Origin of the sequence: Rhodoferax sp. (assembly GCF_039922535.1) — a bacterium.
Lineage (GTDB): Bacteria > Pseudomonadota > Gammaproteobacteria > Burkholderiales > Burkholderiaceae_C > Rhodoferax_B.
In genome coordinates this window covers 1-41,546 of the sequence record NZ_JBDTEM010000452.1, presented here as the reverse complement: position 1 = coordinate 41,546, position 41,546 = coordinate 1, and the positions used below count along the sequence as shown (strand labels likewise).

General features: G+C 63.4%; 39 protein-coding genes and 1 tRNA gene. 15 read left to right on the top strand and 25 right to left on the bottom strand.

What is annotated here, in order from left to right; genetic code table 11:
* Positions 1-590, bottom strand: a 590-nt coding sequence (locus tag ABI213_RS21640) for a GntR family transcriptional regulator (protein WP_348028600.1), incomplete at its 3' end; no start/stop codon positions are given.
* A 193-nt stretch (positions 591-783) separates the two neighbouring features.
* On the opposite strand from ABI213_RS21640, the gene ABI213_RS21635 reads away from it, so the two are divergent.
* Positions 784-1,116 carry a hypothetical protein gene (locus ABI213_RS21635; protein ID WP_348028598.1) on the top strand — a complete coding sequence of 111 codons (333 nt, stop codon included), beginning with the start codon at positions 784-786 and terminating at the stop codon, positions 1,114-1,116.
* Between the two features lie 33 nt (positions 1,117-1,149).
* Here ABI213_RS21635 and ABI213_RS21630 read toward each other — a convergent pair whose 3' ends face one another.
* From ABI213_RS21630 to ABI213_RS21585, 10 genes are all read right to left on the bottom strand, one after another.
* Positions 1,150-1,953 (bottom strand): class I SAM-dependent methyltransferase, encoded by an 804-nt coding sequence (locus tag ABI213_RS21630; RefSeq protein WP_348028596.1) that lies wholly within the window; start codon positions 1,951-1,953, stop codon positions 1,150-1,152.
* 53 nt (positions 1,954-2,006) lie between these two features.
* Entirely contained in the window at positions 2,007-2,882 is an 876-nt protein-coding gene (locus tag ABI213_RS21625; RefSeq protein ID WP_348008455.1) for a sugar phosphate isomerase/epimerase family protein, read from the bottom strand.
* Positions 2,883-2,901: 19 nt separating this feature from the next.
* Positions 2,902-3,627: an SDR family oxidoreductase gene (locus tag ABI213_RS21620; RefSeq protein WP_348008454.1), complete on the bottom strand. Its 726-nt coding sequence runs from the start codon at positions 3,625-3,627 to the stop codon at positions 2,902-2,904.
* Between the two features lie 18 nt (positions 3,628-3,645).
* Entirely contained in the window at positions 3,646-4,734 is a 1,089-nt protein-coding gene (gene ugpC, locus ABI213_RS21615) for a sn-glycerol-3-phosphate ABC transporter ATP-binding protein UgpC (protein ID WP_348008453.1), read from the bottom strand.
* 32 nt (positions 4,735-4,766) lie between these two features.
* Positions 4,767-5,588: a carbohydrate ABC transporter permease gene (locus ABI213_RS21610; RefSeq protein ID WP_348008452.1), complete on the bottom strand. Its 822-nt coding sequence runs from the start codon at positions 5,586-5,588 to the stop codon at positions 4,767-4,769.
* Entirely contained in the window at positions 5,588-6,523 is a 936-nt protein-coding gene (locus ABI213_RS21605; RefSeq protein ID WP_348008451.1) for a sugar ABC transporter permease, read from the bottom strand. Before ABI213_RS21605 ends, ABI213_RS21610 begins: the two co-directional genes overlap by 1 nt.
* A gap of 72 nt (positions 6,524-6,595) precedes the next feature.
* Positions 6,596-7,954 (bottom strand): sugar ABC transporter substrate-binding protein, encoded by a 1,359-nt coding sequence (locus tag ABI213_RS21600; RefSeq protein WP_348028594.1) that lies wholly within the window; start codon positions 7,952-7,954, stop codon positions 6,596-6,598.
* Positions 7,955-8,007: 53 nt separating this feature from the next.
* Positions 8,008-9,612: an FGGY-family carbohydrate kinase gene (locus ABI213_RS21595; protein ID WP_348008449.1), complete on the bottom strand. Its 1,605-nt coding sequence runs from the start codon at positions 9,610-9,612 to the stop codon at positions 8,008-8,010.
* Positions 9,609-10,703, bottom strand: a complete 1,095-nt coding sequence (locus ABI213_RS21590; RefSeq protein WP_348008448.1) for an alcohol dehydrogenase catalytic domain-containing protein — start codon at positions 10,701-10,703, stop codon at positions 9,609-9,611. The genes ABI213_RS21595 and ABI213_RS21590 overlap by 4 nt, the downstream gene beginning before the upstream one ends.
* A 97-nt stretch (positions 10,704-10,800) precedes the next feature.
* Complete coding sequence (locus ABI213_RS21585) at positions 10,801-11,682, bottom strand: AraC family transcriptional regulator (protein WP_348008447.1); 882 nt, start codon at positions 11,680-11,682, stop codon at positions 10,801-10,803.
* Between the two features lie 348 nt (positions 11,683-12,030).
* Between ABI213_RS21585 and ABI213_RS21580 the strand changes: the two genes are divergently transcribed.
* The 6 genes from ABI213_RS21580 (at position 12,031) to ABI213_RS21555 (ending at position 20,883) form a co-directional block, all read left to right on the top strand.
* Positions 12,031-12,339 carry a BON domain-containing protein gene (locus ABI213_RS21580; protein WP_348008446.1) on the top strand — a complete coding sequence of 103 codons (309 nt, stop codon included), beginning with the start codon at positions 12,031-12,033 and terminating at the stop codon, positions 12,337-12,339.
* Between the two features lie 148 nt (positions 12,340-12,487).
* On the top strand, positions 12,488-13,744 hold the full coding sequence (locus ABI213_RS21575; protein ID WP_348008445.1) for a lipoprotein-releasing ABC transporter permease subunit: 1,257 nt from the start codon (positions 12,488-12,490) through the stop codon (positions 13,742-13,744).
* Positions 13,737-14,417: a lipoprotein-releasing ABC transporter ATP-binding protein LolD gene (gene lolD, locus ABI213_RS21570; RefSeq protein WP_348008444.1), complete on the top strand. Its 681-nt coding sequence runs from the start codon at positions 13,737-13,739 to the stop codon at positions 14,415-14,417. The genes ABI213_RS21575 and lolD overlap by 8 nt, the downstream gene beginning before the upstream one ends.
* A gap of 153 nt (positions 14,418-14,570) precedes the next feature.
* Positions 14,571-16,373 carry a cyclic nucleotide-binding and patatin-like phospholipase domain-containing protein gene (locus ABI213_RS21565; RefSeq protein ID WP_348008443.1) on the top strand — a complete coding sequence of 601 codons (1,803 nt, stop codon included), beginning with the start codon at positions 14,571-14,573 and terminating at the stop codon, positions 16,371-16,373.
* A complete protein-coding gene (locus ABI213_RS21560; protein ID WP_348008442.1) occupies positions 16,361-20,224 on the top strand; it encodes an amino acid adenylation domain-containing protein in 3,864 nt (1,287 codons plus the stop codon). The genes ABI213_RS21565 and ABI213_RS21560 overlap by 13 nt, the downstream gene beginning before the upstream one ends.
* The gene (locus tag ABI213_RS21555) at positions 20,221-20,883 is read left to right on the top strand and encodes a VTT domain-containing protein (protein ID WP_348008441.1); all 663 of its coding nucleotides are present in this window, start codon (positions 20,221-20,223) and stop codon (positions 20,881-20,883) included. The genes ABI213_RS21560 and ABI213_RS21555 overlap by 4 nt, the downstream gene beginning before the upstream one ends.
* Here ABI213_RS21555 and ABI213_RS21550 read toward each other — a convergent pair.
* On the bottom strand, positions 20,880-21,923 hold the full coding sequence (locus tag ABI213_RS21550) for a hypothetical protein (RefSeq protein WP_348008440.1): 1,044 nt from the start codon (positions 21,921-21,923) through the stop codon (positions 20,880-20,882). The genes ABI213_RS21555 and ABI213_RS21550 overlap by 4 nt on opposite strands.
* Positions 21,924-22,051: 128 nt before the next feature.
* Here ABI213_RS21550 and ABI213_RS21545 point away from each other — a divergent pair, with 128 nt between their 5' ends.
* From ABI213_RS21545 to ABI213_RS21525, 5 genes are read left to right on the top strand one after another with little or no spacing between them, the layout of a single operon-like run.
* Positions 22,052-23,428 (top strand): GNAT family N-acetyltransferase, encoded by a 1,377-nt coding sequence (locus tag ABI213_RS21545; protein ID WP_348028592.1) that lies wholly within the window; start codon positions 22,052-22,054, stop codon positions 23,426-23,428.
* Between the two features lie 28 nt (positions 23,429-23,456).
* Positions 23,457-24,308 carry a TatD family hydrolase gene (locus ABI213_RS21540; RefSeq protein ID WP_348008438.1) on the top strand — a complete coding sequence of 284 codons (852 nt, stop codon included), beginning with the start codon at positions 23,457-23,459 and terminating at the stop codon, positions 24,306-24,308.
* A complete protein-coding gene (locus tag ABI213_RS21535; protein WP_348008437.1) occupies positions 24,305-24,823 on the top strand; it encodes a DNA-deoxyinosine glycosylase in 519 nt (172 codons plus the stop codon). Before ABI213_RS21540 ends, ABI213_RS21535 begins: the two co-directional genes overlap by 4 nt.
* Positions 24,813-25,583, top strand: a complete 771-nt coding sequence (locus tag ABI213_RS21530) for a spermidine synthase (protein ID WP_348008436.1) — start codon at positions 24,813-24,815, stop codon at positions 25,581-25,583. Before ABI213_RS21535 ends, ABI213_RS21530 begins: the two co-directional genes overlap by 11 nt.
* Positions 25,584-25,599: 16 nt before the next feature.
* Positions 25,600-27,363: an ATPase, T2SS/T4P/T4SS family gene (locus ABI213_RS21525; RefSeq protein WP_348008435.1), complete on the top strand. Its 1,764-nt coding sequence runs from the start codon at positions 25,600-25,602 to the stop codon at positions 27,361-27,363.
* A gap of 112 nt (positions 27,364-27,475) precedes the next feature.
* Here the strand turns inward: ABI213_RS21525 and ABI213_RS21520 are convergent, their stop codons facing one another.
* Entirely contained in the window at positions 27,476-28,444 is a 969-nt protein-coding gene (locus tag ABI213_RS21520) for a helix-turn-helix domain-containing GNAT family N-acetyltransferase (RefSeq protein ID WP_348008434.1), read from the bottom strand.
* Between the two features lie 69 nt (positions 28,445-28,513).
* Here ABI213_RS21520 and ABI213_RS21515 point away from each other — a divergent pair, with 69 nt between their 5' ends.
* From ABI213_RS21515 to ABI213_RS21505, 3 genes are all read left to right on the top strand, one after another.
* Entirely contained in the window at positions 28,514-29,416 is a 903-nt protein-coding gene (locus ABI213_RS21515; RefSeq protein WP_348008472.1) for a DMT family transporter, read from the top strand.
* Between the two features lie 74 nt (positions 29,417-29,490).
* Positions 29,491-30,477 carry an alkaline phosphatase D family protein gene (locus tag ABI213_RS21510; protein ID WP_348008433.1) on the top strand — a complete coding sequence of 329 codons (987 nt, stop codon included), beginning with the start codon at positions 29,491-29,493 and terminating at the stop codon, positions 30,475-30,477.
* A 68-nt stretch (positions 30,478-30,545) separates the two neighbouring features.
* Positions 30,546-31,340: an SDR family oxidoreductase gene (locus tag ABI213_RS21505; protein WP_348008432.1), complete on the top strand. Its 795-nt coding sequence runs from the start codon at positions 30,546-30,548 to the stop codon at positions 31,338-31,340.
* 126 nt (positions 31,341-31,466) lie between these two features.
* On the opposite strand, the gene ABI213_RS21500 is transcribed toward ABI213_RS21505, so the two are convergent.
* The 12 genes from ABI213_RS21500 to ABI213_RS21445 all read right to left on the bottom strand — a co-directional run.
* The gene (locus tag ABI213_RS21500) at positions 31,467-32,759 is read right to left on the bottom strand and encodes a tryptophan--tRNA ligase (RefSeq protein WP_348028590.1); all 1,293 of its coding nucleotides are present in this window, start codon (positions 32,757-32,759) and stop codon (positions 31,467-31,469) included.
* Positions 32,760-32,764: 5 nt separating this feature from the next.
* Entirely contained in the window at positions 32,765-33,433 is a 669-nt protein-coding gene (locus ABI213_RS21495; RefSeq protein ID WP_348008430.1) for a site-2 protease family protein, read from the bottom strand.
* 27 nt (positions 33,434-33,460) lie between these two features.
* Positions 33,461-34,096 carry an L-threonylcarbamoyladenylate synthase gene (locus ABI213_RS21490; RefSeq protein ID WP_348008429.1) on the bottom strand — a complete coding sequence of 212 codons (636 nt, stop codon included), beginning with the start codon at positions 34,094-34,096 and terminating at the stop codon, positions 33,461-33,463.
* 12 nt (positions 34,097-34,108) lie between these two features.
* Complete coding sequence (locus ABI213_RS21485) at positions 34,109-34,957, bottom strand: DMT family transporter (protein WP_348008471.1); 849 nt, start codon at positions 34,955-34,957, stop codon at positions 34,109-34,111.
* A gap of 38 nt (positions 34,958-34,995) precedes the next feature.
* The gene (locus ABI213_RS21480; RefSeq protein WP_348008428.1) at positions 34,996-35,850 is read right to left on the bottom strand and encodes a 3',5'-nucleoside bisphosphate phosphatase; all 855 of its coding nucleotides are present in this window, start codon (positions 35,848-35,850) and stop codon (positions 34,996-34,998) included.
* Between the two features lie 138 nt (positions 35,851-35,988).
* On the bottom strand, positions 35,989-36,159 hold the full coding sequence (rpmG, locus tag ABI213_RS21475; RefSeq protein WP_076198758.1) for a 50S ribosomal protein L33: 171 nt from the start codon (positions 36,157-36,159) through the stop codon (positions 35,989-35,991).
* A gap of 11 nt (positions 36,160-36,170) precedes the next feature.
* A complete protein-coding gene (gene rpmB / locus ABI213_RS21470; protein ID WP_295958977.1) occupies positions 36,171-36,404 on the bottom strand; it encodes a 50S ribosomal protein L28 in 234 nt (77 codons plus the stop codon).
* Positions 36,405-36,650: 246 nt separating this feature from the next.
* Positions 36,651-36,726, bottom strand: a tRNA-Thr gene (locus ABI213_RS21465).
* 14 nt (positions 36,727-36,740) lie between these two features.
* Entirely contained in the window at positions 36,741-37,748 is a 1,008-nt protein-coding gene (locus ABI213_RS21460) for a class 1 fructose-bisphosphatase (protein WP_348008427.1), read from the bottom strand.
* A gap of 12 nt (positions 37,749-37,760) precedes the next feature.
* A complete protein-coding gene (pepN, locus tag ABI213_RS21455) occupies positions 37,761-40,454 on the bottom strand; it encodes an aminopeptidase N (protein WP_348028588.1) in 2,694 nt (897 codons plus the stop codon).
* Positions 40,444-41,133: an HAD family phosphatase gene (locus ABI213_RS21450; protein ID WP_348028587.1), complete on the bottom strand. Its 690-nt coding sequence runs from the start codon at positions 41,131-41,133 to the stop codon at positions 40,444-40,446. Before ABI213_RS21450 ends, pepN begins: the two co-directional genes overlap by 11 nt.
* Positions 41,133-41,546, bottom strand: a 414-nt coding sequence (locus ABI213_RS21445; RefSeq protein WP_348028585.1) for a peptide chain release factor-like protein, incomplete at its 5' end; no start/stop codon positions are given. The genes ABI213_RS21450 and ABI213_RS21445, both read right to left, overlap by 1 nt.

Sequence of the window (41,546 nt, the reverse complement as noted above, 5' to 3'; positions counted from 1 at the left end):
ACGGCGCGCAGGGCCAGGTTCAGCGCTTCGGTGCAGCCGTTGGTGATTTGGATCTCGGCGGCCGATAGGTGCATGCCCGCCAGCAGCGCGCGTTGTGCCAATACCTCGCGGAACTCGACAGAGCCCTGCGGTGGTGCGGCGCGCACCAGTTGCTCGGGGTCCAGGCGTAGGCTGCGCTGGGCGGCCTGTTGCAGGGCCTTGGCGGGGTACAGCTCGGGGGCACAGCGGGCGGTGGAGAGGTTGGTTTTGAAGCGCTGCATGCGCCCCAGCGCCAAAAATGCAGACACCTTGGCGTGGATGCCCAGGTACTGCGCCGGGTCGGGGGCGCGCTGCATCGGTGGGTCGTTCACCGGGGCCAGTTTGGCTGCTGCCTGCGCGGGCCGCACAAAGTAGCCCGAGCGGGGCCGCGCTTCCAGCCAGCCTTCGCTCTCCAATAGCCGGCAGACCTGCATGGCCGTGGACAGGCTGACCGTGTGCTGGCGCACCACTTCGCGCAGCGACGGCATGCGGTGGCCCGGTAGCAGGCTGCCCGCGCGGATGGCGCTGCGGTAGTGGTCGGCGAGGTGCTGGTATTTGGGTTGGGTGGACATAGACGTGGGCGGGGTGCAGAGCCCGCCCATCATGCGGGCAGGGGCGGGGGCTGAACAGGTACAGACGGAAGCGAAACAGACCATAACAGATGCAGATTTTCTGCACTGTTGCGGTACAGATGGGTGGGGTCTGTGGCTGTTCGGGGCGGGCCTCCATTCTTACGCTACAGGTACTTTCACAAAGAGGTCTTGTATGTCCACCCTTGCTGCCCCAGAGCCCTTGTTCACCCTGCACCTCCAGCCCACCCAGCGGGCCTGGCAGTGTGTGCCTAGCGGTGCCGAAATCGCTGTGCTGGAAGGGGCTGTGCGTCTGCACCTGATGGCCTACCTGGCGGGGATGTGGGTCGAGCAGCCGGTGCTGCTGCACGAAGGCGAGCGGCACCGGGTGGAGCTGGCGGGCTGGATGCAGATGGAGGCCGTGGGCTCGGCCAGGGTCAGCGGTGTGGCACGGCCAGGCTGGGGCGCGGTAGCTGCTTGGCTGTATTCCTGTTTTGATAGCGCCCTGAGCAGGCGCTATCTGCGCTAGAGGCACTTTTGGCTTAAATATTCCAGCAGGGACTTAGCGGGCCGCTGCACGCGTCAGCAGGTAGTCTTGGTGCACGTGGTTGTCGACAAAGTAGTCGGCGGCCATGGCCTCGAACTCGCGGCGGAACTGCTGCAGCTGGTCGGGCGTACTGGCCAGCCTGGCGACGATCTTTTGCATCGGCCCGATGGTCTGCTCCAGAAACAGGCGGTAGTGGGGGATGCTGAGGGCGGGCAAGGCCATCGCGCCCCGGGCGAAAAACGGCGGGCTGAACGCACCACCCAGGCGCTCGGCGATGGTGGCCGGGTGGCCCCACTGGGGCGGCGGCGCGGCCCCTTCGGGCAGCGGGGGCGCGTGGCGGCCAATAAACGCAAACATCCGGCCCACCATGTGCTCGGGCGGCCAGGTGGCAAAGGCGATGCGGCCCTGGGGTTTGAGCACGCGGCGCATTTCTGCCACCACCACGGCAGGCCGGGGCGCAAACATGTGGCCAAACTGGCTCAGCACCACGTCGAAGGTTGCATCGGGGTAGGGTAGTTGCTCGGCATCGCCCTCGGTCCAGACGACGTCTTCATGTCCGGCGATGGCCGCGTTTTCGCGGGCCTGCACCAGCAGCTCGGGCGTGAGGTCCAGCGCGGTGACCCGTGCGCCCGCCCGCGCGGCGGTAAGGGCGACCACACCGGTGCCGGTGCCCACGTCCAGCACCGCCTCGCCCGCTCGGATGTCGGCAAACCGCACCAGGTGCGCCGCCACCGGCAGGGTGAACCAGGCCATGGGCATAAACGATGCCCACATGGCACGCTGTTGCTGCTTCCAGTCGGCCAATGGGTCATTCGGCATGGCGTGCTCCTAAGGGATACGCCGAATACTAGTGTTTAAAGTCCAAAAAGCAACTAAGCATGGGCCAAAGCCATTTGCCCCGCCCGCACGCCATTGGCCATGAACGTACGGGCATGCACGGCCAGGTCCAGCCCGTCGTCCCACAGGTTGCGCCAGATCGCCAGCGCGTTGGACAGGTCTTCGTTGACCACGGTGGACGAAAAGCTCTCAAAAGTGATGACACCTTGGTAGTCCACCATGGCCAGGGCCTTGAAGAACTGCGCGAAATCCACCGTGCCCGAGCCCAGGTAGCCCCGGTTGCTTTCGCCTATGTGCACATAGCCCAGGCGCTTGCCGCAGGCCAGCACGGGCTGCATGAAGTCGGCTTCTTCGATGTTCATGTGGTAGGTGTCCAGGTGTACCACCACGTTGGGCGCGTTGATGCGGTCGATCAGCTCCAGCGCCTGCAGGGCGGTGTTGAGCTGGTTGCTCTCGTAGCGGTTCACTACCTCCAGGCCCAGCGTCACGCCTTTGGTCAGCGCGAAGTCGGCCATGCGTTGGAGTGCGTCGCAGGCGTTTTTCCGCCCCTGGGCGCTCAGCGGGCCGGGGTATTTGGCCATGGCCCCGTACAGGATGCCGCCGAAGTAGGCACCGCCCAGCGCGGCCGTCATAGTGATGCCTTCTTCCAGCAGGGCGATGCCGCGTGCCACGCAGGCCGGGTCGGCGCTGGAGATGTCGGCATCCAGGGTCAGGCCGCGCGAGCAGCCCAGTTGCAGATGGTTTTCCTGCAGCAGGTCGCGGGTCAGCGCCAGGTCCATCACCTTGGGGCCGTGCAGCGACAGTTCGATCAGGTCATAACCAGCCCGCCGGGTTTGCTCCATCACCTTGCGGGTGGATGCGGGGCCGAGGTCGCCCGCCCAGACCAGGGCGTGTACGCCGAGTGGATTCATTGCATATCTCCTTGAAAATTCAGTTGGCACGAAAGCCGCCGTCTACATCCAGACAGCTGCCGTGCACCATGCGTGCGTCGTCGCTGAGCAAAAAGGCGATCACCGAGGCCACCTCTTCGGGCTGCACAAAGCGCTGCAGCGGGATGCGGTTGAGCATGCCCGCAGACTTGGCCGGGTCGCTCCACGCCAGCACGGCCATGGGGGTCAGGGTGACCACCGGGTTGACGCTGTTGACCCGTATGCCCATGGGGCCCAGCTCCACCGCCATGACTCGGGTGATGGCATCCAGCGCCGCCTTGGACGCGCAGTAGGCCGTGTGGTTAGGTATGCCGACCTGCGCCGCGATGCTGGACACGTTGACGATGGCACCCGGCACGCCGCGGCGCAGCAGATCGCGCACCACCTCCTGCGCCACCACCATGGGCGCGCGGGTGTTGGTAGCCATCAGGGTGTCCAGGTCTTCCACCGTGGTGTCTAGGAAGGGCGTGAGTTGGGCGATGCCAGCGCAGTTCACCAGCAGGTCCAACGGCAGGGCCGAACGCACGGCCGCGCGTGTGGCGGCCACGTCGGCCAGGTCCACCGCCAAGGTTTCGCAACCTATCTCTGCGGCCAGCTGTTGCAGGTCGGCGGGGTTGCGGCTCAGGGCCACCACCGTGGCACCGCGCTGCGCCAGCAGCACGGCGGTGGCGCGGCCTATGCCCTTGCCCGCGCCGGTGACCAGCACGCGTTTTCCGTGGAAGTCCATGGGGGTCTCCTTGCCGGGTCAGAGCGCCAGGCCCTGGGCATCGAACAGGTAGGCGTGTTCGGGTGCCGCCGTCATCACCAGCGACTCGCCCGGCGTGACGGTGTGGCGGCCCTGGGCCATGGCAATGAGTGGCACTTTGTCGGCGGTCTGCACATAGAACTGCGAGGTGCCACCCAGATTCTCCACGTAGTGGGCACTGACCGACAAGGCCAGCGGCGATGTACCACCGATGGCGATGTGCTCGGGGCGCAGGCCCAGGGTCAGCGTGTCGCCTGGGCGCACGGCGGCACCGGCGCGCAACGGAAGCTCCACCGTCCTGGCCTGCAGCGCGGCATGGGCCAGGCGCACGCGGCCACCTTCTACGCCTTGCACCTGCATCGGCAAAAAGTTCATCTTGGGCGACCCAATGAAGCCCGCCACAAAGGTATTCACCGGGTGGTCGTACAGGTCGGCAGGCGAGCCCATTTGCTCCACCTTGCCCGCACGCAGCACCACGATGCGGTCGGCCAGGGTCATGGCCTCTACCTGGTCGTGGGTCACGTAGACCATGGTGACACCCAGCTCGCGGTGCAGGCGGGCTATTTCCACCCGCATTTCGCCGCGCAGCTCGGCATCCAGGTTGGACAGGGGTTCATCAAACAGAAACAGCTTGGGCTTGCGCACGATGGCGCGGCCAATCGCCACCCGCTGGCGCTGGCCGCCGGACAGGTCTTTGGGGCGGCGCTCCAGCAGGTGCTCCAGCTTCAGGATGGCGGCGGCATCGGACACGCGCTTGTAGATTTCATCTGGCGGGGTCTTGATCATCTTCAGGCCGAACGACATGTTCTCGCGCACCGACATGTGCGGATACAGCGCATACGACTGGAACACCATGGATACGCCGCGTGCAGCGGGCTCCACCTCGGTCACGTCCACGCCGTTGATGTGGATACTGCCGTCGCTCACCTCGTCCAGCCCGGCCACCAGGCGCATCAGCGTGGACTTGCCGCAGCCCGAGGGGCCGACGAAGACCACAAACTCGCCCTCACGTGCGGCCAGGCTGACACCGCCGATGACGGTGGCGTCGCCATACTTCTTGACCACATTGTTGATTTTCAAAAATTCCATTAGCTAGTCTCCCGATGCGTGTGTCTGTGGTTTTATTTGGTGGCACCCATGGTCAGGCCGCGCACCATGTGGCGCGACACGAACAGGGCAAAGATGGTCACGGGCAAGACGATGATGGTGCCGGTGGCCATGATCTTTCCCCAGGGCAATTCATAGCCCGACATATAGCTGGTGGCGATCACCGGGGCGGTCTGCACCGCGCTGCGCGTCAGCACCAGCGCATACAGCAGCTCGTTCCACGAAAAGATGAAGCTGAAGATGGCCGACACCGCAATGCCCGGCAGGCCCAGCGGCAGATAGATGCGCCAGAAGATGTCCCACTGGTTGGCGTTGTCCAGCCGCGCGGCCTGCTCCAGGTCCGGCGGGATGGATCGGAACTGGTCGGTACAAATCCACACCACGATGGGCAGGCAGAACGACAGGTAGATCAGTATCAGCACCAGGTGCGTGTCCAGCAGGCCCGCGCTTTGCGCCAGCAGGTAGACCGGCAGGGCCAGCACGATGGGGCTGATCATGCGGTTCGAGATAAACCAGAACCACAAATCCTTCTTGCCCTTGAACTGGAAGCGCGCCAGCGAATAGGCCGCCGGTGCGCCCATGGCGACGGCCAGCAGCGTGGTCAGGCTGGCAACGATCAGCGAGTTGCGGATGGCGCCAAACACCTTGTCGTCTTGCCACACCTCGGCGTAGTTGGCCACGGTGGGAATGAAGGTCCACACCGGCGGCGAAGCCAGCAGATCGGTCTGGTCCTTGAAGCTGCTGGCCACCATCCAGTAAAACGGAAACAGGGTGAAAGCCAGGAAGGCCAGCAACCCGATCAGGTGCAGTCCTTTGCCGAATTTTTTGGTGTTCATTAGTCGATTTCCCGGTAGAAGACGGAGATGAAAAGGCGGCTCAGCAGGATGGTTAGCACCAGCAGCAAAATTGCCTGCGCCGATGCCGTGCCCATGTCGAAGATGCGAAAGCCCACCCGCTGGATGTAGATCGACACCAGCTCGGTGGCCGCGCCGGGGCCGCCGCGCGTCATGGTGAACACCATGTCAAACAGCTTCAAAATGTCGGCCGACCGCAGGATCAGCACCGCCGTAAAGCCGGGCAGCAAATAGGGCAGCTGCACATAGCGCAGCAGGTTCAGGTGCGACGAGGTTTCCAGCCGCGCGGCTTCTTCCACCTCGTTCGGCACCATCGACAAGCCGGCCAGAAAAATCAACGCGCAAAACGGGGTCCACTGCCAGATGTCCATGATGGCGATGGCCGCGAATGCACCGGTCTGGTTGCCCAGCCAGTCCAGCGCCGGAAAGCCCAGCCAGGAGGCAAACTGGTTGGCCACGCCAAAGTCGCGGTTGAAGATGAGCCGCCCAATCAGCCCCACCACCGCGTAGGTGGTGGCCAGCGGAATCACCAGCGACACGCGCACCAGCGCGCGCGCCATGGACCAGCCCGGCTTGTGCAGCATCAGCGCAATCGCCATGCCCAGGGCCAGCTCCACCGGCATCACCGTCAGGTAGAAGGTGGCGGTGCGCCACAGCGTCTCCCAGAAGGTGCTGTCGCTCAGCACCGCCTTGTAGTTGTCCAGCCCGACGAAGGGAAAGCCGTCGCGGGCGCGGGTCAGGTTGTATTTGCGCATCGAGGTGACCAGCGCAAACAGTGTGGGGTAGATGCCGATGGCAAACAGGGTGAGCACGGCCGGGGCCAGAAACCACAGCGGGGTCCAGCGGCCATGGGCTAGCCGCGAGGCGCGCTTGGAGGGGAGTGCTGGTGCGGCACCAGCAGGGGAGTGTGTAGTCATGCAATTTCCAGGCGACGGGGGAAGGGTTCAACACAGCTGGTGCCTGCCCACGGGCAGGCACCACGGCACCTCTTATTGCAATTTCTTCTTTTTGCCGTTGTAGTAACCCTCTTTGTCCAGCACCGATTCCATGCGAGTGCTGATCTCCTTGGTACCCTGCTCGATGCTGGTTTCACCCAGCATGATCTTGCTGCCGAACTCGGCCACGATCTCGGTGATGGACGACCAGGCGGGGAAGCGGGGGCGGAACTCGGGCACACCTTGCTGCCACGACTCGACCATCGGTTTCACGTACTTGAACTTGGCCTGGATAGCAGGGTCTTTGTAGACCGCCATGCGGCCGGACACGCCACCGGCTTCCACATACTGCTTGGCGATGGCATCCGACGTGGCCCACTGGGTGAAGATCCACGAGGCCTTTTGCTGCGCGGGCGTGGCCTGCGATGCCACGGCCAGCGAGAAGCCGCCCAGTGCAGGCAGACGACCGGCGGGGCCTTTGGGCTCGGGGGCCACGGCCAGGCAGTCGCCGAGCTTGGAGGTCTTGGGGTCGGTCAGCGTGCCGTAGAAGGCCGACCACTCGGTCAGCATCGCCACCTGGCCCTGGGCCAGGGCGTTTACCGCTTCGGCATGGTCGTAGCTCACTACGCCGGGGGGCATGTACTTCATCAGGTCCTGGCGGAACTTCAGGCCGTCCTGGCTACCCTTGGAGGCCAGGTTGGACTTGAAGTCTTTGTCCAGCAGCGAGCCGCCAAACGGCCACAGGAAGCGCATAAAGCTGTCGGCCGATTGGGTTTCGCCGCGCAGCGATTGCAGGGCATAGGCGTACTGCTTTTTGGCCGGGTTGGTCAGCTTGGGGGCGTAGACGTTCTTCAGCTCGTCCCAGGTTTGTGGCGGGCCGCTGAAACCGGCATCTTTCAGCATGCACTGGTTGTAGAACATCAGGCCCGAATAGTTGTCAAACGGCAGGCCATAGACCTTGCCGTCCCACGAGCCAAACGCGTTCAGCAGCAGCGGGAAGAAGCCTTTCAGGTCCAGGTTCGGGTCGGTGATGGCCGCGTCTTTGGTGAAGGTGTCCACCGGCACGATCCAGCCACTTTCGGCAAATTCGCCAATCCACACCAGGTCCACCAGGGCCATGGTCAGGTCGCCTTTGGCGCTGAAGTTCAGCACCTGCTTTTCGCGGGCGTTTTCGTAGGGCACGATTTCGTATTCGACCTTGATGCCGGTCTTTTTCTCGAACTCGGGCAGCAGCTTGATGATGGCGCGGTAGCCGGGCCGGTCCAGGAACAGCACCTTGATCTTGGTGCCCTTGAACGGCGCGGCGGCCTTGTCGATGGCCCAGGGCGCGCCGGTCTGTGCCAGCGCCGTGGTGGCGGGTAGGGTGAGTGAGATCATGGCGGCGCCGATGGCACCGAGTACAAATTTCTTCATGCTGTCTGTCTCCTTGTGGTTGCTTTGGTGAGGGAAAATAAAGGCGGGTTTTTTCATGTGGGCGGGTCTCCTGGGGAATGGGTCGGTGGGCGGGATGGACCGGGTGGACGCAAGCGGTGCATGGCGGGCTTGAGTGCCGGGTACAGGTCCACGTACTGGGCGAACAGGTCGTTGTAGGCCGCATGGGCCTCGGGGTTCGGCTCGGCGCGCAATACGGGTGTGACCCAGCCTTTGCGCACCGCGTCGGCATCAATCAGGCCTACGCCGTAGGCCGCCAGCAGGGCCGCACCCAGCGAGGCTTCCACGTCTTCGGCCAGGGTGAACACCGGGCGGCCCGTGATGTCGGCCATGATCTGCATCCACAGGTCGGAATGGCTGGCACCGCCCACCACCACCAGACGGTGGTCCAGCGTGCCCATGCCGCGCAAGCCCGCTTCGATGTTGTGGCGCAGCGCGAAGCCCACACCTTCCAGTACCGCCCGGTACAGGTGGGCGCGGCCATGGTGCAGGCCCAGGCCGACGAAAGCCCCGCTGGCCTGCGCATCCCAAATGGGGCTGCGCTCGCCCATCAGATAGGGCAAAAACAGGATGCCGTCGCTGCCGGGCGGCAGCGGTGCCGCGTCTTTTTCCAGCAGGCTGTGCGGGTCTACGCCCAGGGTTTTGCCAGCGGCGATTTCGGCCTGGCAAAAGGTTTCGCGGAACCAGGTGACCGAGGCTCCGGCACTGATGGCACCGCCGAACACATACAGGTCCTTTGGTCCGTTGCTATCGCCGTTGAACACATGCGGCATGCTGATCAGGCCGTGGCGTGCATCGACGCTTGGGCGGATGGTGCCCCAGCACATGCTGGTGCCAACCATCGCCACATGGTTGCCGGGCTGGGCGGCACCTGCGGCCAGGGTGGCCACGGCGGCATCCACACCGCCCGCCACCACCGGTGTACCGGCAGGCAGGCCCAGGCGTTCAGCCCATGCCGGCAGCAAACCACCGACCACCTCGCTGGACGCGACCAGGCGCGCGGGCATCATGCTCTGCGGAATGCCCAGCATCTGCAGCGCCTCGGCCGACCAGCCGCGCTGCGCCACGTCGTACACGCCGCCGATGTTGCCAGCCGAGCTGTGGTCTACCGCCACCTCGCCGGTCAGGCGGGCGTTCACATAGCTGTTGGGCGGCAGGAACTGCCGGGTTTTGGCCCACACGACGGGTTCTTTCTCGCGCAGCCAGAGCATCTTGGTATAGCCGTAGTAGCTGTCCACGCCGTTGCCGGTGATGTGGAACAGGCGCTCCAGGTCCACGTTGTCGCGCACCCAGCGTACCTCGTCCTGGGCGCGGCGGTCCATCCAGATCAGGCAGGGGTACAGCGCCTTGCCTTCCGCATCCACCGGAATGCCGCTGCCACCGTACAGGCTGCTCACACATATACTTTTGATAGCTGCTTGTGCAGGCGCTACCTGCGCTAGCACCCCTTTTATGCATGCAACTACGGCATCCAGCCACACGTCGGGCCACTGCTGGGCCCACAGCGGTTTCGGCGTTTCGACCTGGTAGGCCTGGGAGGATTGCGCCAGGATCTGGCCGTCGGCCCGCACCAGCACCGCCTTGGTGCTTTGGGTGCCGATATCGACCCCGATCACGCAGGCGGCGGGTGGCTGTTTCATGCGGCACGCCCGGGCTTGAGCAAGACCTTGATCGAGTCCAGCGAATTGGCCAGGTTGAAGGCCTCTTCCCACTCGTCCAGCGTGAAATCGTGGGTGACGATGCCGCGCGAGGTCAGCAAGCCGCGCTCCATCAGGTCGATTACCACAGGGTAGCAGTAGGGGCCCAGGTGCGCGCCGCGCACGTCCAGCTCCTTGCGGTCGCCAATGATGGACCAGTCGGCGCTGGTTTCTTTGCCAAACACGCTGAACTCGACAAACCGGCCCAGCTTGCGGATCAGCTCCAGCCCCTGGCTCACGCCCGCCGGTACGCCGGTGGTTTCGATGTAGACATCGCAGCCGTAGCCCTGGGTCAGGCGGTCGATGATGGCCCGGCCGTCGTCGGTAGCGGGGTTGATGGTCACGTCGGCACCGAAGGCCTGGGCCAGCGCCAGCCGGGCGGGCACCATGTCGATGACGACCAGTTTCTTGGGTGTTTTCAGCTTGGCGATCTGCACCATGCCCAGGCCCAGCGGCCCGGCACCGGCGATCACCACCACGTCGTCGAGCTGGATGTCGGCGCGGTTCACGGTGTGCACGGCGCAGGCCATGGGCTCGATCATGGCCGCGTCGTTGAGCGAAATGGTCTCGGGGATCTTGTGCACGCGGGCCGTGGGCGGCAGGCGCATGTAGTCGGCCATGCCGCCATCGGCCACCACGCGCTGGAAGCCGAAGATGTTGTGCACTTCGCACATGTGGTAGCTGCCACTGGTGCAGTAGCGGCACTTGCCGCAGGGCACGATCTGCTCGGCGATCACGCGCTGGCCGATGGTCACGTCAAAGTGCGCCAGCGCGCCGGGGCCGGCCTCGACCACATAGCCAAAGAATTCATGGCCCGCAATCACCGGGGCCTTGACCCACGCCGGTTTGCCGTCACCGCCCCAGAACATGGCCGCGCCCGAATGGCATTTGCAGTCGCTGGCGCAGATGCCGCAGGCGACGATTTCGATCACCAGCTCGTTGGGGCCGGCCACGGGTTTGTCGACGCGTTCCAGGCGGTAGTCTTTGGGTCCGTGGCAAACCACGGCTTGCATGTCAGGGGTTGTAGTGGGCATGGGGTCTCCAGGTCGTTAAAAACAAAAGGCAAAGCTGCGCCCTGCGGGTGCGTAAAAGGCATCCGCGGGCGGGTTTAAAAAGGGAAGGCGCGGGCGCTTAGCCCGTGGCCTCACATTCGTCGTTCAGCAGGTAGTAGCGCCTGAACTGCGAGGGTGGCACGGACTTTTGGGCCAGAAACTGGCGGTTGAAATTGGAGACGTTGTTGAAGCCACAGGCGTAGCAAATATCAGTGACCGACTGCTCGGACGAGATCAGCAGTTCACAGGCCCGGTTCACCCGCAGGCGGTTCAGGTACTGCACAAACGGCAGGCCGGTGTGGCGGCGGAAGAAGCGCGAGAAGGCGCTGGGCTCCATACCGGCGTAGCGCGCCAGGGCGGATTCGTTGAGCCGATCGTTTAGATGCTCGGCCAGATAGGCCAGCACCTGGTTGATGGTGGACGACTGGTAGCCCTGCGGGTCGGGGCGGAAGGTGGGCGTGGCCAGCAGCGTGCTGTCTTGTGCGTGCGACAAAGTTTCTAGCAGCGCCAGGAACTGGTACACCCGCTGAAAGCCGCGTGCCGCCAGCAGGGTGGTCAGCATGGGCACGGCCTTGGCGGTGACTTCGGGCGAGAACAATATACCGCGCTGCGAATCGGCCAGCAGCTTTTCTAGCTGGCTCAGTTCAGGAAAGGCCTCGATGCCGCCCAGAATGCTTTTGCCAGAGAACTGCAGCACCACGCAGCGCTCGGGCACGGTGGTGCCTTCGGGGACTTCGCTGATCCAGTTGTGCGGCAGGTTGGGGCCCATCATCACCAGCTGGCCGGGCACAAAGGTGCCGGTGTGGTCGCCCACATAAAACCGGCCCGAGGTGTGGCTGATGTAGTTCAGCTCGTACTCGGGGTGGAAATGCCAGCGCACCGTTTCATACGGGTAGCCGTGCGTCCACACCTTGAACGACTCCTGCTGCTGGATACCTACCAGTTCGAGATACGGTGACATCGGCCATCTCCTTGTGTTCTTGTGTGTTCCAAGCTGCCATGGCGCCAGTTTAGGGAGCCCCTTCTGCGCTTACTACTGCGCGAGCGGCCCATTACTGATACTTTTTTGGCTTCTAGGGTAAGTACTTAGTTTGTATCACTCGGTTGAAAAGTTAGGAGTTTTTTAGGCCTGTGGTGCATATTCCTCGTGCGCTGATAGCTATGAATTAAATAGCAATCTACGCGCGCGCATTGTGTCTGGGCCAATTGCACATGCAACACAGCCAGCGGGTTTCCGACACAGATAAATCGCCCCGGCTTGGGAAGATCACCCCATCGCAAAACGATTCAACCACCCAAAGGATTCACCATGACACGCACCTTCAACCGTATCGCCGCTTCTGCCTTGTTTGCCCTGACCGCTGGCGCTTTCCTGCCCGCCCACGCCGCTGGCAACGATGCCGATCTGGCCAGCTCCGTCCAGTCCGCCATCAGCACCTCGCTGGGCGATGAAGCCAAGGACCTGACCGTCACCGCCAGCAACGGCAACATCACCCTGCACGGCTGGACCCAAGGCCCGGTGGAAGAAGCCAAGGCCCGCAAGGTCGCCAGCACCGTGCCCGGTGTCGCCAACGCGTACAGCAGCGTGCGCACTTTTTCTACCGACAACGACGAATAAGCCAACATGGGGGGTGTTTTAGCCCTCTGGCGCATATTCTTCTTGCGGCTACAGCTATTTAAAAGATAGCTGTAGCCGCTTTTTGCGTGGGGACGGGGGTATTCGCCAAGCTGCCACAATCACCCCCGTCTTCTCTCTGTACTGCTCCATGCAAATCCCCTACGAACTCCTGGTGGGCTGGCGTTATACGCGGGCTGGCCGGGCCACCCGGCGCAACGGCTTTATCAATTTCATCTCGGGCGTGTCCATGCTCGGCATCGCCCTGGGTGTGGCGGCGCTGATCATCGTGCTCAGCGTGATGAATGGCTTCCAGAAAGAGGTGCGCGACCGCATGCTGTCGGTGGTGGCGCACATTGAAATCTTCGCGCCCAACGGCGAGGCGCTGCCCGACGTGGCCAAGACCCTGGCCGAGGTCAAACAGAACCCGGCCGTCATCGGAGCTGCACCTTTTATAGCTAGCCAGGCATTGCTGGCGCGCGGCGACGATATGAAAGGCACCTTGGTGCGCGGCATCGACCCGGCGCACGAGGGCGAGGTCACCGACCTGTCTGTGGGCATCCACCAGGAAACCCTGGCCAAGCTGGTGCCCGGCCAGTTCGGCGTGGTGCTGGGTATTGACCTGGCGCGTAGCCTGGGCGTGCGCGTGGGCGATCCGGTGACGCTGATTGCCCCCAGCGGCCAGGTCACCCCGGCCGGCGTGGTGCCGCGCCTGAAGCAAATGACGGTAGTGGGCACCTTTGAGTCCGGCCACTTTGAATACGATTCGACCCTGCTGATGATGCACATGGAGGATGCCGAGCGCATCTTCCGCCTGGAAGGTCCCACCGGCATCCGCGTCAAGCTGCAAGACCTGCACCAGGCGCGCCAGGTGGCCCAAGAACTGGCGGGCAGCCTCAGCGGCAACCTGCTGATCCGCGACTGGACGCAGCAAAACAAAACCTGGTTTGCCGCGGTGGAGCTGGAAAAACGCATGATGTTCATCATCCTCACGCTGATCGTGGCGGTGGCGGCGTTCAACCTGGTCAGCACGCTGGTGATGACGGTGACCGACAAGCGGGCCGACATCGCCATCCTGCGCACCCTGGGCGCCAGCCCGCGCAGCATCATGGGCATCTTCATGGTGCAGGGCGCGATGGTGGGTGTGATGGGTACCGTGGCCGGGCTGCTACTGGGCCTGGGGATTGCCTTCAACATCGACGTGATCGTGCCCGCGCTGGAGCATCTGTTCCACGCCAGCTTTTTGCCGAAAGAGGTCTACTTCATCAGCCGCATGCCAAGCGAACCACAGCAGGGCGACATCGTGCCAATCGCGGTGATCTCGCTGATCTTGGCCTTTGTGGCCACCATTTACCCCAGCTGGCATGCCAGCCGTGTCAATCCTGCAGAGGCACTCCGTTATGAGTAAGTTGGTATTGGAGGCCAAAGGCCTGACCAAGCGTTTTTCTGAGGGCCGCCTGGACGTGACCGTGCTCAAGGGTGTGGATCTGCAGGTGTTTGCGGGCGAAACCGTGGCCATCGTGGGCGCGTCCGGCTCGGGCAAAAGCACGCTGCTGCACCTGCTGGGTGGCTTGGACGCACCCAGCAGCGGTACGGTGCAGCTGAATGGCCACGACATGGCACAGTGGGACGCCGCCGAGCAGGGCCGCCAGCGCAACCAGCACCTGGGCTTTGTCTACCAATTCCACCACCTGCTGCCCGAATTCAGTGCGCTCGACAACGTGGCCATGCCCTTATGGATTCGGCGGCTACCGCGCGACCAGGCTGCGCAGCAAGCTAGCAAAATACTAGCATTGGTGGGTTTGCAGGACCGGGTGCACCACCGGCCGGCCGAGCTGTCGGGCGGCGAACGCCAGCGCGTAGCGATTGCCCGCGCCCTGGTGGCCCAGCCTGCCTGTGTGCTGGCCGATGAGCCCACCGGCAACCTGGACCGAGCTACCGCCGACGGCGTGTTTGCGCTGATGCTGCAACTGGCACGCGACCAGGGCACCGCCTTTGTGCTGGTGACCCACGACGAGACCTTGGCGGCTCGTTGCGGGCGCACTTTGCGCCTCAACCTGGGCCAGTTCGCCGCCGTTTGACGCCGCGCCGCTGTCTTCATTTGTCTGTATAAACACCGATTTGCACCGTTCTTGTGCAGGCGTACACTCTTTAAAGTGTGTATTTTTGTATCAAAATCAGGTGGCGCGTGAGCCTGCCATGGGGTCACCGAATTCAAGACAAAGGGCGAGTCCATGCCAGGTAAGGATAAATTCCACGCGCGGGTGATCCAGGTGCTGCGTGACAGCCGCGTGTTTGGCACGCTAGACGAGGCGGTACTGAACGATCTGGCCGATGTGCTGGAGCTGCAGGAAGTGCGCGGTGGCAGCGTGGTGCTGGAAGAAGGCGCGGCGGCCAACAGCATGTTTTTTGTCATCACCGGCCGCCTGCGGGCCTCGCGCCGCAACCGCGACGGCAGCGTCCTGCTGTACAACGAAATCCGCCCTGGCGAGAGCGTGGGCGAGATGGGCATGATCCTGCGCCAGCCGCGCACCGCCGATGTCACTGCCGTGCGCGATTCCACCCTGGCGGTGCTGGACCGCAGCCACTTCGAAGCCATGCTGGTGCGCCAGCCGCTGGCCTTCAACCGGGTGTTTTCCCAGGCCATTTTTGACCACCTGCGCCACACGACCCAGGTGGTCGACCGGCACCAGGCCCAGGCCTTTGTGGTGGTGCCACTGTACCCCGGCGCGGGTTCGGCCGAGGTCGCGCGTGGCCTGGCCGAGGCTTTTTCCCGCATGGGTCGGGTGCACCACATCACGCCCTCGGCCGAGCTGGAGCACGGCTCACAAAACTCGGAAGTGGAGGGCGGAACAGACCGGTTCGATGCCCTGGAGGACGCATTCGATTTTCTGGTTTATGAGGCCGATGCCACCCCTTCGTCTTGGACGCGGCGGGCTTTTAGGCAGGCCGACCAAGTGATTTTTGTCGCCAATGCTGGGGCCTCGCGGGACCGTGGCGCACTGGAGCAGCGGCTCACCGAAGAGCCCGGCTTTGGCATGAAGCGCCAGCACCTGGTGGTGTTGTATCCCGCCTCGGCGGTGGCCCCCGATGTGACCCACGTCTGGCGTGCCGGGCGGCAGATTGAGCGGGTCTATCCCACACGCAGCCATTCTTCGGGTGACTACGGGCGGCTGGCGCGGTTTCTGACCGGCCGCGCCGTCGGCGTGGTGCTGGGCGGTGGTGGCGCCCGTGGTTTTGCCCATCTGGGTGTGCTGCGGGCCATGCAAGAGGCGAATATTCCGGTCGATCTGGTGGGCGGCAACAGTATGGGCGCGCTGATTGGGGCGCAGTTTGCCTGCGGCCTGCCACTTAAACAGATCCGCGACCAAACCCGCAAGTTTGCCGAAGGTGGCGAGTGGCCGACCCTGCCGCTGGTGTCCATTGTCTCGGGTGGGCGCGTCAAGCGCGATCTGCGCGCCATGTTTGGCGATACCCAGATGGATGCCCTGTGGACCCCGTACTTTGCCGCGGCCTGCAACCTCACCAAGGGCGGCACCACGGTGCAGGAAACCGGGCCGCTGTGGCGTGCCGTGCTGGCCAGCAATTCGCCCGCAGGTCTGTTCCCGCCGGTGCTGGTAGACGGCAATTTGCTGGTGGACGGCGCGATTCTGGAAAACGTGCCAGTGGATGCGATGCGCATGCGCTTGGGTGTGCCGCTGGAGAAGCGCCGCGGCAACGGCACCATCGTTGCCATCGACGTGGACGTGCAGGTCGAAATGGGCGTGGACCCGGCGCTAGAGCGCCTGTCGGTGCGCCATACCCTCAAAGGCATGGTGTCGCGCAAGCCCCGCAGCACGCCGGGCATTACCGAGATTTTGTACCGCGCCGGGCACATTGGTGGCCTGCACCAGCGGGCGGCCACCATCGCCCAGGCCGACCAGTATCTGGAGCCGCCGGTGGCCGGTTTTTCCCTGATGGCTTACAGCCGGGCCGACGAGATCATCGAAGTGGGCTACCGCCATGCGATGGAGACCATAGCGCAATGGAAGCTGTAATGCCGCTAGAGCGCCGCCATGAAGACCTGAGGCTGTCACTGAGCCAGCGCGAAGTCTGGCTGGACCAACGCACCTGGGCGGGCAGTGCGCACCTGAACATCGGTGGCGGGGCGTTTTTGACGGGCGCGCTAGACCTGGCGCGGTTCCAGGAAGCCCTGGCCCAACTGGTGGCCGAAAGCGATGCCCTGCGCCTGGCCCCCCTGGCCGACGGTAGCCAAACCTTGCTGTCGCACAGCGCCCTGAACCTGGAACTGGTGGATCTGTCGGCCGCGGCCGATCCCAAAGAGGCCATGCGCATGTGGTGGCAGCAGCGCATGACCGTGCCCTTTGTGCTGGACGGCACGCCCCCCTGGCGCTTTGCCCTGCTGCGTGCCAGCAATGTGCTGCACGGGCTCACCATCCAGTTCCACCACCTGGTGATGGACGGATGGGGCACTTCGCAGGTGATGCGGCGCTGGAGCGAGCTGTACAACGCGCTGGAGGCGGGCCAGCCTCCGGTGCTGCGCAGCGACCCGGGCTATAAAAAATTCATCGAAGAGTCTGCCCTGTACCACCAGTCGCCCGCGTTCGAGCGCGATGCTGCGTACTGGCGTGGGCAAATGCCGGTGTTGCCCCCCGCCCTGATCGAGCGCCGTTACGCCAGCACCCGTCAGCAGGAGCTGCCTGCTGCCCACATGGGCGCGCAGCGCATTCCCCGGGCCGGTTATGACCGGTTGCGCCAGGTGGCGGCCGAGCGCGGCTCTAGCGCCTTCAATTTCTTTCTGGCGGCTCTGATTCTGTACTTTGGCCGCGTCAGCAACCGCCAGGAGGTGGTGGTCGGCGTACCCAGTCTGAACCGGGGCGGGCGGCGGTTTACCGACACGCTGGGGATGTTTGTGGGCGTCATACCGGTGGCGGTGCAACTGCCCCCGGACATGACCCTGGGCGGGCTGCTGGCCGCCGTGGGCACGGCTATGCGGGCGGCATTGCGGCACCCGCGCTACCCCTTGAGCGAGCTGGGCCGCACGCTGGAGGTGGCGCGCAACCGCCGCGACGGCCTGTTTGACGTACTGCTGTCGTTCGAACGGCAAGATTACGCAGTGTCGTTCGGGGCGGCCGAACTGGTCGAATCGCGCCAACTGTTCTCGGGCAAGGCCCGCTTTCCGCTGGGCGTGACGGTGTGCGAGTTCCATGCCGACGAGGATGTGGAGCTGGCGCTGGAAGCCAGTGCCGCCTGTTTTGCCGTGGGCGAGGTGGAACTGCTGGGTCGCCGCGTGTGGCACCTGGTCGAGGCCACCATGGGCCCGCCGGAGACCCCGCTGGACAGCATTGCGCTGGTGCCGCCGGAAGAGCACTGGATGCTGGTTGACGGTTTGCACAAAGACGTGGCTGCCATGGCCGTGGTCGAGCCATTTGTGGTGCAGTTTGAGCACCACGCCGGGCTGCGTCCCGAAGCCAACGCCTTGGTGTGGAACGATGGAGAAATGGACTACGCCACGCTAGACGCGGTGTCTACCCATTTGGCCTGGCGCCTGCTGGCGCTGGGCGCGGGCAAGGACCAGATCATTGCCGTGGTGATGGACCGCTCACCCGACTGGGTGGTGGCCATGCTGGCCATCGCCAAGGCCGGGGCGGCGTTTTTGCCACTCGATCCCGAAGCCCCGCTGGCGCGGCTGGAGGCGATTTTGCAAGAGGCCGGTGCCATCGCCGTGCTGGTCCAGCCGCACACCCAGGAGCGGCTCGGTGGCCTGCATGCCCGGACCCTGCAGGTGGACTGGAGGCAAGCCCAGGCCGATGTGGCCCAGCACGGGTCACAGCGCCTGACCGCGCAGCCCGCGGCGGCGGACCTGGCTTACGTGCTGTTTACCTCGGGCTCCACCGGGCGGCCCAAGGGCGTGATGATCGAGCATGGCACGCTGGCGCGGCGGCTGGGCTGGCTGTCGCGGGCCTACGCCGTGGAATGGCACGACCGCTCGGCCCAGGCCACCCAAGTCACCTTTGACCCCTCGCTGATCGAGTTGCTGCTGCCCCTGGTGCACGGTGCCAGCGTGGCCTTGCCGCCACCGGGCCGTTTGCTACCCGAGTCGCTGGCCGACTTTGCGGTGCGCCACCGGGTCACCATCATGGCTTTTGTGCCCAGCACCCTGAGCCGGTTTCTGGATTCGGCCGGGCACCGCAAAGACCTGAAGCTGCGCGTGGCCTGCTGCGGTGGCGAGGTGTTGTCGCCCGAGCTGGCGCAGCGGTTTTTGAAGGAAACCGGCGGCCGTTTATACAACGTCTACGGCCCTACCGAAACCGCGATATTTGCCACCGCCTGGGAGTGCGAAAACCACCGCACAGACACCGCCCTGCCGATTGGCCGCCCGATTGACGATACCCGCATCTACGTACTGGACCACGCGCTGCGCCCGATGCCACTGGGCGTGCCGGGCGAGATCTATATCGGTGGCGAGGCGATTGCGCGCGGCTACCTGAACCGCCCCGAGCTGGACGCCCAGGTGTTTCTGCCCGACCCCTTCCGCCCCTTTCACCCGTTGGGCCTAGGCCACCGCATGTACCGCACCGGTGACCGGGGCTGGCTGGGCAGCGACGGCAATCTGCACTTCTTGGGGCGGCTGGATCGGCAGGTCAAGTTGCGTGGCTACCGCATCGAGCTGGGAGAAATCGAATCGGCGCTGTCGGCGATTGAAGGGGTGTTGCAGGCGGCGGCCAAGCTGATCGAGCGCAAAGGCAAGCCGCAAATCCACGCCTGGGTGGCCGCCACCGGTAGCCCCTCGGTGGAGAGCCTGCAGGCCGTGCTGCGCCTGCGCTTGCCCGACTACATGGTGCCCAGCGGCATCAGCATACTGCCGGGCCTACCCGCCAGTGTGGCGGGCAAGATCGATTACGACGCGCTGCCCGACCCCAGCGTGGTCGCCGGCTCCACCCAGGCCCGCAAGGCCCACCGCCGCTACGAGGCCGAGCTGCTGGCACTGTGGGAAGACGTGCTGGACACCCGGCCCATCACCGTGTTTGACAATTTCTTCGACCTGGGCGGCGACTCTCTGGCCGCCGTCACCATGCTGAGCAGCATCGAAAAGTTGGTAGGCCGCAAGGTGCCGATGTACCTGATCACCGAGCACCCCAGCATTGAAAGCCTGGCCGCGGCGCTGTCTGACAAAAGCAAAGGCCCCAGCGTGATGCTGAACCTGGGGGCTGACACCGGGCGGGTACCGCTGTACCTGGCAGCCTCGGGCCATGGCGACCTGCTGCGCTTCCAGAACCTGGCACGTGCACTCGGCAATGCCTGTGATGTGCATATGCTGCAACCCCCGTTTACCCAGCCGATAGAGCGTATCGACGACCTGGCCACCTTGTACGCCGATGCCATCCAGGCGCACGGCAAGCGGCCCGGTTTTCTGGCCGGGTTCTCGGTAGGGGGCGTGGCGGCGCTGGAGGCTATCCGCTTGCTGCAGCAGCGGGGGTTCCCGGTACGCGGTCTGTTTTTGATTGACACCACCTACCCGACATCGCGCCTGGGCGGCACGGCGTTCTGGCGCTTATCAGGTTGGCTGGTGAAGCGATTTCGCATCCAGGAGCTGAGCCTGAACGGTCGGCGCATGGGCGCCATGTTCAACGATCCCGGCCTGGTCAGCCAGGTGATGGCCCTGAAAGGTTACCGCCCCTCGGCCTACGACGGCCCCACGCTGTTGCTCAAGTCATCCGGCTTGGCCAACTGGGGCCGTTGGTTGTTTCGGCCCTGGTCGCGGCTGATGCCCAAGCACCTGTACGAACACCAGGTGCGTGGGCTGCACGGTTCGATCTTCGAGCCCGGCAACGTGACGGAGCTGGCCACGGTGATCGCCGAGCGCATGGACAAGGCCGCGCCTTGAACCGCTCCATGCGTTGGCGGGTACTGGGTTTGGCGGCGCTGGCCGCGGCGCTGGTGGGTCTGGCGGTGGCCTGGAGCGCCTCACCGCTGCGCCAATGGCTGGATGCCGACCGCATTGTCGGCGGGCTGCAGCAACTGGGGGCAACGTTTGGGCCGGTGGCCGCGGTGCTGGGCTTTGCACTGGCCAGCATCCTGGTAGTGCCGCTGGGTTTTCTGACCCTGGTGGCGTTGGTCGCCTTTGGCCCCTGGCTGGGCATGGCCACCACTTTTGCCGGGGCCTTGCTGGGGGCCATGGCCAGCTACGGGCTGGGGCATCTGCTGGGCAATCCGGTGCTGCAAAAGCTGGGTGGGGAGCGGGTCAACACCGTCAGCCGCCGTCTGGCCGAGCGCGGCCTGCTGGCGGTGATCGCGGTGCGCATCGTGCCCATTGCCCCGTTTGCCATCGTCAACATGGTCGCCGGTGCCTCGCATATCCGCCTGCGCGATATGGTGCTGGGCACGGCCCTGGGCATGGCCCCGGGTACAGTGGTCATGGCGTTTTTTGTAGACCAGATCGTGGCCGCCTTCCGCCAGCCCGGCCCGCTGGCGGCGGCCATTGTGCTGGGCCTGCTGGCCCTGGCCGGGGTGGGGGGCTGGGCCGCGCGAAGGTTTTTACGCTAGTGGCCCAACAAAGCGGACCGGGCTTCGTCGGCCGAAAACACGCAAGCCACATCGTGCGCGCAGCCTGGCACTACGGTCACGTTGCGCTGTTTTTCCGGGGCTAGCACCTTGCGGTCGTATTCCGCGTAGGCCAGCCCACGCTGCAGGCGGTACGGGCCTTGGGCCATGGCAGCGCAGGATTTGTTCAAAATTTTGTAGGACGTGCGGGGTGCATCGCTGCTGTCCAGTGCGCCCTCCAGGTAGTGAATCTCGGCCTGTGCATAGTGCGTGCGGGCCTCGATGCCGTTGCGGCCCAGGTTGGTAGGCCGATGTTCCAGGCCGTATTTCCAGCGTTGCACTTGGGGGCAGGCGGCGACCGTGGCATCGGGCCACACCGGGTCAAAGTACAGCCAGGTACCCGGGTCGGCCACCACATAGCGAACAGCCATGGGGGCGGGCGGCATGGCCGCAAAACCGATGTAGTGCTGCACCAACTGCGCCCCTGCCGAAAACCCTGCGATGGTGACCGTTTGCAGGCTGGGCCATTGGCGGTGCAACTCCACCACCAGCGCGTCCAGCGCGGTAAATGAGCTCAGCCCCTGCGCAGTAGGTGTCTTGCGCGCCTTGCCACCGGCTATCCACGAAGCGCAGGTCCACAGCAGATCCCCGTCCTGCGCAGCCGGTACGCCCGCGGTGTGGCAGGGGGCCGCATCCGCCGCACTGACCTGGAAAAGCGGAGCCACCACCAGGCTGCGGTTTAATGCGCCACCGCTTTGCACGGCGGCGAGGGCAGCGTTGAAGCTGGTGTTGGCATCCCGTGGATGGCCGTGGATAGCGACCAATGCCGTGGTGGGCGCGCCAGTACCGGGTGCCCGCGAGGCATAAAAATGTATGCGCCCGGCGCTACCTGCTGGCGTAAAGGCGAAGTAGCAGTCTGTAGATGCGGTGACTCCGCAGTCAGAGACCGTATTTGCCAGCACTTGCAGCGGGCCCAGTGGCAGCAGCAAGCCTGGGATTAAAAGCCAGGAACGTGCATGTGCATGGAAGAATGGGATAATCATGGTGCAGATATTGGTTGTTATATTTTGTGTAATGTGTATTTATTATGTAAAAGTGTTGGGTGAGTTAGGTAGTGGTTGATTTAAAAATAAATATCGCATATTCATAATAATAATTAGACACCGTATCCATGAAGCATTCGCGCGCATCCCGTACCCGCAAAATCGTCCGCCATGGCCTGCGCAAGGCTTTTGCCTTTTTACCCCGCTCCCTTCGGTTTTCCATTTACCGGTCTTTTGTCGATTGCGACCCCCATCCCGATGCCCGGTTGGTGCTGAAAATCGCCGATACCCAAGAGGAGCTGGAAGCCTGTTTCAAGCTGCTGCACGATGCCTATGTGGGCAGCGGCTTCATGCAGCCCGACCCGTCCGGATTGCGGGCCACGGTGTACCACGCCCTGCCCACCACCACCACGCTGTGTGCCAAGTTTGACGGTGAAGTGGTCGGCACCATTTCACTGGTCCGCCAGAGCAGCTTTGGTTTTCCCATGCAGGCGATTTTTGATCTGAGCGATATCCACGCCGAAAAGGGCAAGATCGCCGAGATATCGGCCCTGGCGGTGCACCCCCGGTTCCGCAAAAGCGGTGGCTCCATCCTGTTCCCGCTGATGAAGTTCATGTACCAGTACAGCACCACCTTCTTCGACACCTGCCATTTGGTGATTGCGGTAAACCCGGACCGGATCGAGATGTACGAGTCGCTGCTGTTTTTCAAGCGCTTGCAAAAACATGCGGTACAAAACTACGACTTTGCCAATGGCGCACCGGCGATTGGGGCCACGCTGAATTTGATCCAGGCCCCCAAACTGTTCAAGAAAATATACGGTAGCAAACCAAAAAGAAAAAACCTGTATTTTTATTTTGTCAAAACCAAGCTTAAAAATATTATCTTGCCGACACGCCGGTATTTCACCACCAATGACCCAGTGATGACCCCCGAGATGCTGGATTATTTTTTCAACCAACGGACCCAGGTATTTGCCCATTTGTCCGAGCGTGAAAAGATGCTGTTGGCTTCCATTTATGACATGCCCCATTACCAGGCGGTGCTACCCGCCGTGGCCGAGCCCGGCGCATGGGTGCAGGGGATACGCCAGCACCAGCGCTACTCGCTGAAGTGCCGTGGCGCGCTGGTGGTGGGTGACCAGACCATTGAGCTGCAAGTGGTCGAGTTGTCCGACGATGGCTTCCAGGCCCATGCGAAAAGCGACGTGCCCTTGCGGGTGTGGGCGCAGGTACAGATCCAGCTCGGCAGTTCCGAGGTATCGACCCTGCAGGTGATGGCGGTACGCGGCGAGTCGCATGGCGACTACCACTACTACGGCTTCCAACTGGGCCAGCCAGACTTGGCCTGGCGCAAGCTGGTGTCCGCGCTGAAGTCCGGTACCACCGCCAAAGACCTGGACAACGCCACCCTGTTCCTGCACAGCCACCACGATCTGGATGCCATCACCGTGCCCGACGGTTTGGAGATGCCGGAGCTGGATGACACCCATCCCCACCGTTGAACAGGCAGGGGGGTAAAGTCGGCTCCCTATGTGGATCGATACGCACTGCCATCTGGATGCCCCAGAATTTAAAGAAAATCATGCGCTAGCGCTTACCCTGCGTGCGCAGGCAGCTATTGAAAATGTAGCAGTATGTGTTTTGCAAGGCGTGCTGGCGGCGAACTTTGACACCGTGCGTCGGCTGGCCCACCAAACGGGCGATGCCTACGCGCTGGGCATCCACCCGCTGTTTGTGTCCCGCGCCCAGGATGCCGATCTGGACCTGTTGGATGTCGCCCTGACCACCCACCGCGACGACCCGCGCCTGGTGGCGGTGGGCGAGATCGGGCTGGACTACTTTGTGCCTGCGCTGCAAGAGCCCGAATTGCTGGCGCGCCAACAGCACTTCTACCGCGCCCAGCTCAAGCTGGCCAAAAAACACGGCCTGCCGGTGATCCTGCACGTGCGCCGCAGCGCCGACCATGTGCTGAAACATCTGCGCGCCGTGGCCGGGCCGGGCGGGCGTTGGCTGGGCATCGCCCACGCCTTTAACGGCAGCCCGCAGCAGGCGCAGGCCTGTATCGCCATCGGGCTCAAGCTCGGCTTTGGCGGTGCCATGACCTTCGAGGCCGCCAACCAACTGCGCCGCCTGGCCGCCAGCCTGCCGCTGGAAGCCCTGGTGCTGGAGACCGACGCACCCGACATTCCGCCCCAGTGGCTGTACACCACCGCCGCCCAGCGCGCGGCGGGTCAGCCGCAAGGCATCAATTCGCCGTTAGAGTTGCCGCGCATCGGTGCCGTGCTGGCCGGGCTGCGCGGGGTGCCGGTGGCCGAGATTGAAGCTGCCACCACTGCCAACGCCTTGGCCGCTTTGCCGCGTTTGCAAGCATTGCTGCCATGACACGCCTTGTCGGTTTGCCGCCGCTGGTCTCGGCCGACACCCGGCTGCTGGTGTTGGGCAGCTTCCCCGGTGCGGCATCGCTGGCGGCGCAGCAGTATTACGGCCATCCGCAGAACCAGTTTTGGCGCATTTTGCAAGCCATTTATGCCCCTGGCGCAGATACCACCTGCGCAAGCAGCTATGAAAACCGTAGCGCGTGGATGTTGGCCCGCGGCGTGGGCCTGTGGGATGTGTACGCCAGTTGTGAGCGCGAAGGCAGCCTGGATGCCAAGATTCGCAACCCCGAGGTGAATGATTTCGCCGCCCTGCGCCAGCGCTGCCCCCAGTTGCGGGCCGTCGCGCACAATGGGGCCGAGAGTTTTCGCCACACCGCCCGCCTGGAAAACCTGGGCCTGCCCACGGTGCGCCTGCCATCTACCAGCCCGGCCAATGCCAGTTGGAGCTTCGAGCGCAAGCTGGCCGCGTGGAAAGACGTATTTGAACAATTTGGATTGATTGAAATTAATGGCCCGTAAATCTGTTGCAAGCGCAACCTCCGCCCTGCCCGAAGTCAACTTTTGCGACTACGGCGACGTGCGCACCCTGCACCTGGGGACCGAGTGGGTCCAGGGCTCCATGCTGCTCGACATGCCGTACGACATCGAGCTGGAGTACGTGCAGCGCATGATGGCCTGGCTGCTGTTTGTGCCGCCCAGCAGCGTGGCCAAGCGCCACGCCATGCAGCTCGGCCTGGGGGCGGCGGCGCTGACCAAGTTTTGCCGCAAGAAGCTGCGCATGAACACCACGGCGGTGGAGCTGAACCCGCAGGTGGTCTCGGCCTGCCGCTTCTGGTTCAAGCTGCCACCCGACGACGAGCGCCTGCACATCGTGCTGGGCGACGCGGCTTTGAAAATCCAGAACACCGACTGGGCCGGCACCGTAGACGCGCTGCAGGTCGATCTGTACGACGAGGATGCCGCCGCCCCCGTGCTGGACAGTGCCGATTTCTACGCCGACTGCCGCAAGCTGCTCACCGAGGAGGGCTGCATGACGGTCAACCTGTTTGGCGAATCCAGCAGCTACCCGGCCAGCGTGGAAAAGATCACCGCTGCCTTTGGTGCGGATGCCGTCTGGGCCTTCAAACCCACGCGCGAAGGCAACACCGTGGTGCTGGCCCAGCGCAACCCGACCCGGCCCAGCCGCGAAGACCTGGTGGAGCGCGCCGATGGGATCCAGACCCGCTGGGGCCTGCCAGCCGCAAAATGGCTGAAGGTTTTTAAACCCGTCATTGCTTAAAAACGTGCCAAAAAACGTGCAAACCACCCCCTACCAAGGCCCCGTCACCTGGCGTTTGCTGGTCGGCTGGCTGGCCGAAGACGGCGTGATTGCCGCCGACGAACAGCAGCGCACCATCGCCCGCTGCGCCCAGGCCGAAAGCACCCAGCCCGCCTTGGTGCGGCTAGCCAGCGTGGCCATGCTGCGCGCCCGCGATGGCAAGCCGCTGGACATCGAGCTGCTGACCCAGTGGCTCGCCGGGCGTGCCGGGCTGCAGTACTTGCGCATCGACCCGTTGAAGGTAGAAGTGGGCAAGGTGGCCGACACCATGAGCGCCATCTACGCCGAGCGCCACAAGGTGCTGCCGGTGCAGGTCACCACCGCCGAGGTGGTGGTGGCGACCAGCGAGCCTTTCATCACCGACTGGGTGGCCGAGGTAGAGCGCCAGTCGCGCCGCACGGTGCGCCGGGTGGTGGCCAGCCCGCTGGAGATCCACAAGTTCACGGCAGAGTTCTACGCCCTGGCCAAGTCGGTCAAGGCGGTGCAAAAAGCCGGTGGCAATATCGGCGCGGGCAGCTTCGAGCAACTGGTGGAGCTGGGCAAAACCGCCAAGCAGCTGGATGCCAACGACCAGGGTGTCGTGCAGGTGGTGGACTGGCTGTGGCAGTACGCCTTTAACCAGCGCGCCAGCGACATCCATCTGGAGCCGCGCCGCGAGCAGGGCGTGATCCGCTTCCGCATCGACGGCGTGCTGCACCCGGTGTACCAGATGCCCATGACCGTGATGAACGCCATGGTGGCGCGCATCAAGCTGCTGGGCCGCATGGACGTGGTGGAAAAGCGCCGCCCGCTGGATGGCCGCATCAAAACCCGCAACCCGCGCGGTGACGAGGTGGAAATGCGCCTGTCCACGCTGCCTACGGCATTTGGCGAGAAGATGGTGATGCGGATTTTTGACCCCGACACCGCCGTGAAAGACCTGGACGCGCTGGGCTTCACGCCGCACGACGCGCAGCGTTGGGAGGCGCTGGTGAAGCGCCCGCACGGCATTATTTTGGTGACCGGCCCCACCGGTTCGGGCAAGACCACCACGCTGTATTCCACCCTGAAGCGCGTGGCCACCGAAGAGGTGAACGTCAGCACGGTGGAAGACCCGATTGAAATGATCGAGCCCAGCTTCAACCAGACCCAGGTGCAGCCGCAGCTCGACTTCGGCTTTACCGAAGGCCTGCGCGCACTGATGCGGCAAGACCCGGACATCATCATGGTGGGCGAAATCCGCGACCTGGCCACGGCCGAAATGGCCATCCAGGCGGCACTTACCGGCCACCTCGTCTTTTCTACTTTGCACACCAATGACGCGCCTTCGGCCCTGACGCGGCTGATGGAGCTGGGCGTGCCCGCTTACCTGCTCAACGCCACCGTGTTGGGCGTGCTGGCCCAGCGGCTGGTGCGCACGCTGTGCAAGTCCTGCCGCGCCCCCGACGAGGCACTGGCCCGCGACACCCTGGCCGCCGCTATCAAGCCCTGGAAGATCAACGCCGGGTACACGCCCTACAAGCCCGTGGGCTGCGAAGACTGCCGCATGACGGGCTTTCGGGGCCGCATGGGCGTGTACGAACTGCTGACGGTCAACGAGGCCTTCAAGGGCCTGGTCAACCAAAGCCCCAGCATCGACGCGCTGCGCCGCCAGGCCGTGGCCGACGGCATGCGCCCGTTGCGTCTGGCCGGTGCACTGCGCGTGGCCGAAGGCCTGACTACGCTGGACGAGGTGCTGTCCACCACGCCGCCGCTGGAGTGATTCCATTCCCATTTCAATCCGATATGTTGTTGCTTCGCCTTGCCGTGCTAGAGCACTGTCTGCGGCTTCGCGCCTAATCTCGTATTGAAATGGAAACGGAATGGGCGGGCAGTTACACGGTGGATGCGGCGTGCCGTAGCCGAACAAAGCGCTGTTCAACCACTTCTTTGCCCCATTGCGTGCCCGGCTGCTCCTGCGCCAGCACAAAACCCGCGCCTTCGTACAGGCGGCGGGCGGCATCCAGCCCCTGGAAGGTCCAGAGATGCACGGCGGCCCGCCCTTGTTGGTCGCAGAACGCCAAGGCCTCGTGCAGTAGTTGGCGGCCCACACCCGTACCCCGCAGGCTGTCGTCCACGATGAACCAGCGCAAGTGGGCGATTTGGTCGCCCAGGTCTTCGCCGTCGATGGCAATCGAGCCCACAACGCGCCCGGCCTGCACCGCGGTCCACAGCGCGTTGTGGGGTTGGTCCAGCCGGGCGGTGAATTCGGCCATGCCGGTGGCGACCTGGCTCTCAAAGAACTGGCCAAAACCGAAGTTGCGGGCGTAGTAGTGGGCATGCATTTGCGCCACCCGTCCGATCACGCCGGGCTGGTAGCCGCGTTGGATGTTGGTGGGCACCGCTGGTTTGGTTGCCTTGCCAAGACGCAGGGCTTCCAGCGCCAGGGCGTAAGCGGCCAGTCCGTCGCGCACCACGCTGTGCTGCGTTTTGGCCAAAGGCGCCAGGGCCGCGGCCACCTGCTGCTGGCCAAAGGCTTCTACCGCCGCCCAGGTGGTTTGGCCTTGCGGGGTCAGCGTGAGTGTTTTGGCGCGGCCATCGGTACTGTTGGCACTTTCTTGCACCTCTTGCGCCTCCACCAGCTTGCGCACCATGCGGCTGACACTGGATTTGTCCAGGTTCAGGATGTCTGCCAGCTGGGCCGCGGTTAGCGACTGCTGTCTGCCGATTTCCAGAATCGCGTGGACCGCCGACGGTGGGTAGTCCGTGGCCGCCAGAGTCGATTGCATAAAGCCCAGTTCACGCACCATCTTGCGCGAGGCGCTGCGCACCGAATCGATCAGGCTAAGGTCCATAGCAGGCATGTGGATGGTGTTTAAAAAGTTGCATCATACAACTAGTTGGCTTAAATATAAAATAGGCCTCCAGCGCTTATTCCATCTGCACCAGTGGCTACAAAAAACATAGCGTCCGGCCTTCTGTTGGCCCTCTTCGGCTCTATCGCCTTCAGCGGCAAAGCCATCATCGTCAAGCTCGCTTACCGCTACGGGGTGGATGCCGTCACGCTCATCATGTACCGCATGCTGTTTGCGCTGCCCATTTTTGCGGTGATGGCCTGGTGGTCCAGCCGCGGCAAACCGCCGTTGACGCGCCGGGACTGGTGGGGCGTGCTGGGCCTGGGCTTTACCGGCTACTACCTGGCCAGCTTTCTGGACTTTGCCGGCCTGGGCTATATCAGCGCCTCGCTGGAGCGGCTCATCCTGTACCTGAACCCCACCATCGTCGTCGCCATGGGCTGGGTGCTGTACCGCAAACCCATCACCCGCATCCAGGCCCTGGGCATGGCCGTGTGCTACTGCGGCGTGGTGCTGGTGTTTGGGCACGAGATCAACCTCCAGGGCGCCAACGCAGGCCTGGGTGCCTTGCTGGTGTTTGGCAGTGCCATCAGCTACGCCATCTACCTGGTCTATAGCGGGCAGATGGTGCAGCGCCTGGGCTCCCTCCGGCTGGTGGGCCTGGCGACCACCGTGGCCTGTTTGTTGTGCTTGCTGCAGTTTGTGGTGCTACGGCCTATGTCGGCAGCCAGCGTGGCACCGGAGGTGATTTGGTTGTCGGTACTGAACGCCACCGCCTGCACCGCCGCCCCGGTGCTGATGGTGATGATGGCCATCGAACGCCTGGGTGCCGGTCTGGCCGCGCAGGTGGGCATGGTGGGCCCGCTGTCCACCATTTTGATGGGGGTGGTGATTCTGGGCGAGCCCTTTACCGGCTGGGTGGCGGCGGGCACGGTGCTGGTGGTAACCGGGATTTATGTGTTTACCCGCAGCGGACGTTAGCCATCCCTAGTTTGGGGGATGCGGGACGGGTCGGGCCGGAATAACGTGGCGCACCCCACCACCGGAGCCCCACCATGCGTATCGCGTTTACCTCTTGCAGCAACACCCAGCTCGTACCCCACCAGCAGGTGTGGGCCGACATCTTGAGCCACCAGCCCCAGCATGTGGTGCTGCTGGGCGACAACATCTACAACGACGTGCCGGACACCGGCATTTCCCAGTTGCAGGAGATGACCACCCTGGACTTTGCGGTGCACATGTGGAACCGCTACCGCCAACAACTGGCCGAACCCCACTTCCAGGCCTTGGTGCAGGCCGATGGCGTACAGCTGCATGCGATCTGGGACGACCATGACTTTGCCTGGAACAATGCCCAGGGCGGGCATTTGCTGGCGCAGCCGGACCAGCGCGAAAAGGTCTACACCAGCACCAGTTGCATGCAGGCCTTCCGCCAGGCTTTGACCAGCAAGAACCCCCATAATTTCCCGCAGGTCTACAACGATGCCGCTTTGTGGGCCAATTCGCCTCCCAATGCGTTCCATCCGCTGGGTGCGCATTCGTTGATGCTGGAGGCGGACAACCGCTGCTGGTTGCACCTGACCGATGGGCGCACCTGGCGCAAGCAACCCGATTTGCTGGGCGCTGCGCAGCGCCAATATCTGGGCGGTGTGTTTGGGCAAGCCCCAGATGCCTTGCACATTATTGCCAGCGGCAGCACGTTTGGCGGATCAGAAGGTTGGACCCAATTTGCGAACGACCTGCATTGGCTGGATAGCCAACTGGGTTCTCGCAACGGCCTGATGCTCAGCGGCGACATCCATAAAAACCAGTGTGAGACACATGGGCTGACCTTTGGGCGCTTGCTGGAGGCCACCGCCTCCGGTGCTGCTTTGGACAAGAACCTGAACCCGGTTTTTCCTGGAAAGCCTCTGTGTAATTTTGGACTGCTGGAGGTGGAGTCGGACCACATCCACTTGGATTTCTATGCATTCAACACCGTGCAGCCGGATTTGAGCCGTCGCTATGCGCGCACGGTGGGCGGGGGACTGATCGGCGTGTGAGTGGTAGCGAGCTTCCATCCCTATGATGCGAACTTTGGGCCATGTGGGCCCGACGCAAAGGAAACACGATGGATTTGGGAATCGCGGGCCGCTGGGCCTTGGTGTGCGGGGCCAGCAAAGGCCTGGGGCTGGCTTGCGCGCAGGCGCTGGTGGCCGAGGGGGTGAACGTGCTGATCGTGGCGCGGGGGGCGGAAGTACTGGAGACCGCTGCTACGCAATTAATAGCTGCTAGCACAGGTACTCATTGCGCTAGCGTGCTATTTTGTGCTGTAGATATCACCACGCCAGAAGGCCGGGCTGCCGTGTTCGCCATCCGCGCGGACTTCGACATTGTGGTCACCAACGCAGGCGGCCCGCCCACCGGCGACTTCCGCGACTGGGACCGTGCGGCCTGGATCAAGGCGGTCGATGCCAATATGCTGACCCCCATCGAACTCATCAAGGCCACGGTGGATGGCATGGCGGCGCGCGGTTTCGGGCGCATCGTCAACATCACCAGCAGCGCGGTGAAGTCGCCCATCGACGTGCTGGGCCTGAGCAACGGCGCGCGCAGTGGCCTGACGGGTTTTGTGGCCGGTGTGGCGCGTAGCCCGCTGGCCGGGCAGGGCGTGACCATCAACAACCTGCTGCCGGGTTCGTTTGATACCGACCGGTTGCGCGGCAACATGCAAGGTGCAGCCGCCAAAACCGGCCAAAGCGTGGAAGCTCTGGCCGACGCGCGCCGCAGGATGATTCCGGCCCAGCGCTTTGGTACGTCAGAGGAGTTTGGCGCGATTTGCGCCTTTTTGTGCAGCACGCATGCGGGCTACATCACTGGCCAAAACGTGCTGGCCGATGGCGGGGCTTTTCCAGGTACTTTTTAATCTGACCACATAGTTGTCAGATTTGAGGCCTTTTTTTGACCCTGTAAACGGCAGTCTGCGCAGATAGAAACTGCGCAGGAAGCTCCTATTTTTGATGTCAAAAATAGGAGCGTGGGTTTGCGGTGTTTACGCCGCGTTGCGCAACGCGTCCAAGGCCTCAGCCACCTCGTCTGGGCTAACGCCGTCGGCGGGCTGCAAGTGGCCCAGGGCGGCAAGGCCCTCGGCTTGCAACTGGCGGATGGCCGTGCCCGCATCCTTGGGGGCATCAAATCCACCGCTGAGCAAGAGCAAGCGGCCTTGGGCATCGACCAGCTTGAAATGGAACCTGCCATCGGCCTCGCGGTACTGCTTGAAGCTGGGGAGTGCCGCTTTCGCCACCTTGGCCGATTTTTGCGTGGCCTGGGCGTTCAGGTCGCGCAGGCCGACGGCGTGGCGCAGTTGGGCGATGAACGGGGTGGCGGTCTGGCGGGCTTTGAGGGCTCCGGCGCGCAGGATGGATTCCACCTCGCCGGGGTTGTCCATGTAGCGCTGGTAGGCCTCGCGCATGGGGGCGACTTCGCGGTCGATGCGTTCAAACAGGGTTTGCTTGGCATCGCCCCAGGCAATGCCGTCGGCGTAGGCCTGGCGCAGCTGGGCGGTTTCCGCTTCGCTGGCAAAGGCCTGGTAGATCTGGAACAGGGCCGAGCCCTCGGTGTCCTTGGGCTCACCGGGGGCGCGCGAGTCGGTAACGATGCCTGCAATCAGCTTGCGCAGTTCGGCCCGCGGGGCAAACAGCGGGATCGTGTTGTCGTAGCTCTTGCTCATCTTGCGGCCGTCCAGGCCGGGCAGGGTGGCCACGGACTCTTCGATCAGCGCCTCGGGCAGCACAAAGTGCTCGCCGTAGCTGTGGTTGAAGCGCTGGGCGATGTCGCGCGCCATCTCGATGTGCTGGATCTGGTCGCGGCCCACGGGTACTTTGTGGGCGTTGAACAGCACGATGTCGGCGGCCATCAGTACCGGGTACATGAACAGGCCGGCGCTGATGTCGGCATCCGGGTCGGCCTGGGCGGCGGTGTTTTTGTCCACCGAGGCCTTGTAGGCGTGGGCGCGGTTGAGCATGCCCTTGGCGCTCATGCAGGTCAGCAGCCAGGTGAGTTCGGGGATTTCGGGGATGTCGGACTGGCGGTAGAAGGCCACGCGGTTCGGGTCCAGCCCGGCGGCCAGCCAGCTGGCGGCAATCTCCAGCGTGCTGCGCTGGATGCGCGCCGGGTCGTCGATCTTGATCAGCGCGTGGTAGTCGGCCAGGAAGTAGAAGCTCTCGACACCGGGGGCCAGGCTGGCGCGCACGGATGGGCGGATGGAGCCCACGTAGTTGCCCAGGTGCGGCGTGCCCGAGGTGGTGATACCAGTAAGAACGCGCAAGACGGGGGAGGAGGTCATAGCAATTAGCGGATCAAAAAGTTCAACGGGCTCAGCAAGATATTCAGCAGACCAAAGGTAAGCCCCATCACCGGCTGCATCCACAGGCTGCTGATGACACCTGCAATCACCAGGCCCATCACGATGAAAAAGCCCCAGGGCTCAATGCGCGACACCAGGGCCGCCTGGCGGTAGGGCAGCAGCCCGACCAAAATGCGGCCACCGTCCAGCGGCGGCAGGGGGAACAGGTTGAAGGCAAACATCACCACGTTGACCAGCATGCCGGCCCGGCACATCTTCAGGAAAAACGGTTCGGTGATACCACTGCCTACCAGCAGGTACATCAGCACACCCCACAAAAAGGCCTGGACCAGGTTGGCACCTGGGCCTGCTAAAGCCACCCACACCATGTCGCGCTTGGGGTTGCGCAGCTTGCCAAAATTGACCGGTACCGGTTTGGCATAGCCAAACAAGAAGGTGCCCGAGGTGGCGAAGTACAGCATCAGCGGCATCAGGATCGTGCCGACCGGGTCGATGTGCTTCATCGGATTGAGCGTGATGCGGCCTAGCCGAAACGCCGTGGAATCGCCCAAACGGTAGGCCGCATAGCCGTGCGCGGCTTCATGGACGGTAATGGCGAAGAGTACCGGCAGTGCATAGACCAGGACGGTCTGGATCAGGTTTTGGATATCCACGGAATAAAGGTCTCAGGGTGTGAAAAGTTACAAACCTATCGCGGCCAGGTCGCCCCGGCCCTGGCGTACCAGCACCGGGTCGCCGCCATTGCCCATCTCGGTCAGGTCGATCACGGTGGTGGGTTCCAGGGGGCAGGCCCCGGCATCCAGCACGGCGGCAATCTGGTGCTCGAACAGGTCGCGGATGGCCTCCGCGTCGTTCAGCGGCTCGGTCTCGCCTGGCGGGATCAGCGTGGTGGCCAGCAGCGGGCCGCCGTGCAGTTCCAGCAAGGCTTGCAGGGTTTTGTGGTCTGGCACGCGCAGGCCGATGGTCTTGCGCGACGGATGGCTCAGGCGGCGCGGCACTTCTTTGCTCGCCTCCAAGATGAAGGTGTAGGGGCCGGGCGTGGCGGCTTTGAGCAAGCGGTACTGCTTGTTGTCCACCCGCGCGTAATTGGCCAGTTCGCTCAGGTCACGGCACAGCAGGGTCAGGTGGTGCTTGTCGTCCACACCCCGGGTGCGGCGCAGCATGTCGGCGGCGGCCTTGTCGTCCAGGTGGCACACCAGCGCGTAGCTGGAATCGGTAGGCACCGCCACCAGCTTGCCCTGGCCCAGCAAGGCCACGGTTTGTTTGAGCAGGCGGATCTGCGGGTTGTCGGGGTGGATTTCGAAGTGCTGGGCCATAGGATTTTGATTTTAAGATTCGGCGGGTTGTACGGTAATGCGGCTTTCCCGCACGGTCAGCCAGGCTCCGGCAGCGCCGCAAATGGCCACCAGGATGATGCCCAGTGTGGCCCACAGGTCGGGTACGTGGTCGAACACCAGCCAGCCGCCTAGCATGGCAAAGCCAATTTGGCCGTACAAAAACGGCATCAAGGTGGCCGCCGGGGTGCGGGCGTAGGCCAGGATCAGCAGCAAATGGCCGACGCTGGCCATCACGCCCATCACCACCATGCCCAGCCAGTAGTGCCAGTCGTGGATGGTTTCCCAGACGAAAGGCAGGGCCGCCGAGGCCACCACGGTGCCCACCCAACCGGTGTAGAAATGCATGGTCAACGGGTCTTCGGTGCGGGCAAGTTTGCTGGTGAGCACCTGGAACCAGGCGTTGCAAACCACCACTGCCAACGGCAGTAGCATGGCCCAGGTAAAGGTGTCGCCGCCGGGCCGGATGATGACCAGCGTGCCGATAAAGCCGCCCGCCACCAGCAGCCAGCGCAGGTTGGATACGCGTTCGCCCATGACCGCAGCCACCAGGGTGATGGCCAGCGGCGTGATCATCACAATCGCGGTGAATTCCCCTACCGGCATGAACTTGAGGCTGAAGAATGCAAACAGGCTGGTCAACAGCAGCAGCACGCCCCGCAAGCACTGGAATTTGGGGTGCGCGGTGCGCAGCAAAGCGCGCCCGCGCAACGGCAACATGGTGGCGGTGGTGACCACGGCCTGGAACGCGTAGCGAAACCACAGTGCCATCAGCAAAGGCACGCCGATGGTGGTCCATTTGGTGGTGGTGTCCAGCACGGCAAAGCAGGCCACCGCCACCATCACCAGCGCAATGCCGGCGACTGCCGAGCCGGGGCGGTTCACTGGATGCGGTCCGCCAGCAGCTCCCACACGGGGGTGAGGTCTTTCGGCAGGTAGGGCAGGGTGCCCAGGTCGGTGTGGCTCTCCAGCGGGCTGTGGAAGTCGCTGCCGCGCGAGGCGGCCAGGTCAAATTCACGGGCCACGTCGGCATATTCGGTGTATTCGGCCACCGTGTGGCTGCCGGTGATAACTTCCACGCCGCGTCCGCCGTGGGCCTTGAATTCGCTGAACAGGGCGTATTCTTCGTTGGCGGTAAATTTATAGCGGCCGGGATGCGCGATCACAGCGACGCCGCCGGTTTGGGCGATCCAGCCCACGGCATCCTTGAGCGCGGCCCAGCGGTGCGGTACGTAGCCGGGCTTGCCTTCGGTCAGGTACTTGCGAAACACCTCGTAGGTGTCGGTGCAGGCACCGGATTCGACTAGAAAGCGGGCGAAATGGGTGCGCGAAATCAGTTTTGGATTGCCTACAAATTTGAGCGCGCCTTCGTAGGCATTTGGAATGCCCGCCGCCGCCAGGCCGGCCGCCATTTCCATGGCGCGGGGCCCCCGACCACCGCGGGTGGCTTCCAGGCCATGCTGCATCAGCGGACTGTTGGCGTCAAAACCTAGGCCGACGATGTGCACGGTTTCACCGGCAAACGTCACCGAAATCTCTACCCCGGTCAGGTATTGCATGCCGTGCGCTTTGGCGGCTGCGGCGGCGCGCTGCTGCCCACCTACCTCGTCGTGGTCGGTCAAGGCCCACAGCTCTACGCCATTGGCGCTGGCGCGGGCCGCCAGTAGCTCGGGGGTGAGGGTGCCGTCGGATACAACCGAATGGCAGTGGAGGTCGGCGTTGAGTATGGAGGTCACTGGGCGATTTTAGGCGGTATGGGTTTTCCCTGCCCCTGGGCGGCTATTGAATCAGCCATGGGGTAGACCATAAAAAAACCCGCTGGATAACTTGCGTATCGAGCGGGTTTTTTTGCTGGGGTCAAAGACCAGTCTGAATTATTTCAGCTTGATTTCTTTGTAGTCCACATGCTTGCGAGCTTTGGGATCAAACTTGCTGATCAACATTTTCTCGGGCATGGTTTTCTTGTTCTTGGTCGTGGTGTAGAAGTGACCAGTTCCCGCTGTAGATTCCAGCTTGATTTTTTCGCGTCCGCCTTTGGTTGCCATGATTCAGCTCCTTATGCTTGGCCACGTGCGCGCAAATCGGCGAGCACAGAGTCGATACCGTTTTTGTCGATCAAACGCAGACCGGCGTTGGAAATGCGCAAGCGGATCCAACGGTTTTCTGTTTCGACCCAGAAGCGGCGGTATTGCAGGTTCGGCAGAAACCGACGTTTGGTTTTATTGTTGGCGTGGGAGACATTGTTCCCCGTCATCGGGCCTTTGCCCGTTACTTCGCATACGCGTGCCATGAGGACACTCCAATCAGAGCCGGGGCAGCAGATAAGCCACCCAGGCCAATTAACGGCAGATGCCGCACCTCGCCATCCCTAAAGGTGGCGGTAAAAGTAATTTACCAAGCTCTGCCAGCCCTTGGAAGAGCCCGCAAAATTCAGTAAAGCCTATGATTATAACCTTGTCAAAGAAATGCGTTCTTGACTGGCCTGCTAGGCATGAAAAAGCCCGCTACTTTTGACAGTAGCGGGCTTTTCAATATGTGGTGCCGGAGAGATGAATCGAACACCCGACCTTCTCATTACGAATGAGCTGCTCTACCAACTGAGCTACACCGGCACATAAGCCTTCAATTATAGCTTGTCGAAATAGGTGGCTGCCTGGGCGACTTCATTTTTTGATCCCAGCACCACGCTCACGCGCTCGTGGAGCTTTTGCGGCACGATGTCGAGGATGCGCTGGGTGCCGGTGCTGGCGGCACCGCCGGCCTGCTCCACCAGCCAGCCCATGGGGTTGGCTTCGTACATCAGGCGAAGCTTGCCGGGCTTGCCGGGTTCGCGCTTGTCCCAGGGGTAGAGGAAGATGCCGCCGCGCGTGAGGATGCGGTGCACGTCGGTGACCATGCTGGCGATCCAGCGCATGTTGAAGTCTTTGCCGCGTGGGCCTTCCGTACCTAGCAGGCAGTCGTCGATGTAGCGCTTTACCGGGGTGTCCCAGTGGCGCATATTGCTCATGTTGATGGCAAATTCTTGCGTTTCGGGCGGGATCTGGACGTTTTCTTGCGTCAGGAAAAACGAGCCTTGTTCGCGGTCCAGGGTGAACATGGCGACACCGTTGCCCACGGTCAGCACCAGCGTGGTTTGTGGGCCGTAGAGGCAGTAGCCCGCAGCCACTTGGTTTTTGCCGGGCTGAAAGAAGTCTTGCTCGACCACGGCGGCATCGCCCTTGGGCTTTTTCAGCACGCTGAAGATGGTGCCGATGCTGACGTTCACATCGATGTTGCTGGAGCCGTCCAGGGGGTCGAACAGCAGCAGGTATTCGCCCTGCGGGTAGCCGTTGGGCACGGCGTAGATTTCTTCCATTTCTTCCGAAGCCATGGCGGCCAAGTGGCCGCCCCATTCGTTGGCTTCGATCAGTACTTCGTTGGCGATGATGTCCAGCTTCTTCTGGATTTCGCCCTGCACGTTTTCCGATTCGGCCGAACCCAGTACACCGCCGAGCGCGCCTTTGTTGACGGCGTGGCTGATGCCTTTGCAGGCACGGGCCACAACTTCGATCAGCAGGCGCAGCTGCGACGGGATCAGGCCGTCTACGCGTTGTTGTTCGACCAGGTAGCGGGTGAGTGAGATGTTTTGCGACATGGGATTCCTTGTTTAGTCGGCCAGCGCGCGGGAAACCACTTCGCGCACGTCATTGCTGAGGTCGGTCTTGGCAGCCACGCGGCCCAGCGCTTCGCGGGCGGCGGTGCGGTAGGGTTCGGCCAGGTTTTTCCAGCGGTCCAGGGCGCGTGCCAGGCGGGCGGCGACCTGCGGGTTGATGCCGTCCAGCTCAATCACGCGTTCGCTCCAGAACACGTAGCCCGCCGCATCACGGCGGTGGAAGGCACCCGGGTTGGCGCTGCAGTAGCTGAACACCACGCTGCGGGCGCGGTTGGGGTTGCGCAGGCTGAAGTCGGGGTGCTTGAGCAACTGGCGCACGGCGGGCAGGATGTCGCCGTTGCGGTCGGTGGCACCGGCTTGCAGGGCAAACCATTTGTCCAGTACCAGCGGCTCGTCTTTGAACAAAGCGTGGAAGCGGGGCAGAGCCTGTGCCGCCAGCGGATGGCCGCTGGAGACCAAGGCGCTGAGCGCGTTGAAGCGGTCGGTCATGTTGCCTGCGTCTTTGAAGCGCTGCAACGATTTGCCAGGCCACACCGTATCGCCGCTGGCTTGCGCGGCCAGGCACAGCTGGCTCAGGGCCATGCCGGTCAGGGCACGGCGGCCACTGGACAGCGGGTCGGGCGAATAGGCGCCGGTATCGCTGTAGGTGGCGTAAACCCAGGCCCAGTCGTCTGCCAGCGCTTGTGCGAGCTGGCTGCGCATGGCTTCGCGCACGGCGTGGATACGCTGTGGATCGACCACGTCCAGCTGTTCGGCCAGATAGGTTTCCGACGGCAGGGTCAGCACCAGTTCTTTGAAAGCTGCGTCCAGATCGGGGTGGCGCAAAACGCTGCGCATGGCCTCAATATAAGCATCATTCAGGGGGTTGGCGCCCGTGGTATCTGTGCTTCCAGCTATTAATGTGATAGCAGATCGCACGGCCAGGCGTTGCCCGGCTTCCCAGCGGTTGAAGGCATCGGTGTCATGGGCCAGCAGGGCCAGCAGCTGCGCGTCGGTGTAGTCGAACGCCAGCACTACCGGGGCCGAAAAGCCGCGCAGGATGCTGGGCACGGGCTCGGCATCCAGGTTGACGAAGGTCAGCGTTTCCTCGGCTTCGGACATCACGAAGGTGTAGGGCGCGGTGAGCGTGGAACCGTCGGCACTGTGCAGGGCTAATTCGGTGCCGTCTTGCGCCAGCAGGCCCAGGCCGATTGGGATGACGAACGGCTCCTTGGCGGCCTGGCCCAGCGTGGGTGCGCAGCTTTGGGCCAGCGTGAGCGTGTAGCTGCGCGAGGCTGCGTCGTACACGCCAGAGGCCTGCACGCGCGGCGTACCGGCCTGGCTGTACCAGCGCTTGAACTGCGGCAGCAGGCGGGCCAGGTCAGATTGCGGGTTGGCATCGGCAATCGCCTGGGCAAAATCGTCGCAGGTCACGGCCTGGCCGTCGAAGCGCTCGAAGTACAGCGTCATGCCCTTGGCAAAGCCGTCTCTTCCGACCAGGGTTTGCATCATGCGCACCACTTCCGCCCCTTTTTCGTAGATGGTGACGGTGTAGAAATTATTGATTTCGATGTAGCTGTCGGGCCGCACCGGGTGCGCCATGGGCCCGGCATCTTCGGGGAACTGGGCGGTGCGCAGCACGCGCACGTCTTCGATGCGCTTGACGGCCCTGGCCGAAGGGTCGCGACACAGGTCCAGGCTGAACTCCTGGTCACGGAAGACGGTCAGGCCCTCTTTCAGGCTCAGCTGGAACCAGTCGCGGCAGGTGACGCGGTTGCCGCTCCAGTTGTGGAAGTACTCGTGGCCCACCACCGACTCGATGTTCGCGTAATCCGTGTCCGTGGCGGTGGCTTGGTTGGCCAGCACGTACTTGGTGTTGAAGATGTTCAGGCCCTTGTTTTCCATCGCGCCCATGTTGAAGTCGCTGGTGGCGACGATCATGAAGCGTTCCAGGTCCAGCGGCAGTTGGAAGCGGGCTTCGTCCCAGGCAATGGAGGCCATCAGCGAATGCATGGCGTGCTCGGTCTTGTCCAGGTCACCTGGGCGCACAAACACCTGCAGTAGATGGTCTTTGCCGTTGCGCGCGGTGATGCGCTGCTCTCGGCTGACCAGTTGGCCGGCCACCAGCGCAAACAGGTAGCAGGGCTTGCGGAACGGGTCTTCCCACTTGGCGAAATGGCGGCCATCTTCTAGCGGGCCGTGGTCTACCAGGTTGCCGTTGCTCAGCAGCACCGGGTACTTGGCCTGGTCGGCGCGCAGCAGCACGGTGTAGGTGGCCATCACGTCCGGGCGGTCCAGGAAGTAGGTGATGCGGCGAAAGCCCTCAGCCTCGCACTGGGTGAAGAAGGTGTCGTTGCTGACGAACAAGCCCATCAGCTTGGTGTTCTTGATGGGCGCGCAGGTGGTGAAAATTTCTAGGTCAAACGCACCGTTTTCGGCGCTGGGCAGGTTCTCCAGCACCAGCTGGCTGCCTTCGATCTTGAAAGAGGCGCCCTGGCCGTTGACCAGCACGCGCGCCAGGTTCAGCTCTTCGCCGTCCAGGCGTAGCGCTTGGGGCGCCACGTCGGGGTTGCGGCGCATGCGCATTTTGTTGAGCACGCGGGTCTTGGCCGGGTCCAGGTCAAAGCACAGCTCCACCGTGTCGATCCAGAAAGCAGGCGCGGTGTAGTCGGCCCGGTGGATGGCTGTCGCCTGTCCTTCACGGTACATGGAGGGTCTCCAAAAAATTCGATTGCAAAAGTTCTTCGTAATTGTGCACAGTGGCGATGACGTGCGGCCCGGCCAGCTCTTCGGGCGTGTTGCTGGTGCAGATGGCCACGGCCCGCATCCCGGCCCGGCGTGCAGCTTCTATGCCAAAGGGCGCATCTTCAAACACGATACAGTGCTCTGGCGCAATACCCACGCGTTGTGCTGCTGCTAAAAAGATAGCGGGCGTAGGCTTGCCGCTCAGGCCCTCGTCGCCGCGTGCAATCGCATCGGGCGGCGGGTTCATCTGCAAATGGCCTAGCGCGAATTCCACATTGTGGATATCGCCCGCCGTGCCCACGGCCACTTTCAGGCCCCGTGCCCGGGTGGCGGCATAGAAGGCGGTGAAGCCTTTGACCTCTTGGAAGATCGGCCCAAAGATGTCGCGGTACAGCTGCTCTTTCTCGTGCACCAACGCCCAGGCGTGGGCTTCGTCCATATCGGGTTGGTCGAGGATCAGGCGTACGCATTCCAGGCCGGTACGGCCCGTGGTGCGGCGCATCAGCTCGTCGATGTCCATGCTGACACCGTGCTTCTGGGCAAAGTCCAGCCAGGTGGAAGTGTGGTGCGGCATGGAGTCGATCATGGTGCCGTCCATGTCGAAGAGGATGGCTTTGGTGGGCTGCGAGAGAAGAGCTTGCATTACACGCCTTGCTTCAATGATGCTTCGATGAAGATGTCCAAATCTCCATCCAGCACCTTCTGCGTTGCCGAGACTTCGACGTTGGTACGCAAGTCCTTAATACGGCTGTTGTCCAGCACGTAGCTGCGGATCTGGTGGCCCCAGCCCACGTCGGTTTTGGTGTCTTCCAGCTTTTGCTGGGCTTCTTGTTGTTTGCGCAGCTCGAAGTCGTAAAGGCGGCTGCGCAGGCGTTTCCAGGCCACGTCGCGGTTGCTGTGCTGGCTACGGCCGTCCTGGCACTGCACCACGATGCCGGTGGGCAAGTGGGTCAGGCGCACGGCGGAGTCGGTCTTGTTGATGTGCTGGCCGCCTGCGCCGCTGGCGCGGAAGGTGTCGGTGCGCACGTCGCTGGGGTTGATGTCGATCTCGATCGA

What these genes read in the sequence shown, in the direction of transcription:
- ABI213_RS21590 (WP_348008448.1), bottom strand. Translation starts at nt 10,703, where the DNA reads ATGCCCACTACAACCCCTGACATGCAAGCCGTGGTTTGCCACGGACCC.
- ABI213_RS21600 (WP_348028594.1), bottom strand. Translation starts at nt 7,954, where the DNA reads ATGAAGAAATTTGTACTCGGTGCCATCGGCGCCGCCATGATCTCACTC.
- rpmG (WP_076198758.1), bottom strand. Translation starts at nt 36,159, where the DNA reads ATGGCAACCAAAGGCGGACGCGAAAAAATCAAGCTGGAATCTACAGCG.
- ABI213_RS21545 (WP_348028592.1), top strand. Translation starts at nt 22,052, where the DNA reads ATGAAGCATTCGCGCGCATCCCGTACCCGCAAAATCGTCCGCCATGGC.
- ABI213_RS21530 (WP_348008436.1), top strand. Translation starts at nt 24,813, where the DNA reads ATGGCCCGTAAATCTGTTGCAAGCGCAACCTCCGCCCTGCCCGAAGTC.
- ABI213_RS21550 (WP_348008440.1), bottom strand. Translation starts at nt 21,923, where the DNA reads ATGATTATCCCATTCTTCCATGCACATGCACGTTCCTGGCTTTTAATC.
- ABI213_RS21635 (WP_348028598.1), top strand. Translation starts at nt 784, where the DNA reads ATGTCCACCCTTGCTGCCCCAGAGCCCTTGTTCACCCTGCACCTCCAG.
- ABI213_RS21510 (WP_348008433.1), top strand. Translation starts at nt 29,491, where the DNA reads ATGCGTATCGCGTTTACCTCTTGCAGCAACACCCAGCTCGTACCCCAC.
- ABI213_RS21630 (WP_348028596.1), bottom strand. Translation starts at nt 1,953, where the DNA reads ATGCCGAATGACCCATTGGCCGACTGGAAGCAGCAACAGCGTGCCATG.
- ABI213_RS21535 (WP_348008437.1), top strand. Translation starts at nt 24,305, where the DNA reads ATGACACGCCTTGTCGGTTTGCCGCCGCTGGTCTCGGCCGACACCCGG.
- ugpC (WP_348008453.1), bottom strand. Translation starts at nt 4,734, where the DNA reads ATGGAATTTTTGAAAATCAACAATGTGGTCAAGAAGTATGGCGACGCC.
- lolD (WP_348008444.1), top strand. Translation starts at nt 13,737, where the DNA reads ATGAGTAAGTTGGTATTGGAGGCCAAAGGCCTGACCAAGCGTTTTTCT.
- ABI213_RS21540 (WP_348008438.1), top strand. Translation starts at nt 23,457, where the DNA reads ATGTGGATCGATACGCACTGCCATCTGGATGCCCCAGAATTTAAAGAA.
- ABI213_RS21500 (WP_348028590.1), bottom strand. Translation starts at nt 32,759, where the DNA reads ATGACCTCCTCCCCCGTCTTGCGCGTTCTTACTGGTATCACCACCTCG.
- ABI213_RS21485 (WP_348008471.1), bottom strand. Translation starts at nt 34,957, where the DNA reads ATGGTGGCGGTGGCCTGCTTTGCCGTGCTGGACACCACCACCAAATGG.
- rpmB (WP_295958977.1), bottom strand. Translation starts at nt 36,404, where the DNA reads ATGGCACGCGTATGCGAAGTAACGGGCAAAGGCCCGATGACGGGGAAC.
- ABI213_RS21450 (WP_348028587.1), bottom strand. Translation starts at nt 41,133, where the DNA reads ATGCAAGCTCTTCTCTCGCAGCCCACCAAAGCCATCCTCTTCGACATG.
- pepN (WP_348028588.1), bottom strand. Translation starts at nt 40,454, where the DNA reads ATGTACCGTGAAGGACAGGCGACAGCCATCCACCGGGCCGACTACACC.
- ABI213_RS21490 (WP_348008429.1), bottom strand. Translation starts at nt 34,096, where the DNA reads ATGGCCCAGCACTTCGAAATCCACCCCGACAACCCGCAGATCCGCCTG.
- ABI213_RS21585 (WP_348008447.1), bottom strand. Translation starts at nt 11,682, where the DNA reads ATGTCACCGTATCTCGAACTGGTAGGTATCCAGCAGCAGGAGTCGTTC.
- ABI213_RS21520 (WP_348008434.1), bottom strand. Translation starts at nt 28,444, where the DNA reads ATGCCTGCTATGGACCTTAGCCTGATCGATTCGGTGCGCAGCGCCTCG.
- ABI213_RS21560 (WP_348008442.1), top strand. Translation starts at nt 16,361, where the DNA reads ATGGAAGCTGTAATGCCGCTAGAGCGCCGCCATGAAGACCTGAGGCTG.
- ABI213_RS21565 (WP_348008443.1), top strand. Translation starts at nt 14,571, where the DNA reads ATGCCAGGTAAGGATAAATTCCACGCGCGGGTGATCCAGGTGCTGCGT.
- ABI213_RS21595 (WP_348008449.1), bottom strand. Translation starts at nt 9,612, where the DNA reads ATGAAACAGCCACCCGCCGCCTGCGTGATCGGGGTCGATATCGGCACC.
- ABI213_RS21460 (WP_348008427.1), bottom strand. Translation starts at nt 37,748, where the DNA reads ATGTCGCAAAACATCTCACTCACCCGCTACCTGGTCGAACAACAACGC.
- ABI213_RS21605 (WP_348008451.1), bottom strand. Translation starts at nt 6,523, where the DNA reads ATGACTACACACTCCCCTGCTGGTGCCGCACCAGCACTCCCCTCCAAG.
- ABI213_RS21580 (WP_348008446.1), top strand. Translation starts at nt 12,031, where the DNA reads ATGACACGCACCTTCAACCGTATCGCCGCTTCTGCCTTGTTTGCCCTG.
- ABI213_RS21575 (WP_348008445.1), top strand. Translation starts at nt 12,488, where the DNA reads ATGCAAATCCCCTACGAACTCCTGGTGGGCTGGCGTTATACGCGGGCT.
- ABI213_RS21505 (WP_348008432.1), top strand. Translation starts at nt 30,546, where the DNA reads ATGGATTTGGGAATCGCGGGCCGCTGGGCCTTGGTGTGCGGGGCCAGC.
- ABI213_RS21625 (WP_348008455.1), bottom strand. Translation starts at nt 2,882, where the DNA reads ATGAATCCACTCGGCGTACACGCCCTGGTCTGGGCGGGCGACCTCGGC.
- ABI213_RS21610 (WP_348008452.1), bottom strand. Translation starts at nt 5,588, where the DNA reads ATGAACACCAAAAAATTCGGCAAAGGACTGCACCTGATCGGGTTGCTG.
- ABI213_RS21620 (WP_348008454.1), bottom strand. Translation starts at nt 3,627, where the DNA reads ATGGACTTCCACGGAAAACGCGTGCTGGTCACCGGCGCGGGCAAGGGC.